We start from the raw sequence: 54,875 nt of genomic DNA, 5'->3' as shown, positions 1-54,875 counted from the left end.
TGGTCAGTTTGGCGATCGCCTTCGTATCGCTCTGGTGCTGTTGCTCCAGCTTGCCGAAGCGGTCGAGCAGATCGGCATGGGACTGAGCGACGTTTTCCACCGCGTTGCGTACCTGGCTGAACTGCTCGCTATCGGACTGACGCCCCTTGCCAATCAATCCCATTACACGCGCAAACCACTGCTTGCCTTCATCAGCCTGCTGTGTTGCCAGTTCGATAATTTCAGCCTCGATAGCCTCGGTAATGAGGGGGGCATCACCTTGTTGCTGGTTGAACTGCATCACTTGGGTGCGTTGCTGGGCAGTGAACTTCAGGCGTTCGGTGCCCAGGCTGGCTGGAGTGTCAGTCATTGCCAGACCAATCAGGTAGGGACCATCGGTCACACCTGATTGTGGGTGTAGCTCAATGCTGGAATAGACTTTCTTTCCTTCGCTCACCAGTTTCTTCATGCGCTCAGTGGGCTCAATCTCGGCAAAGAGTGCGGTGCGCCCGGCTAATGGCCCCTCAGTAATGTCTTCTGTGCTCAGGGCGATCACATCTCCCATGGCAGCAAAATCACTGCTGGGGACGGGGGAAAGGTAGTGCTCCACGTTAACGCGAGCGCCGTAGACGTTAGGGTTGTAATTTTTTGCGGCAGCCTTGAGGTGCTCACTACTGATTTCGCGCCCATCTACGGTATTGCCGGAGACGGCGACGCGGAACTTTTTCCTGGTTGGCTTGGTGGTCTGTCCCATGATGTATTGCCCTGCATTTGACTACATGCAACCATCATGACAAAGGCTAACCCATTGTCTCAACGTGGTTTTGTTGTCGTTAGTCGGGGAGAACTAAAAGTAGTCTGGGCTGGGATCGCGCGCGGGGTAAGCTCTCCAGTATGACCGATAGGGGGAGTGATGGAGCAAGAAATTTTTATCCGTCTGCGCGCTAAGCAGCTCTTTTGGCAGGGGTATTCTCCGGCAGAGATCGCGCGCCTGATGGGGGTCAACGTCAACACCCTGTACACCTGGAAAAAACGTGATGAATGGGACGAAACACCACCGATAAAGCGGGTTAGCCAGTCGATGGATGCACGCTTGGTGCAGCTGACCCAGAAGGAGAATAAGAGCGGGGGCGATTTTAAGGAGATCGATCTTCTTACCCGGCAGTTGAAAAAGCTCAGCGGCGATCAGGCTACCGAGGCCGGCGGAACCAAACCCCGCAAGCGCAGGCTGAAGAACCATTTTTCAGAGGCGCAGATCACCGCGCTGCGGGAGAAAATCCTGGCGTCGCTGGCCTGGCACCAGCAGGGGTGGTACGCGCAACGCCGCCAGCGTAACCGAATGATCCTCAAGTCGCGCCAGATTGGGGCGACCTGGTATATGGCGCGCGAGGCGCTACTGGAAGCGCTGCGCGATGATGTGAAATACCCCTATCAGCGGAATCAGATTTTCCTGTCCGCATCCCGGCGTCAGGCGCACCAGTTCCGCGAATTTATCAAGCGGGCCGCAGAAGAGGTGGATGTCGAGCTAAAGGGCGGCGACAAAATCATTTTGTCCAATGGGGCCGAGCTGCATTTTTTGGGGACGTCCGCGGCAACAGCGCAGTCCTATACCGGCAACCTGAAGTTTGATGAATTTTTCTGGATCGGCAATTTCATCAAGCTGCGCAAGGTGGCGGCGGCAATGGCTACCCTCACAGGGTTAACACGAACCTATTTTTCCACCCCCTCGAGTGACACGCATGAAGCCTACCCGTTCTGGACGGGCGACCGCTGGAATGAAAAGCGCCCAAAATCCAAACGACAGCCATTTGATGTGTCATGGCGCGCGCTGAACAGCGGTGTGCTATGCCCGGATAAAATATGGCGGCAAATCGTAACACTGCAGGATGTTATCGATCATGGCTGGGAATATACCGATCTCGACGAGATTCACGATGAAAACACAGAGGATGAATTTCGCAACCTCTACATGTGTGATTTCGTGCGGGATGGGGAGTCGGCCTTTAGCCTGAATGCCCTGATCGGCTGCGGTGTTGATGGTTATGACGACTGGTTAGACTGGAAACCCTTTGCAACACGCCCGATGGGTAACCGCGCGGTCTGGGTAGGCTATGACGCCAACGGCAGCAGTGGTAACGGGGATAGCGGCGCGTTGTCGGTCACCGTGCCGCCAGCCGTGCCCGGCGGCAAATTTCGTACCGTCGAAACACGTCAGGTGCAGGGGCTAGAGTTCGAAGAGCAGGCGCGGGTAATCGAAGATCTTACCTTTAAGTACAACGTGCAGCACATCGGTATTGATGTTACCGGGGGGAACGGGGATGCCGTGTACCAGCTGGTGAAGAAGTTTTTCCCGGCTGCTGTTCCCTACACCTTCAATATTGCCTCTAAAAGGGCGTTGGTATTGAAGATGCTGCAGGTGATCCGTGCCGGGCGCTGGGAGTACGACCGCGGCGAACGGGCGTTAACCAACGCATTCAACTCGGTGCGCAAGATAAAAACCCCGGCGGGGTTCATTACCTATGACACCGACCGCACCCGCGGCGTCAGCCATGGCGATCTGGCCTGGGCAACCATGCTGGCGGTTATCAATGAGCCGCTGGGGCAAGAGCAGGGCGGTGATGAAGGTTTTGCAATGGAGTTTTGAGGGCAATGAAGAAAAAACGGAGTAAGAACCTATCCCGAGGCACAGGGCAGGATATGGCACAGGCGTTGCGTGACGCGCCAGGGTTGAGTGCGTTCACTTTCGACGGCCCGTATCAGACCAACGGCTGGGATCTGCTCGATAACATGTATTGTGCAGATAACGGGCGCTATTTCGAGACGCCATTGGACTGGAGCGGCCTGGCGCGCGCGGCACGGCAAACCTCTTGGCACCAGTCGGCGCTGTATTTTAAGCGCAATGTCCTGGTGGGGTGTTTTATCCCGCACCGGCTTCTGTCCCGGCAGGCCTTCTCGGCGTTTGTGCTGGACTGGTTTGTGTTTGGTAATGCCTATCTCGAGCTGCGGCGTAACCGGTTGGGAATGCCAGTGGCGCTGCGTCATGCGCTGGCAAAATATACCCGGCGTGGCGTAGATCTGGATACCTACTGGTTTGTTGATGGCGCCCATCCGGAGCACGCCTTCCCAACGGGGGCGATCTGCCATGTTCTTAACCCGGATATCAACCAGGAGATCTATGGTATGCCGGAGTATATCGGGGGGCTATTGTCGGCTAGCCTGTCGCACTCGGCAGACACGTTCCGCAAACTCTATTACGACAACGGATCGCATGCTGGGTGTATCGTCTACATCGGGGCCGCTCAGGCCAATCGTGAGAGCATTGAATCTATCCAGAAGATGCTGACCGAATCGAAGGGGCGCGGTGCGTTTAAAAATATCGTGCTGTACGCGCCGAACGGCGGCAAGGATGGTGTGCAAATCCTGCCTTTCCAACAGATCACCGCCAAGGACGAGTTTGTGAACGTGAAGGCCTCATCACGGGATGACGTACTGGCTGCGCACCGCGTTCCACCGCAGCTGATGGGAGCCATGCCGGGCGAGAAGGGCTCCTTCGGTGATGTGGAGAAGGCCGCTAAGGTATTCGCTATCAACGAACTGACGCCCGTGATGGAGGCGCTTAAGCATGTTAACGACTGGTTGGGTGAAGAGGTGATCCGCTTCAACCCTTACGCTCTGCTGAAGCCTGGCGACTGACGCGCTACGCTTGTCTGCTGCCTCGCGGGTATGCAATGGCTTGCGTACCCGCGAGGCAGATTGTGATTAAAGAAATGCAGCGGGGCGGCGCTTTTTTAGGTGGGATGCGATGTGTTTTTTCATGCTCTTCACTACCGGATCCCAGACCTCATCGTTGGACTTGTCGATAAAAACCTTAATGGGTGCATCGTCTTCAACGCGTACGATAAGGGATAAGCCTCCATCGCCAACGGAGAATAGTTGAAGATCGATCACAACACTGACGGGGTAGCCAACATCAAACGAATCTATCCAGGTTCTTACCGCCATACGGAATACATTGTCGGGTGCTGTCGCTATTCCGCGAACGGAAAGCGGGCTGAAATCTGCTGCCCTACCGCTGGGTAGCCCTGTTTCGACATAGGGATGAGAATCACCGCTTTTGTCCGTCCAGTACATTGATGGTAGCTCTAGCCACTCCTCGTAGTACTCAATCAGTCGAGCCGCTTCATCTTGCAAGATTCTGGCAGCCTCAGCCCGCTTTTCCTCGGTCTCCCGATTAAGATGGCACAAATCATCAAAATGACCCATGATGTTTTATCCTCCCGCGTTGTTGATGCTCATGACTATTGTGTCGCCAATTGAAGCTTGCAGCAAGGTGTTGCGCCAGACAGTCTGGAGCTAGCGCGCCCATCCAATCATCTAATCCACCGTATATGCATATGCGCTGTGCGCCACGCTATAGCGCGCGCACATATCCGCACTGTCTTATTCATTTGAAATGAGATAACGCGCCAGTGTAGCGCTGTGGCGTTATTTGGCACGGTATAGGGGCATCCCTACCCCGTTGCGGGGGCGTGTCCCCCGTCACCTGCGCGCAGCAAATGTTGCGATTTCTGTTCACGAACGGAAGCGGGGTCATGCCGCGCCCAGACTGGGCTGGGAGGGGATTTTGGTGGGCAAAAATATTGTTCAAAATTGTTCACTTCCTTGCAAGTAAATGTACATGCGTGGCGACAGGTTTTGTGAAGCAAGCCAAGTGCGAGGGGTGGTTGAGCAATAGGTGGAGCGCTGTATAATTCACCGGTCATGCAAGCGGGAATCTTTAAATGAAAGATATTACATATTGGAACAAGAAAATTCAGGAAGAAATTGATAATTATCCAGCACCCGTGCGAGACAGGATAAATTTTGAACTTGTTGCGTTGCAAAGCAATTGCCCTCACTCATTCGATGACTTTGCCTTAGCTGTTGAGGTTGACGGAGAGGACGAAATGTCTGCATTCCCGCCGGTACAGAAAAAATCGATGAGGGAAACGATAGGCCGATATGCTATGCAGATGACTATCAAGAGCACTGATTCGTATCGAGTGATCTATGTCGCAAAATTTGACGAGTCTATCTATGTAATTCATACATTTAAGAAAAAAACAGAAGGCGTATCTAAAAAAGAGTATGGAACGGCAACGAAGCGGTACAAGCAGTTGGAAGAGTATCGCCGCCAACACAAATTAAAATAGCTTGTTTGTATCTCAAATTTGATATAATGTGTTCAGTGTCAGCAATGTTGCTGACTAAGGTGGGAGAGTTATGGAATTCGTCGTAGTTAAGAACCCCTATGCATCATCAAGTGTTTCTCCAAATGAAGCTAACGATAAACACATCCGTGCACAACTGATGGTAATTATTCGTAAGATGATTCAAGAGCGAGGGCTTAACCAGCGAGCAGCAGCAGAGCTACTGGGAACAACTCAACCAAGAGTCAGCGAGATCATCAACGGAAAGCTGGATAATCATACGATTGATAGGCTTTTTTCTATGCTGAACACCCTCGGGTGGGACTTCAAATTTGGATATTCTGGTGGGGTAGTTACTGCTACAGCAGAGCTATCTTGTCAGGCAGCATAAATGATAAAGCCCCTAATGGCGGCAACCATCAGGGGCTTTTAAAGCAAAGTGCGATGCTCTGGGAGACATCGCCACCTTGGACTCTTACAACGTTTCTGTTCTGGATTCTAGTCAATTCAGGCATAAAGAATCAAGGTAAAAATCACTCCCAGTAAGGAGGTGATCATGAATGTCATTGAAAAATATTGCAGCGCGACCAGCTCCGAAGGGATTTCGCTGGCAGTACTGTCGTTACCGGAAGGTTCGGGGAAACTCAGGCCGTCAACTTGATGCGCATGAGTATGGATGGAAAGCATGGGCATTCTTAGTTCGAGCCTAACTAACTATCGCAAAGCATGGCAAATGCCATGCTTTTTTCATTTTGTGTTGGGTAAATTCAATCTATCTTTTTGACGAGCCGCGCTCTTTAATCTATTCATTAGCGATGTCGTTTCAGTGAAAATCCGGCCAGGTGACGCAGCGGATTGCCTAGATATGAGATGCCCGCTCTTTTGGTCGAAGGCCACAACCATGCCAGCACCATCCTGAAGGTGTGCGCCCTGCAGCAGAGAGCAGATCACGCTCTCGCCGACATCAAACCGCATCACGGAAAGCTCTCCTTTTAACCTCTCCACCATCAATAACTCAACGTTCTGGCTCTCAAGTAAGGTGTCCGTGGCGCTTTCATTGACCTTCCAACGACAATCTCGAGAGTTCTTCGCTTTTCTATTGAGCGTATTCTGTTCAGTGGGACAGTTATTGCCACAAGTCAAGGGGCGGCGGGGCCGCCCGGAACGTCAACAGACTCCCTCGGCTGCGCCGCGGGAGAGGTAGTGGGCGCAGCCTTTTTGACCAGCTTCCAGGTGTCAGGATGGGTGCATATACGGGATGCGGCGCCCAGTATCGGGGAATAGATGCCGTAAATCTGAATGGGGGTTTCACCGTAGTCATTTTCTCTATCGGCGATGTCGTAGGCGGTGCGTACGACGTAATCTTTCCGGGGGATGAGCACGCCGCCCTGGGCCATGATGTAGGCGGCAAAATCCCCAGCATCAGCGCAGGCCAGAACATTATCCATTGCCGGATCCGGCAGGCGTTGTGGGCCATCCTTTTGGCGTGTCATCTGGCAGGCGAGGCGGCGCAACTCACGCCAGACCTGGCGCGAAGGGATGCCGAAAAACTGAAACTGACGCACCCCGTGCAGTCCGGCCCAACCGATGGCATTCTCTACCGTCTCAGCCATGTCCTTGCCGCTCTCATTGTCTTTACGCGGTTCGCCTGTTTTGGGGTCATTTCCCTTTACTGCACCGCGATCGATGTTCTTCCCGATATAGGTAGCGATGTAGCCAGTGGGCGAGCCTTTCTCTGCAGTGATGATCTCACTCTTAAAGCGTGGGGTAATGTCATCACCCAGCTCTTCGCGGTCGTCCCGAATGGCAATATCGCGCACAATTTCCTCGATTGTCTCGCGCTCTTCTGGGCGGGTGAACATCATCATGTGCCAGTGAACGGTGCCGTCGTGGTGCGGCTCAGCAACGCGGATGCCATACCAGAAGAGCCCCTGGCGTTTGAGTTTTTTACGAACCGCAGAGAAAAAGCGGTCAACAAGGTAGTTACTGCTATCGCGCGTAGTTGAGCCGTCCCATTTTGGATTGGGATGGCCATCCTCTGTGGTTACATGGAAGCGTGACGGGCACGTCACGGTGATAAACGTTGGTACGTCCCCGCGCTCCTCGGCGATCATCTCAATGCCCTTCATTGTCGTCATCATCTCGAAGCGACGGTGTTTAGGGCTGCTGGCGCTGGCGTAGTAAACATCTTCAAGATCGATGGTAAAACCATCCTCACTAACCAGCTCATGGGACTTAAGAAATTCACGCAGACGGCGGCGCTGCTCGCGGAATGCACTCAGCGCATCGCGGCTGATGTAAGGGGATACCTGGCGTGATACCTGACCGGCGGCGCGCAGCTGCTCCTCGCGCCAGCGGCAGCGCAGGCGCCACAGCTTACGCTTCCAGTATTCGGCACACATCAGGCGCGCTATGGCACCCGGCAGCTTGTCCATATCGATAGGGTTACGGCGGTTTTTATCAAGGCGCAGCGCCTCCCAGCGGGGCGGGGTGATATGCAGCGATAGCGCCATGTACCCCAGGCGCTGGTAAATGGCGAGCGCCTGCATCGGTGTTTGCTCGATGTCTGGGCGCGTATATTGCCGGTCGAACTCCCCACTAAAAGCGCCTGCGGTCAGTGTGGCCAGTGTCTGGATGCGGCGCTTATTCAGGTGTGGTAGATGCAGCAACTCATCGAGGCGTTCGCGCACGGCGATTATCTGGTATTGCTGCGTCAGAAACCGACTGTTCGTCAGCGTAATGCGGCGTAATAACAATGCTAATTTACTGCGGATATAGCGGCTCGCCGGTCTGGATGATTTGCCGGCAGCCTCTGCGGCTTCCTGTTTTTTCTGCAGGTGCTTTAGGCGTTGCAGTAGCGGGGTTCGCAGATAGTCCGGCAGGGTCATTAACTCGGCCAGCGGGCCAGAGTCTGGATCCTTGCGGGCGGCAGCGTGGGCAATGCGGATTTTGGGCAGCAATAGATCGCGCTTGCGAAAGCGCTCGCCAGCTTCTTCGGCAAGCGCCTCCAGATGGGAGGCGACCTGCTTTCTCTCGGCCTTTTGCTGACGGGCTTCCCGTTCTTCGCGCGCTTTGCGATTTTTTGCTTCTTTCGCATAAAGCGCAATCGCATCGCCTAGGTCGGTGCGCGGGGCGCGGCCAAAGGTTTCCGGGTCGATAGCGGGGTGAGGCGTACCCCATGTGCATTGCCCTGGCATGCGTTACGGCTCCATGCCTGTGCTCTGCAACCATGCCCGATTGCAGACATCGAGCAGGCGGGCGGACTCTTGGGCATACTGCTGAGCGTTGACCTGATGGCCTGAGCGACTGGTACTGTGTGCTATCAGATCGGCGATCAGGGCGCCCGACGTTTGATAAATGGCTACCAGGTTGCCGCCTGGCTCCATGAGGCTTATCAGCTCAAACCCGGCGGCGCGTTCTACGCTGTCGGGGGGATTAATGCGAACGCGGTAACGGCCGTCGATAATGAATTCATCCAATTGGAACGCGTGTTGCTGATTGTGGCGTGCCAACTTTTGGCGCCATAGGTCGTGCAGCTCCTGAACTTTTACGCCCAGACTTGCATCTACAGCCCATAGCCAGTCGATGAAGGCGTGAAAGTCGGTTACTGGCTCTGCAGATTGATCGTCAATATGTTGTGCAACTTCGTGATTTTTAGGCATGGGAAGCCCTCCGGGTGAGCGGATATGACAATGCACCAGGTGCCAGCGTATGACTGGCGCCCGGTGTTGCTGTATTAGTCGTTATTCTGAGAGTTTGGGATAAGCCCCAGTGCGCGGGCTTCCTGGCTAATGGCGGCCAGATCTTCGCGCAGATAGCTGATGATGTGCGGCAGGCAAACCGCCGGCAGCATATTGCCCTCGGCAAGGCATGCATCGACGGAAATCCAACGCGTGATTGCGGTTGCTCGATAGAGCTTGTGCGTGATTGATGGTGAGAATGTAGCGGGTACGGACGGCTGGCCGGCGTGCGGCTTGAAATCGTGAATGGTTGCCATGATAGGGCACCCTCTCTAGTTGGTTTTGATAACTCACCAACCAGAGAGGCTAATCTCGGGGTGGTGAGACGTACAGGGTTAGCCTTACCGGCAACTAGAGAAACCGGCGCGTCCGTAGACGCCCCTGCACGCCCCACCATAATGCGCAGATGTGGCCGTGCTTCGCACACAAAAAAACCGCTTACAGCGCGGTTGTGCGCTCTAGTTAAGTCCGGGAGGCTAATCCCGGCAGCCGATTTTGCGGCTGCACGGGAAATATAGCCTCCGGTCACGAGATCACGCAAGCGGTTTTTTGGTGTGCGAATGCAAGCGATCATGCAGCGTGCTCCGGCATGGTCGCGTTTGCCGTGATGATTAGCTCGGAGGCCGGCCCCCTTCTGCTGTCAGCAGTAGCGCCGATGCTGCGTTTAACGCCAACGCAGTGGCGCTTGAAATTGCGATAGAGCGACTGCACCAATAGGGTATTGCTGTTGGAGGCGATAATCGGGAAACCCTCACTAGCAAGGCGCTCCAGGATGGATGCCAGACGGTACTGATCGTCTTCGCTGAATTTGGATGTGTGGTAGCTGGAGAACGTACCGTCATACGGCGGGTCGCAATAAATCACATCGCCCGGCTTCACCATGGCGAGGGTTTCTTCATAGCTGGCGCAGATGAATGTTGCGTGCTGCGCTTTCTCGGCAAAGGCGTCGATCTCAGCTTCGGGGAAGTACGGTTTTTTATGGTTGCCGAACGGCACATTAAAGTGCCCGTGCTGGTTGTAACGGCACAGGCCGTTGTAGCCGTGACGGTTGAGGTAAAGAAAAACCGCCGCACGGTGCAGAGGATCGACAGCCGCGGTATTGAAGTCCATGCGGTGCCCATAGTACATGTCAGCGAAGTTGCCACAGGCGAACAGGGCGCGCGTACGGTTGACCAATTCGTCTGGGGCGGACGCTATCATTTTGTGCGTGTTGACGAGATCAGGGAGAACATCTGCAATGAGATACCCTGGGTAATCTGTATTCATCATCACCGTACAGGCACCACCGAACGGCTCTACCAACCGTTGACCTGCTGGTAGATATTGGCGCAGTTCGTTCATGATGCGTGCTTTGCTACCCGCCCATTTCAGTGGGGTTTTATTGATCGTTGGCGTCATTTCATGCTCCCCAAGGTTGCTGGCGCCTCAGTGATGACGATGGTGTGTTCAATCTTTTCCGCAGCAAATTGGCGTCCATCGATCAACATGAGATACGCCCCATCGGGGATTGCGGGGTGCGGCTCAGTATGCGCGATTAACTCATCAGGAACGGAGTACGTTTTCCCGCGAGAAGTGAAACGGATAAATAGGCGTTCACGCAGCTGCATGGCCAGCCTCCGGTTTTTTGTGGTAAATGATGTAGTCAACCGCGTCGAATTTGATTTCGAGTTTGTTGGCAATTTCTCGCACGGTTAGCCCTTCGGCGCGCAGCGCATGCGCCATGTTGATGTCCCACTGTGAGGGGCCGTTGCGACGGCTCATCCCCATAGCGTAAATCTTTTGCCGAACTGCATTTGGCGTGCGCCCCTGTGCCACTGCGATTTCCGCAAGGCTTTTCCTTTCAGCCACTTGCTGTTCCAGGAGCTGCTCTTCCTGTTTTGTCCATGGGCGTTTCATGGGTGTACCTCCGGCAAGACTTCGGTGAGTTGAAAGGACAGCACCCAGACCGCCGGATCCTGCTCCCAGGCGTGAGGAGAACGGCTATAGATGGCGTCCCAGGTGTGGTGAAAATGCGAGATGGGGGTGTCTGCGGGCATACCTTCGTCGATGGCTCCCTGTTCGCTGATGTCGTGCAGGTGCTCGATAGATACGTCGCTCAGCATCGCGCGGGCGAACGGGCGGGCTTGTGAGTTGATTGATAACTCAATGAGATCGCCTGCGATGCCATGCGGACAATGAGCCAGGAGCGAGGCGGCGTAGCTCCTGGTGAGAACGTGTGTATTACTGGGGATGAGAAGATCGCTGTCCGCATCCAGTGCGACAGTGGTTAACCTGTCGGTTATTTGTTCCCAAAACCATATAGCCGGATCAACGTGTGAGCGCAGGCAAGGGAATTTTACCGGACGGCGCGTTACGGTTTTTTTGCCCTCAAGAATGAGCGGCTTAAATTCAGGGCTAAATGTTAATGTGTACGCCATTTGCGTATATTCCTTGTGTATTGCGGATGTTTAAGCAGCTTCCACGTAATCCCTTCGTCCAAACTGAATAACCGATAACGGTCGGTGATATTGATCACTCTGGCTCGGGGTAATACTTCAAGGCGGCGGACATGACTGCCATCACCTTTTAATACTCGATTGAATGCTGCCCGTGCCTGGCGTTCTAATTCACCGCCACGACATCTAGCAGGAATAATCAGCTGCATGATAATTGCCTCCCGTTTCCAGCTTCGGGGTGAGCGAATCCCGCCGCAGTGCGGTGGAGTTAATTCTATGCGTGTGATTTATTTCGACTGAATGTAGGACTCTATTCTTTCAGCTGTCTCTCCTGCCTGGATAGTAACCTCTCGAAGTAAGGTTACGACAACATCATAATTACCCTCATCCAGACGGCGCCCTGCTATTGCAATAAGGCGCTTGATTGTCTTTATTTCTTGCTTAACTTTCTTACTAGACATCGACTACCCCCTTATTTATTTTGTTGCTTTACATATTCGACACGCAAAGCAACATAAAAAATATACCCAGACACAAGGCGCTAAATGCCACAGTGCAAAGTATGAGTAATACCAATGCGGTGATTATTTTTATAGACGAAACGGGCCATGGCATGGATTAGGCTCCCGTATTAAGTGGGGCAGGTATTTCGTTGGTGAGGATTTTGTGAAAGAGCTGGTTAATTTCATCCATGCTCTCATAGTCCCCGGCAGCTTCCGCTGCGCCAGCCAGCTTGCCGACACCGGCCAGGAGATCGGCGTAATGATGTTCCATGCAGACTTTGGTAGCCTGGTTATTGAGACCATGCAAAGAACTCAGGTTTTCTTTCTTAAAGCTGTAGTTCTTCAGCATGGCATTGATGACATGTTGAAAATGTGTGTTCACAAAGCCTCCTGTACTGGTTGGTTTAATACTTACCTTTTGAATTCGTGCTCATATCTGGCTAGTTGGTTATTCTATCCAGCTATAGTTTTAACATTATCCTTACTAAAGGCAGATTAAAGCCCTATCCACAACAACCAGGCATCGCGCTGCTCACGCGGGCGGTTGTAATACGCATCGCGCATCGCACGGTTGAACTCAGGAATATAGATCCAGTTCTCAGCACGGGCGCCTAGGCTTTCCGGGTTCTTCCATGGAATGATCGGTAACTTACCGTCTTCAATCATGCTTTTAACCGTGGCGGGTTTCTTGCCGATCAGCTCAGCAAATTTTGGGTATGGAACCGCGTCAACAGCGTGACGCACTTCAATGAACCCCTCTAACTCTTTGTCTGTCATAGTGTTAGCTCCTCTTATGAAATCATGCCGGGATTTTTAGCCATGCCCGGCGCATGGTTGCTGTGTTAGGATATTGTTGCGATACAAAAGCCTGCACAGCGTTCCATTTTCAATGAGGTATTTTTGGATCAATTGGCTTATTTGGTATGGAATAGATAAATTTCCTTCTCGGCGCTACCCGAACAGGAAAACTGGGGTCGTGCTCAACAGCACCCCTCTGGGAGAGCTTGATAACCGCATCCTCCTCTATTCTTTTGCGAATCCAGTCCAGCACATCCATGGCCTCATGATAGGAATAGTGATTTAACGCATACAGCATGGCTTCTGACGCCTTTAATACACGGTCAACGTAAAAATCTGCGGACTTGAGGCCTCTCATATGAAATTCACCCTTATTCGTAACAAAACCAATCCAAAATCGTATTGCTGGGAACTCGATATCGGAGACGAAATTTTGTTTAAAAGTCAGTTCTTTGATAGCTTTATCGATGCTATTAGAAACCTCGAGAACTTTCATTTAGGACTTTTTTCAATACCGGTGGTTGACGACAATAACAACCTTCTATGCCCTCACGAATCCAATCCCGACAATCCTCATTCCCTGCTTTTACGTATCACTCAAAAAGACGATCAACGCTGGATGTGTGAGATATGCACCCTCACCGGCGAGGCTTTAACGGCACTTGGCCCCTTCAATACAAAAGACCATGCGATTTGCTACTCCTCTGCATTTGTAATGGACATCTATACCGATGCAACCGTTACTGACCAACATGGTTCTATGCCACCTGTCTTGTCGTTTTCCCGCCGTTATCGAGACACTTTTGGTATTGTCGATACCCACCCTTCCGCTTGCCGTCACTAACTCAGTAACTGGTCTTAGCGAAGACCATCCGGAATCATTAACCCGGCAAGAGCAAAGATGTTTTCCATGTCACGGCCAGAGATATCTTTACCGCTTTCACTGGCCTTTTTAATCGCGTAGCTCGCTATGTCGCCTGCTATATCGATCATTTCTCGCGGTGTTACCAGCTCTCGCTGGACGGTTTTGATCTCCACATAGCTGATCGATCCGGCATATCCGCAACGTCCGCACTGCTCTTTCCTTACGTTCATTTGTGCTAATCTCCGCATTGGCGCTAGGCGCTTATTTCGGCTTGTAACTGCTTATCTAAGAAGTTGCTTTCTTATCCTAATGGTGTCAATTGACACCCATGTGGAGGAATATATGGTGTCATATGAATCCCTGTCAAGCAGTATCGGGGAGAAAATTCGGACAATAAGGGATGCAGAAGGGCTATCCAGAACTCAATTCTTTGAATTGACAGGAATCCCGGCAAGCACTCAAAAACAGTACGAAACAGGCAGAAGAGATGGAGTTGGCAGCGATATCTTGCTCAAGATTACGCAGCATTCACGTTTCGCAAAATATACACTCTGGCTAATGACTGATAAGACCGCTCCGCAAGCTGGTCAAATCGCACCGGCTCTCGCACACATTGGGCAAGAATCAACGGAATCAGACCACTCCGAGAAACAAACTGGTTAACCATATATAAACATTACATTTTCACTATCTGTTACCAGGATGGTGAAATAAACGCCGGAGGGCTTTCTTATGTCGATTAAGAAGCTCGAAGGTGGTCAATATGAAGTGGACGTATGGCCGCGCGGGCGTAACGGAAAACGCATCCGCAGGCGGTTTGGGAAGAAGCAAGAGGCAATCCTTTTTGAGCGTTATGTATTAGCCAACGCTGACAAAAAAGAATGGCTGGGCGCGAGCGTTGATCGCCGCACCTTAAGCGAGTTGTTAAATACCTGGTGGCTGCTGTATGGACAGACTCAGGAAAATGGCGAGATTGAAAAGCGGCACCTGAATAAAACAATCAGAGCGCTGGGCGATCCAGCCGTCAACCGACTGAACAAGCGAATGATTGCACAGCATCGAAGCCAACGACTGGAAGACGGTATCAGCGCAGCAACGATCAATCGGGATATTTACCGCTTATCCGGGATGTTCAGCACGTTGATAAAGTTGGAAGAGTTCAGGAAGGAAAACCCCTGCAAGGGTCTGGAACCACTGAAAGAATCACCGCCAGCTATGACCTATCTCACCAAATCAGAGATCGGCAGATTGTTGGATACTCTGACCGGCGATGATCGCCGCGTAGCGCTGTTGTGTCTTAGTACCGGCGCGCGCTGGGGAGAAGGCAGCACGTTGCGAGGTGAGCAGGTTAATCACGGGCGTGTGACGTTCCTTAGGACCAAAAATGGGAAAAAGCGAACGGTTCCAATTTCTGCAGAGCTAGAGAAGGAGATCAAGACCAGTGACACAGGGCCATTGTTCAAAGTTGATTATGAAAACTTCTGCGAACGACTCAGGCAGGTTAAACCAGACTTGCCACGCGGGCAGGCTACGCATGTGCTCCGGCACACGTTCGCGAGCTGGTTCATGATGAACGGGGGGAATATTATCGCGTTACAGCAGATTCTGGGTCATGCGAGCATTCAGCAAACGATGGTTTATGCTCACCTCGCCCCCGATTACCTGCAACACGCGGTGACGTTAAACCCACTTGGCGGCGGGCTGACGGCGTGACAATGTTGTCTACATCTTGTCTACACCCGTAATGCTAAACCCTTCCTGTAACTGCTTATGGCAGTTGCAGGATCGATTGTTTTATAAGGGATTTTTTCTAAGTACCTGATAAAAAAAACCCCCACATCATGTGGGGGAAGACAGGGATGGTGTCTATGGCAAGGAAAAACAGGGTGCTACTCGGTCGTACACTACTTCTGGGCAGAAGTATTCTGCATGTACGCTATCTGCTGCTGCCAACCGGCGATTCTCTGCTGATAACGTGCATTTAACTGGGCCTTCTGTTCCGGCGTCAGGAGGTTAAACATCAGGTTACGGATACGAGCCATTTCAACCTGGCGATCAACACTCTCCTGTGCCATCTTCTCTGCCAACGCTCTCACCGCGCTGGCATCAAACTTTTCTGCGGTCATCAGGCGATGCATGGCTTCGATATCATGCAGATTCACGCTCGAAAAACCGTGGCGCGCCGTCTGCATCAAATCCCGCATTTGCTGGCGTTGATGCTCTGTCAGACTCACACCATCAAACATATGGTTATGGTCCATACTCTGTTGCATCATGTCGCTGCCCTGATGCCAACGGCTAATCTGCTCACCCTCATTGGCAGAGACAGCGACGCTGGTCAGCGTAAGCAAAGCGGCCATGGTCAGGGTTGCAGTCTTTTGCATCTCTCACTCCTATGTACCGGCTCGCTCATTGATTCGATGTAGTGCAGTCTACCCGCGCAGCTGAAAACATGCGTCAGGGGATGTAAAACTAAGTAAAGTCATGGATTAGCGGCATTTGATATCGTATTTTGCGTCAGGAGGTAACACCCAATGAATAAGATTTTACTGGTTGATGACGATCGCGAACTGACGTCGCTTCTTCAGGAACTGCTTGATCTTGAAGGATTTGAAGTTATCGTCGCTCACGATGGTGAGCAGGCCTTAGCCATGCTGGACGCCAGCATCGACTTACTACTGCTGGATGTCATGATGCCGAAGAAAAACGGTATCGATACCTTAAAAGAGTTGCGTCAACATCATCAGACCCCGGTCATTATGCTCACCGCCCGCGGCAGTGAACTTGACCGTGTCCTCGGATTGGAATTAGGCGCCGACGACTATCTTCCTAAGCCGTTCAACGATAGGGAGTTAGTAGCACGTATCCGCGCTATCCTGCGCCGCTCCAGCTGGAACGAACAGCAGCAAAACGGCGATAATGGAGCACCGATCCTTCAGGTCGACCGCTTACAACTGAATCCTGGGCGCCAAGAAGCCAGTTTCGATGGCCAGCCACTGGAGCTCACCGGTACCGAGTTCACCCTGCTATACCTGTTAGCGCAGCATTTGGGGCAGGTCGTCTCGCGCGAACATCTCAGCCAAGAAGTTTTAGGTAAGCGGCTAACGCCCTTCGATCGCGCCATCGACATGCATATCTCTAACCTTCGCCGCAAACTTCCGGAGCGCCAGGACGGTCAGCCATGGTTTAAAACGCTGCGCGGACGCGGCTATCTGATGGTATCCGTTTCATGATCAATAGCCTAACGGCGCGTATTTTTGCCATTTTCTGGCTGACGCTGGCCCTGGTGTTGATGGTGGTGCTGATGCTCCCCAAGCTCGACTCGCGCCAGATCACCAGCCTGCTGGACAGTGAACGGCGCCAGGGCATCATGCTGGAGCAGCATGTCGAAGCCGAATTGGCCGTCGATCCTCCCAACGACCTACTGTGGTGGCGTCGACTATTCCGCGCTATCGATAAATGGTCACCGCCGGGCCAACGCCTGCTGCTGGTGACCAGCGAGGGGCGTGTGATCGGAGCCCAACGCAACGAGATGCAGATCGTGCGTAACTTCATCGGCCAATCCGATAACGCCGATCATCCGAAGAAGAAAAAATATGGTCGTGTCGAGATCCTCGGCCCCTTCCCCATCCGTGATGGCGAGGATAACTACCAGCTATATCTGCTACGCCCGGCCAATAGCCCGCAATCTGACTTCGTCAATCTGCTCTTCGACCGTCCGTTACTGCTATTGCTGGTCACTATGCTGATCAGTTCGCCGCTGTTGCTGTGGTTAGCCTGGAGTCTGGCGAGCCCAGCCCGCAAGCTGAAGATGGCGGCCGATGAAGTTGCCAGCGGCAATCTGCGCCAGCATCCTGAACTGGAGTCTGGGCCCCAGGAGTTCTTGGCGACCGGCGTCAGCTTCAACCAGATGGTGAGTGCACTTGAAGGAATGGTTAAGGCCCAACAGCGCCTGATCTCCGACATCTCGCACGAGCTGCGCACGCCGCTGACCCGCCTGCAATTGGCCACCGCCCTGATGCGGCGACGCCATGGTGAATACAGCGAGCTGGCGCGCATCGAGACCGAGGCTCAGCGTTTAGATAGCATGATCAACGATCTGTTAGCCCTATCGCGCAACCAGCACAAGACCGAATTGGATCGCGAACCATTGCGTGCCGATGAACTATGGTCCGATGTTCTAGACAATGCCCGCTTCGAAGCAGAGCAACGCGGTAAAAAACTGGAGGTACCAACGCCTCCCGGCCCATGGCCATTGTTTGGCAGCCATGCGGCACTGGATAGCGCATTCGAGAATATCGTGCGTAACGCGCTGCGCTACTCCAATAGCCACATCGTGATCCATTTCAGCTGTGACAAACAAGGGATCACTATCCATGTGGATGACGATGGCCCCGGCGTTGCCCCACAGGATCGTGAGCAAATCTTCCGCCCCTTCTACCGTACCGATGAGGCGCGTGATCGCGAATCCGGTGGTACCGGGCTGGGACTGGCCATTGTCTCTACCGTGGTCGAGCAGCATCACGGCTGGGTTCGGGCCGAAGATAGTCCATTAGGTGGGCTACGTCTGACGCTCTGGCTACCCCTCTCCAGTCGTAGCGGCGTGGGCAAAGCCTAACACTCTGCGTTATACTGCGCCCCCTGAACTCTGGGGGCGCCAATGCTGAACATCGTACTCTTCGAACCTGAAATTCCACCCAATACCGGTAATATCATCCGCCTATGTGCCAACACGGGCTTCCATCTCCACCTGATCGAGCCGCTGGGCTTCACCTGGGACGACAAGCGACTGCGCCGCGCCGGCCTGGATTACCATGAGTTCGCCGACATCCGCCGCCATCACGACTATGCGACCTTTCTCGCCAGCGAATGTCCACAACGCCTGTTTGCCCTGACAACCAAGGGTACTCCCGCTCACAGCGCGGTCAGCTACCAGGCTGGCGATTATCTCTTGTTCGGTCCGGAAACACGTGGATTGCCCGCCACGATCTTGGACAACCTGCCGGCGCAGCAAAAGATCCGTATTCCCATGCTGGCCAGCAGCCGCAGCATGAACCTGTCTAATGCCGTCTCCGTCGTGGTCTACGAGGCTTGGCGTCAACTTGGCTATGCCGGTGCCCTACTGCGCGAGTAATGCCAAGGGCGGTCACTGACCGCCCTCGCTATCCGATCCGGCGCGCCTAAGACACGCTTAAATACCGCTGCCATCCTCGAAGCCGTGGCTATTACCATTGAAGCGCTGATCCATATCCATCGAGGGCTTGTCACTCTCCGGTCGACCGACAATGCGCGCTGGCACACCAGCCACCGTCGTGTGCTCCGGCACCGCATGCAACACGACCGAACCCGCACCGATCTTGGCACCACGGCCTACCTCGATATTACCTAAGATCTTAGCGCCGGCACCGATCATCACCCCCTCACGGATCTTAGGATGGCGATCGCCACACTCCTTGCCCGTCCCCCCCAGGGTAACCGACTGCAAGATCGACACATCGTTCTCCACCACCGCCGTCTCACCGATGACGATACCAGTGGCATGATCCAGCATGATGCCACAGCCGATACGGGCCGCCGGGTGAATATCCACGCCGAACGCCACAGAGATTTGATTCTGTAAATAAATGGCCAAGGCTCGTCGCTCCTGGCGCCATAACCAATGACCGATACGATACGCCTGTAGCGCATGGAACCCCTTCAGGTATAACAAGGGGGTGGAGTATTTATCGACAGCCGGGTCGCGTTGCCGCACCGCCAGGATATCGCGCGCGGCATAGTCCACCATGCAAGGATCGGCACGATAAGCCTCCTCCGCCACCTCTCGAATGGCGATCGCCGGCATGATCGGATCGGCCAGCTTATTCGCCAGGATGTAGCTCAACGCGCCAGACAGATTCTCATGCTTCAGTAACGTGGCATGGAAAAAGCTGGCTAACATCGGCTCACACTCCGCCAGCCCGCGCGCCTCCATCTTGATGTTATGCCAGATGAGCGCCAATTCTTCTGTCGACATGTTTATGCTCCCCTCCTCGTTGCCGGCGACACCCCGGCCTTACAAAGCGATCCTCGTGCTATCCCCCGTCCTCCAGGTAATGGAACGCATGCGGCCACATGGCAGCGACCGCCGACGCCAGACACTCACAGGAGAGGGAAATGGAGAGGATCGGATAATGAATTACGTTATTAATTAATCAGACAGGGGCGCGCGCGGTCAAGAAGAGGATAGCGATAATCCCGACCTGATTCACACCCCTAGGATGAAAGGATGCGGTATCCGCCGATACGGCGGATACCTAAACGGCGCTCAGCGGGCGTTTTCGTCCTTACTGGCGCGCCCTAACAACGAGAGGGCGGCCTCACGGACGTTCTTATGACAGTACAACACTTGGTAGATCTGCTCGGTGATCGGCATCTCGACGCCATGGCGCTGTGCCAGCGACATCACCTCTTTGGTATTGCGATACCCCTCGACCACCTGGCCGATCTGCGCCTGCGCCTCCTCGACGCCCATCCCCTGCCCCAGCATGATACCGAAGCGGCGGTTACGCGACTGATTGTCGGTACAGGTCAATACCAAGTCACCCAGCCCGGCCATCCCCATGAAGGTGGCAGGATCGGCGCCGAGCGCAACGCCCAGCCGACTCATCTCGACCAGACCACGCGTAATCAGCGCGGTACGCGCATTGGCACCAAAGCCGATACCATCCGACATCCCGGCACCGATGGCGATGACGTTCTTCACCGCCCCCCCCAGTTGCACCCCGATAAAATCGGGATTCAGGTAGACGCGAAAGCTCTTACCGCAATGCAACAGGTGCTGTAAATCCTCAGCGAAGGCCATATCTTGCGAGGCGACGGCAATCGCCGTCGGCATCCCGGCGGCCAACTCCTTGGCAAAGGTAGGCCCGGAGATCACCGCTAACGGGATATCCGGCCCTAACGCTTCGCGAGCCACGTCTTGCAACAAACGCCCGGTCTCCGCCTCCAACCCCTTCGTCGCCCAAACCAGACGTGCATCCGGACGCAGATGAGGACGAAGCTGACGCAACACATCGCCAAAGACATGGCTCGGTACCACCACCAATACATCACGGCTCGCGGCCAATGCCTGTGCCAGATCGGTCTCTAACGCCAAGCTGTCGGGGAAACGCACATCCGGTAAGAAGGCCTGGTTGCAGCGTGCCGCCTCCAGCGCCGCGATGTGCGCCGGATCGTGACCCCACAACACCACCGGATGCCCGTTACGGGCTAAGGTAATGGCCAACGCGGTGCCATAGGAGCCGGCACCGATGACCACCATGGAAGCGGCGGGCGTCGTCATTACGCTTCCTGAGTCGGCTCTTCGCCGGCCTGCTGCTGCAGATAGTTCATGAACAGAGCGTCAAAGTTCACCGGCGCCAAGTTCAATTGCGGGAAGGTGCCACGTGCGACCAGGTTGGTGATGCACTCACGCGCATACGGGAACAGGATGTTCGGGCAGTAAGCGCCCAGGCAGTGCGCCATCTGAGTTCCTTCGATACCCGAGATGGTAAAGATACCCGCCTGCTGAACTTCACACAGGAATGCCGTCTCTTCGCCCATGGAAGCCGTCACCGTGACGCGCAGAACGACTTCGAAGACGCCTTCGGCCAGTTGGCTGGACGCCGTGTCCAGATCCAGTTTTACCTCCGGCTGCCACTCTTTCTGGAAGATCGCCGGTGCGTTCGGCGCTTCAAAGGAGATGTCTTTGGTATAGATACGCTGGATCTGGAAAGACATTTCGGTGTTGTTTTGTTCAGACATGGTTGCTTCCTAATCTTTAACTAATGGGTTAATCCCGATTAAACATCGACGCCAGTTACAGCAGTGGGTCAAGCTCACCCCGGGCATCTAATGCGTGCAGGTCATCACAGCCGCCGATGTGGCGCCCGTCGATAAAGATCTGCGGCACGGTGGTGCGGCCACTGCGCGCAATCATCTCTTCACGCTTCTCGGGATGCGCGTCGATGGCGATTTCATCAAACCCAGCCCCTTTAGCCGTCAACAGCGCCTTGGCGCGTAAGCAGAACGGACAGGTCGCTTTGGTATAAATCTCAATCTTGGCCATGATGACTCCTCAGTCAATATCAGCTTATTTTCCGCGGGCTAACGGCAAATTATCGCCCTGCCAGCCAGCAATACCATCTTTCAGAGAAAATACCTGGGCGAAACCCGCGTTAACCAGATGCTCCCCGGATTGACGAGAGGTCATGCCATTGGCGCACACGACGATCACCGGCTGCGCCTTATGCTTCTCCAACTCACCAAAGCTGCCACTCTTCAGTTCGCTCGGCGTCAGGTTTACGGAGTTGGCGATGTGCCCCTTGCGGTACTCGTCACGCGTCCGGGTATCGACGACGACGGCGTCCTCTTTGTTGATCAGTTGGGTCGCCTGGCCGCGACTGATATCTTTCACCTTAGAGAAACGGCTTTTTATCGTCATGACGACAACCGCAACAAACAGCACAATCCACGCCACGCTCAGCACAGGGTGGGCCGTGACGAATTGCATAATCTCTTGCATTTGCATGGGGGGTTACTACTCCCGAATCGGTTAAAGGGCTAAATCAAGGGAACAGAGTATACCTTCGCCTCGCTCCAAATACAGCCGATTAGCACGCGCCGGGCGCTGAAACTGCGGCCTGGCGCGAAAATTTCCCCCTCACCGCTTGCCCTCCTCGCGGCGTGATAGGACACAAAAGGGGCTCTCTTGATTTTTCTACAGCCAAGCGGCAACGGATTGTAGTAAAATTACGCTAATTCACGACGGAATAGCCGTGTATATTGGGGCGAGTCTCACCATCGCCTGTGGCGCCTCACCTTCATCGGCACCGCAGGGGCAATTGCACCGTGTGTGCACGGCTATTCACTCTTGAACTTATCAACATATGAGGTTGTTGTAATGTCGAACGCCAAAAAACCGATGGTTCTGGTGATCCTTGACGGCTACGGTTACCGTGAAGATCAGCAGGATAACGCGATCCTGAATGCTAAGCGTCCGGTGATGAACCGTCTGTGGGCCGAATATCCGCATACGCTGATCTCAGCCTCCGGCCTCGATGTCGGTCTGCCGGATGGCCAGATGGGTAACTCCGAAGTTGGTCACGTCAACCTCGGGGCTGGTCGTATCGTGTACCAGACCTGACTCGCTTAGACAAAGAGATCAAAGAAGGTGATTTCTTCAACAATGCGGTGCTGACGCGCGCCGTTGATAATGCCGTCGCCGCAGGTAAAGCAGTACATATCATGGGCCTGATGTCTCCGGGCGGCGTACACAGCCACGAAGATCACATCATGGCGATGGTCGAGCTGGCCGCACAGCGTGGCGCCGAGGCGATCTATCTGCACGCCTTCCTCGACGGTCGCGATACCCCGCCGCGTAGTGCGGAATCAACACTGAAACGATTCACCGATCGCTTTGCCGTCCTGGGTAAGGGTCGCATCGCCTCGCTGGTCGGGCGTTACTACGCCATGGACCGCGACAACCGTTGGGATCGCGTCGAACTGGCCTATGACCTGCTGAGCGAAGCCAAGGGTGAGTTCCAGGCCGATAACGCCATCGATGGCCTGCAGGCCGCCTACGCTCGTGGCGAAAATGATGAGTTCGTCAAGCCGACCGTAATCCGCGCCGCTGGCCAAGCCGATGCCGCGATGCAAGACGGTGATGCACTGATTTTCATGAACTTCCGTGCCGACCGTGCGCGCGAAATCACCCGTGCCTTCGTGAATGCCGACTTCGATGGCTTTGCCCGTCACAAGACCGTACAGCTGGGCAGCTTCGTCATGCTGACCGAGTACGCCGCCGACATTCAGAGCGAGTGCGCTTACCCGCCTGCCTCACTGACCAACACGCTGGGCGAGTGGTTGATGAAGCACAACAAGACCCAGCTGCGTATCTCCGAAACCGAAAAATACGCGCACGTCACCTTCTTCTATAACGGTGGTGTCGAGACGCCCTTCGAAGGCGAATCTCGCATTCTGATCAACTCCCCGAAAGTGGCAACCTACGATCTACAGCCGGAGATGAGCTCCGCCGAGCTGACCGAGAAACTGGTTGCCGCTATCGGTAGCGGTCAGTACGACACCATTATCTGTAACTATCCGAACGGCGACATGGTCGGCCATACCGGTGTCTACGATGCCGCGGTGAAGGCCGTAGAAGCGCTGGATGCCTGCATCGGTCAGGTTGTCGAAGCGGTACAGAAGGCCGAGGGCCAGCTGTTAATCACGGCCGACCACGGCAACGCCGAACTGATGCGTGACCCGCAAAGCGGCCAGCCGTACACCGCCCACACGAACCTACCTGTCCCGTTGATCTATATCGGTAAACAGGCTGAAGCGGTCGAAGGGGGCAAGCTGTCTGATATCGCGCCGACGATGCTGACCCTGATGGGCATGGATGTCCCGGCAGAGATGACTGGCAAGCCGCTGTTCATCGTGAAATAATCGATCCCCATGAGGGGAAACGATCTGTTTTGCATAACTCGCCTGGACGTCGTGCCGTCTGCCGGGAATGACACCTGCGCCACCACACTGGCGGCGCAGGTGCGTTGTCGTCTCTCGCGCCTGTCCATGGTCTGTGCCGGCGTCCTCTTCGCCGGCAGCACACTGTTCCCCACCGCAGCTTTAGCGGCGGACAGCAACAAGCAGCAACTGCAATCTATCCAGCAAGATATCGCGGCCAAAGAGAAGAGTGTCAAACAGCAGCAGCAACAACGCGCCGCCTTGCAAGATCAACTCAAAGCCCAAGAAAAGCAGATAGCCCAGGCAGGTCGTGCCTTGCACGATACCCAGGCCGAGCTTAGCAAGCTGGATCAGCGCATCACCGCGCTCAATGCCTCCATCCGTAAGCTACAAAGCAAAGAGAACGGTCAGAGCGAGCTCTTGGCACGGCAGCTCGACATCGCGTTCCGCCTCGGCAAGCACACCGGTATGCAGGTATTGCTCAACGGTGAAGAAAGTCAGCGCAGCGAACGCCTACTCGCCTACTTTGGCTACCTCAACACCGCCCGCCAGCAGAATATCGCCGCCCTGCAAGAGACTCGCACCGATCTCAGCCAGCAGAAGCGTGAGCTGGAAAGCGCCAAGATCAAGCAGAAAGCGGTATTGACCACCCAGCAGGAGGCGCAGCAACTGTTGCAGCAGGCGCGTGCCAGCCGCCAGAAGACGCTGAGCGCGCTGGAGAGTTCGCTAGCCAAGGATCAGCAACAGCTGGACGAATTGCGCCAGAACGAGGCTCGCCTACGCGACAAGATCGCACGTGCCGAACGCGAAGCACGCGCACGCGCCGAGCGTGAGGCGCGTGAGGCCGCACGTGTACGTGCCGAGATGAAAGCCAAAGAGGCCCAAGCCAAGAAGAAGGGCACGACCTATAAACCCAGCGAGAGTGAGCGCGCGCTATTGGCGCGTACCGGCGGTCTGGGACGGCCGGCCGGCCAGGCTATCTGGCCAGTACGAGGCCGCGTCATCCATGGCTTCGGCGAGCCGCTACAGGGCGAGCTGCGTTGGAAGGGAATGGTTATCGCCGCCCCAGAGGGCAGTGAGGTCCACGCCATCGCCGATGGCCGTGTACTGTTGGCCGATTGGTTACAGGGTTATGGCCTGGTCGTGGTAATCGAGCATGGCAAAGGCGACATGAGCCTATACGGCTACAATCAGAGTGCGCTGGTTAACGTCGGTGCACAGGTCAAGGCCGGGCAGCCGATTGCGCTGGTCGGCGATAGCGGCGGGCAGGGGCAGTCGGCCCTTTACTTTGAGATCCGCCGCCAGGGGCAGGCGGTTAACCCGCGGCCATGGTTAGGGCGTTAACGCCCGCCAATACGCCTATAGCAGAGAAGGAATAGGCCTTGCGCTCACTGATCCGACTGACTTCACTCGCGCTGCTGTGCAGCGCGTTGGCCGCACCGGCGCAGGCCGGTAAACTCGCCATCGTCATCGATGATTTCGGCTACCGTCCGCATGAAGAAAAACAGGTATTGGCGCTGCCGTTACCCATCACCATCGCCGTGCTACCCAATGCCCCTCACGCCCGCGAGATGGCGCTGCGCGCCCATGCCCAAGGACGTGAAATCCTGATCCACCTGCCCATGGCACCACTCAGTAAACAGCCCTTAGAGCGCAACACGCTACAACCCACCATGAGCGAGGCGGAGATCCAACGCATCATCCGCCAGGCGGTCGATAACGTCCCCTATGCCGTCGGCATGAATAACCATATGGGTAGCGCCATGACCTCCAACCTGGCCGGCATGCAGAAGGTGATGCGCGCGTTGGAGCAATACCACTTCCTTTATTTCCTCGATAGCGTCACCATCGCGCACAGCCAGGTGAGCAACGCCGCCCAGGGTACTGGCGTAAAGGTGATCAAGCGTAAGGTCTTCCTCGACGACGCGCAGAACGAAAGCGCCATCCGGGCGCAACTCAATCGTGCGATACAACTGGCACGACGCAACGGATCGGCCATCGCGATAGGTCACCCACACCCCACCACGGTACGCGTCCTACAGCAAATGCTGCCTAACCTGCCGGCAGATATCGTACTGGTCAAACCCAGCGCACTACTCAACGAGTCGGGGGTTGCGGCTAGCATCAACGCACCGCAAACGACACCACCGGCCAAACCGCGCCCACCTCGCTTCAGCGGGATCCGCCAGTGTCACCTGACATCAACGGCCACACCGATCTACGCCGATCGTGCCTGGCAGGTGATCGCACAAAGCGTCACTCACGCGACGCCACTGAAGTGGCTTCAGGCTCGCTGGACCTTTTGGCTGGCGTGAGAAACGGGGGCAAAAGGGATATATTTCAATATAAAATCTAATCCGTAAGTAAGGTGAAAATGGCTGGAAACACCAGCAATCAAGCTGATTAGCATTACTAAAACTAATTGAAATTAAAAACCCTTAGAAAAACTCAGTCGCACAGAATGTCTCGGCTCACTATTCTGCCTACTTTCTCCCGTTTCCCTGGCTGTACGGACGAGCAGAGTCATTATGTTACTGAGCATTCTCTATATTATTGGTATTACTGCCGAGGCGATGACCGGCGCATTAGCGGCGGGACGCCGCCAGATGGATACCTTCGGCGTGATCATCATCGCCTCGGCGACGGCCATCGGGGGCGGCTCGGTACGTGATATGTTGTTAGGCCATTACCCGCTGAGCTGGGTCAAGCATCCGGAAAACATCGTGATCGTCGCCTGCGCCGCCGTACTGACCACTTGGGTAGCGCCACTGATGTCACACCTACGCCGTTTGTTCCTGCTATTAGACGCCGTCGGACTGATGGTCTTCTCCATCATCGGCGCCCAGGTCGCCTTAGAGATGGGACATGGCCCGATCATCGCGGTAATCGCCGCCGTGATCACCGGGGTATTCGGCGGCGTGTTACGTGACCTATTCTGCAACCAGATCCCCCTCGTGTTTCAGAAGGAACTGTATGCCGGTATCTCTTTCGCCGCCGCCTGGCTCTACCTGGGTCTGCTCTATCTGCAAGTGCCGCAGGATCTCACGGTGATCATCACCCTGGTGGTCGGCTTTAGCGCACGTCTACTGGCGTTACGCTTCCACCTGAGCCTGCCCGTATTCGACTATAAGCAACCAGAGCGCGAATAGTTCGTACGGCGAAATCGCCATACCCAAGCAACGAGAGCGCTGCAACCGTCACCATAGCCGTGTATAATGAGCGGATATCTTGCTATATTTCGCTCTTTTACACGCTGACAAGACACACACATGGTACAAGGTACGCTCTATATCGTTTCCGCGCCGAGCGGCGCTGGCAAATCCAGCCTGATCCAGGCCCTGCTGAAGACGCAGCCAGCCTATGACTCCCGGGTTTCCGTTTCGCACACCACGCGCGCCAGCCGTCCGGGCGAACAGCACGGTGAGCATTACTACTTTGTCTCTGTGGACGAGTTCCAGGCGATGATCGCTCGCGACGATTTCCTGGAGCACGCGGAAGTCTTCGGCAACTACTATGGCACCTCGCGTCAGGCGATAGAAAAGGTCCTGGCGCAAGGCATCGATGTTTTCCTCGATATCGACTGGCAGGGCGCCCGCCAGGTGCGCAATAAGATGCCGCAGGCCCGCAGTATCTTCATCCTGCCGCCGTCACGCGAGGAACTGGCTCGCCGCCTACATGGGCGCGGTCAGGACAGCGATGAGGTCATCGCCGGACGTATGGCTAAAGCCGTTAGCGAAATGTCGCACTATAGCGAGTACGACTATCTCATCATCAACGACGACTTCGACGTCGCGCTCCAGGATCTGCGCACCATCATTCGCGCCGAACGCCTGCGCCGCGAGCGTCAGCAGTTGCGTCATGATGCTTTAATCAGCAAATTATTGGCAGACTGAGCCTAGTTTCAGTATCATGCCCAGTCATTTCTTCACCTGTGGAGTAGCACATTTATGGCACGCGTAACTGTTCAAGACGCTGTAGAGAAAATTGGTAACCGTTTTGACCTGGTGTTGGTCGCTGCTCGTCGCGCGCGCCAGATGCAGACGGGCGGCAAAGAGCCGCTGGTTCCGGAAGAGAACGATAAGACCACCGTTATCGCCCTGCGCGAGATCGAAGAAGGTCTGATCAACAACCAGATCCTGGACGTGCGTGAGCGTCAGGAGCAGCAGGAGCAGGAAGCCGCCGAGCTGCAAGCCGTCACCGCCATTGCGGAAGGTCGTCGTTAATTAACCTCAAGGGCAGCCTTTGTATCTGTTTGAAAGCCTGAATCTTCTGATTCAAAAATACCTGCCAGAAGAGCAGATCAAACGCCTGAAGCAGGCCTATCTGGTCGCGCGCGATGCGCACGAGGGGCAGACACGCTCCAGTGGTGAGCCCTACATTACCCACCCGGTCGCAGTGGCCTGCATCCTGGCTGAAATGCGTCTCGACTACGAGACGCTGATGGCCGCCCTGTTACACGACGTCATCGAAGATACCCCCGCCACCTACCAAGACATGGAACAGCTGTTCGGCAAGAGTGTCGCCGAACTGGTGGAAGGGGTATCCAAGCTCGATAAACTGAAATTCCGCGATAAGAAAGAGGCCCAAGCGGAGAACTTCCGCAAGATGATCATGGCGATGGTGCAAGACATCCGCGTCATTCTGATCAAGCTGGCCGACCGTACCCACAATATGCGCACCCTCGGGTCGCTGCGCCCGGACAAACGACGCCGCATCGCACGCGAAACCCTAGAGATCTATAGCCCGCTAGCCCATCGCCTGGGCATCCATCATCTGAAAACGGAATTAGAGGAGCTGGGCTTTGAGGCCCTGTACCCCAATCGCTTTCGCGTGATCAAAGAGGTGGTCAAAGCGGCGCGGGGCAACCGCAAGGAGATGATCCAGAAAATCCTGGCGGAGATCGACGGGCGGCTGAGTGAGGCAGGGATCGTCTGCCAGGTCAACGGGCGTGAGAAACACCTCTACTCTATCTATCGCAAGATGCATCTCAAAGAGCAGCGTTTTCACTCCATCATGGATATCTACGCCTTCCGCGTGATCGTCAAGGATGTGGATACCTGCTATCGGGTGCTCGGGCAGGTGCATAGCCTGTACAAGCCCCGTCCTGGTCGGGTGAAAGACTACATCGCCATCCCCAAGGCCAACGGCTATCAATCGCTGCATACCTCTCTGATCGGGCCGCACGGTGTTCCGGTCGAGGTACAGATCCGTACCGAAGACATGGATCAAATGGCCGAGATGGGGGTTGCCGCACACTGGGCCTACAAAGAGGGCGAGTCGAGCACCACCGCCCAAATTCGCGCCCAGCGTTGGATGCAGAGTCTGCTGGAGCTACAACAGAGCGCCGGTAGCTCCTTCGAATTTATCGAGAGCGTGAAATCGGATCTCTTCCCCGACGAAATCTATGTTTTTACCCCGGAAGGGCGCATCGTCGAGCTCCCCGCCGGGGCGACACCGGTCGACTTCGCCTATGCGGTCCATACCGATATCGGCCACGCCTGTGTCGGCGCGCGCGTCGATCGCCAACCCTATCCACTCTCTCAAGCCCTAAACAGCGGCCAGACCATCGAGATCATCACCGCACCGGGCGCGCGTCCCAACGCCGCCTGGCTGAACTTCGTGGTCAGCTCCAAGGCGCGGGCCAAAATCCGCCAGATGCTGAAAAACCTCAAGCGCGACGACTCCGTCAGCCTGGGGCGCCGTCTGCTGACCCATGCACTGGGCAATGGACGTAAACTGGCGACTATTCCACCACAGAATATCCAGCGTGAATTGGATCGGATGAAGCTCCAATCGTTGGACGATCTGCTGGCGGAGATCGGCCTGGGTAACGCCATGAGTGTCGTGGTAGCACGCAATCTGCTCGGCGAGCAGGATACCCCACCAGGCGGGCGCAACCTGCCGATCAAAGGCGCCGATGGGGTGTTGCTCACCTTCGCCAAGTGCTGCCGCCCGATCCCCGGCGACCCGATCGTCGCCCACGTCAGCCCTGGCAAGGGGTTGGTGATCCACCACGAATCCTGTCGTAATATTCGCGGCTACCAGAAGGAGCCGGAGAAATTTATGCCGGTAGAGTGGGACAAGGCGATCGATCAGGAATTTATTGCCGAGATTAAGGTCGACATGTTCAACCATCAGGGGGCGCTGGCCAACCTGACGGCGGCGATCAATGCCACGGCCTCCAATATTCAGAGTATGAACACCGAAGAGAAAGACGGCCGCGTCTACTCGGTGTATATTCGCCTGACTACTCGTGATCGCGTGCATCTGGCCAATATCATGCGCAAAATCCGCATCATGCCGGATGTGATTAAAGTCACCCGAAACAGAAACTAATCGCCATGACCCCACAACGCTATGCCCGGATCTGTCAGATGATGGCGGCACGTCAGCCCGATCTGACCGTCTGCATGGAGCAGGTGCACAAACCGCATAACGTCTCCGCCGTGATCCGTACCGCTGACGCCGTCGGCGTTCATCAGCTCCACGCCGTGTGGCCGGGTAAGAGTATGCGTACCCTGGTCTCCACCGCCGCCGGCAGCAACAGTTGGGTCAGTGTCAAAACCCATCGCGACATCGCCTCTGCCGTCAGCGAACTCAAAGGCCAGGGGATGCAGATCCTGGCGACCAACCTGTCGGCAACGGCGGTCGACTTCCGCGAGATCGACTACACGCGCCCTACCTGTATCCTGATGGGGCAAGAGAAGCGCGGTATCAGCGCCGAGGCGCTGCAACTGGCCGATCGCGATATCATCATTCCGATGGTCGGCATGGTGCAGTCGCTCAACGTCTCCGTAGCGAGCGCCCTCATCCTGTATGAGGCACAGCGCCAACGCCAGCAGGCTGGCATGTACCAACACCATCAACCGCGTCTGAGCGACGAGGAGCAACAACGCCTATTATGGGAAGGTGGCTACCCCGTTCTGGCCAGCGTCGCGCGCCGTAAAGGGTTGACGCGTCCCCACATCGGCGACGACGGGCAGATTGAGGCCCCGCAGGCTTGGTGGGACGCTATGCAGGCTGCCAGGAGCTAACATGCAGGGCCGCCTGCTCGACGCCGTCCCGCTGACCTCGCTCTCCGGCGTAGGTGCCAGTCAGGCGGGTAAGCTGGCCAAACTCGGGCTGGTCACCATACAGGATCTACTGCTACATCTCCCGTTGCGCTATGAGGACCGTACGCGCCTCTACCGCATCGGCGAACTCCAGCCGGGCCAAGTGGTCACGATAGAGGGGGAGGTGCTACGTACCGACGTCGCCTTTGGTCGCCGCCGCATGCTGACCAGTCAGATCAGCGATGGCAGCGGTCTGCTGACCCTACGCTTCTTCAACTTCAGTGCCGCGATGAAAAATAGCCTGGCTCCCGGCAAGCGGGTACTGGCCTACGGTGAGATCAAGCGCGGTCACCATGGTGGTGAAATCATCCACCCCGAATACCGTATCCAAGGCGACGATGCCCCCATCGAGTTGCAAGCCGCCCTGACACCGGTCTACCCCACGACCGAAGGCGTACGCCAGGCGACACTGCGCAAGCTGAGCGATCAGGCATTGGCGCTGCTCGACATCACGCCGATCCCCGAGCTGCTGCCCGAATCCCTAGGGCAGGGGCTGATCAGCCTACCCGAGGCGTTACATACCCTTCACCGCCCACCAGCCGATATCCGTCTGGAGGATCTCGCCCAGGGCCGCCATCCAGCACAGCGACGGTTGATCCTGGAGGAGTTATTGGCGCACCACCTCAGTATGCTGGCGGTACGCGCGGGTAATCAACGCCAGCATGCCCTCGCACTCGGCGCCAACGATAACCTCAAGCAACGCCTACTGGCGGCACTGCCGTTCACGCCGACAGCCGCACAATGGCGTGTGTTGGCCGATATCGAGACCGATATGGCCAAGAGCGTGCCCATGATGCGCCTGGTACAGGGCGACGTCGGCTGCGGTAAGACGCTGGTCGCTGCTCTGGCGGCGCTACGCGCCATCGCCAATGGCCATCAAGTGGCACTCATGGCCCCCACCGAGCTGTTGGCCGAGCAACACGCCGCTAACTTTCGTCACTGGTTCGAGCCGCTGGGGCTACGCGTGGGTTGGCTGGCTGGCAAGCAGAAAGGTAAGGCGCGCCAGACGCAAATGGCCGCTATCGCCGCCGGCGAGGTAGACATGGTTGTCGGTACCCATGCTCTGTTTCAAGAGCAGGTGCAATTCGCCGATCTCGCGCTGGTGATCATCGACGAACAGCACCGCTTCGGTGTGCATCAACGTCTCGCATTATGGGAGAAGGGCCAGGCGCAGGGCTTTCACCCCCATCAATTGATCATGACCGCTACTCCGATCCCACGCACACTGGCGATGACCGCCTACGCCGATTTAGATACCTCGGTGATCGACGAGTTACCGCCAGGACGGACGCCGGTCACCACCGTCGCCATCGCCGACACTCGGCGAGAACAGATCCTGGAGCGCGTGCGTCATGCCTGCCTGACGGAGAAGCGCCAGGCCTACTGGGTATGTACCCTGATCGAAGAGTCGGAGGTATTGGAGGCGCAGGCGGCAGAGGCAACCGCTGAGGCCCTAAGCCAACAGTTACCTGAGCTGCGCATCGCCCTGGTGCATGGGCGGATGAAAGCGGCAGACAAACAACAGGTAATGGCACGATTCAAAGCGGGAGAGATCGATCTACTGGTTGCCACCACGGTGATCGAGGTCGGCGTCGACGTACCTAACGCCAGCCTGATGATCATCGAGAACCCCGAGCGTTTGGGGCTAGCCCAGCTTCACCAACTGCGTGGACGCGTCGGACGCGGCGCAGTCGCCTCCCATTGCGTCTTACTATACAAGGCGCCGCTGAGCCAGACGGCGCAGCAACGGCTCCAGGTACTACGTGACAGCAATGATGGCTTCGTGATCGCCCAACGCGATCTCGAGATCCGGGGACCCGGCGAGCTCTTGGGCACCCGCCAGACCGGCAACGCCGAATTCCGCGTCGCCGATCTGCTGCGCGACCAGGCGCTGATCCCCGAGGTGCAACGCATCGCGCGCCATCTACACAGCGCCTACCCACAACATGCGCAGGCACTGATCGAACGCTGGCTACCGGCGGGCGATCGCTACTCTAACGCCTAATCGCCCGCCTCGGCTTAGCCAAGCACCTGAGCGAACAATGGCAGCATCAAATACAGCTTGATGATGATGGCGTTGGCGATATCGATAAAGAAAGCCCCCACCATCGGTACCACCAAGAAGGCCAGGTGAGAAGGGCCAAAGCGCTCGGTGATCGCCTGCATGTTGGCAATAGCCGTTGGGGTTGCCCCCAGGCCAAAACCACAGTGCCCCGCCGCCAATACCGCCGCATCGTAATTCTTGCCCATCACCCGATAGGTGACGAAGATGGCATACAACGCCATCACCAACGTCTGTACGGCCAAGATGGCCAACATCGGCAACGCCAGTGAAGCCAACTCCCACAGCTTGAGGCTCATCAGCGCCATCGCCAGGAACAGAGAGAGGCTGACGTTACCCAGTACCGAAACGGCGCGTTCGAAGACTTGATAAAAACCGATCTTAGACAGGGTATTACTCAGGATCACCCCGACGAACAGCACGCAAACGAAGGTTGGCAGCTCCAGTGCAGAGCCACGCAGCCAACCGGCAATCAACTGACCAACCGTCAGGCAGATGACGATCAGGGCCAGGGTCTCAATCAGCACCAGTGAGGTGATCATTCGCCCACTCTGCGGCTTCTCAAAGGCGCTGGGTACGGCGTTGTCATCCGGAGCCCCATCCGGGGTCGAGGAGCGCTGAACCAGATAACGCGCTACCGGGCCACCGATCAACCCCCCGAGCACCAGGCCGAAGGTGGCGCAAGCCATCGCGACTTCGGTGGCATTCTGGAAGCCGTAGCGTTCAATAAATAGCTTACTCCAGGCCGCTCCGGTGCCGTGACCGCCAGAGAGAGTGATCGAGCCGGCCAGTAACCCCATCAACGGATCCAGCCCTAACAGCTTCGCCATGCTGATACCGATCGCATTCTGCACGATCAGCAAACCAACCACGACAAACAGGAAGATGCTGAGGGCTTTGCCACCCGCCCGTAGGCTCGCCAGGTTAGCGTTCAAACCGATCGTAGCGAAGAAGGCCAACATCAATGGATCCTTCAGCGACATATCAAAGTCGATTTCGAATCCGACACTCTTCTTCAAAACGAGCAGGGCCAAGGCGACCAGCAGACCGCCGGCCACCGGTTCGGGGATAGTGTATTTGGTGAGTAATGGTATTTTTTGCACCATCTGACGCCCCAGCAATAACACCAGCGTCGCGGCAACCAACGTGCCGTAAATGTCCATATGATACATTCAGGTACTCCATATAGTTTTTATATTTCAGAAAGTTATATAAACACACCTTCTTAGTACAGTTTTGGAATCCACCAATGTAAAGGCAAAGGTTATGGTGCAGCAAGTTTTTAGAGAAAAAAACTGATGTACGCAAAAGCGCGAAAAAAAGAGCCCCCACCCACGCGCAAACGTTTGCTTTTGTGCGCTAGATCATTAAAATGCGCCCATTGTCGATCCTGGATGCCGTACTCATGACCACACATACCACAGAGCTCAACCCTGCATGCCCGTCACACACAGCTCCGGCCACGACCAGCGAACTGATTTATCGCCTGGATGATCGTCCGCCATTGGCGCAAACCCTGTTTGCCGCCTGCCAGCATCTGCTGGCGATGTTTGTCGCCGTGATCACCCCCGCACTACTGATCTGCCAGGCACTCGGCCTACCGGCCCAGGATACGCAGCACATTATCAGCATGTCGCTCTTCGCCTCGGGATTAGCCTCGCTGCTACAAATCAAGACCTGGGGCCCGGTCGGTTCGGGGTTATTGTCGATTCAAGGCACCAGCTTTAACTTTGTCACCCCCTTGATCATGGGGGGTATGGCCTTGAAAACGGGTGGCGCGGATATTCCGACCATGATGGCGACGCTGTTTGGTACCCTAATGCTGGCCTCCTGTACCGAGATCATCCTGTCCCGCTTCCTGCATCTGGCTCGCCGCATCATCACGCCACTGGTCTCCGGCATCGTGGTGATGATCATCGGCCTGTCGCTGATTCAAGTCGGTCTCATCTCCATCGGCGGCGGTTACGCCGCGATGAACGATCACAGCTTCGGTGCGCCGCGTAATCTGTTGCTGGCCGGGGCGGTACTGCTGGTGATCATCCTGCTCAATCGCCAGCGTAACCCCTATCTACGCGTCGCCTCATTGGTGATCGCCATGACCGTCGGCTACGCCCTAGCCTGGGCGCTAGACATGTTGCCCTCATCGGCAGCCGAGCCAAACACTGCCCCACTGCTTACCGTGCCGACGCCGCTATATTATGGCCTGGGCATCGACTGGAACCTGTTGATCCCACTGATGCTGGTGTTTATGGTGACCTCGCTGGAAACCATTGGCGACATCACGGCCACCTCGGATGTCTCGGAGCAGCCGGTGTCCGGGCCGCTGTATATGAAGCGACTGAAAGGCGGGGTACTGGCGAATGGTCTCAATTCGATGCTCTCCGCCGTCTTCAACACCTTCCCCAACTCCTGCTTCGGCCAAAATAATGGCGTGATCCAGTTGACGGGTGTCGCCAGCCGTAAGGTGGGCTTTGTGGTAGCGCTGATGTTAATCCTGCTGGGGCTATTCCCGGCGGTGGCCGGCTTTGTCCAACACATTCCCGAGCCGGTACTCGGTGGTGCGACCATCGTCATGTTCGGCACCATCGCCGCCTCAGGCGTACGTATCGTCTCGCGTGAACCGCTCAACCGCCGCGCCATCATGATCATGGCCCTGTCACTGGCCGTTGGACTCGGGGTATCCCAGCAGCCGGAAATCCTGCAGTTCGCACCACAATGGCTGAAGACACTGCTGGCCTCCGGTATCGCGGCTGGCGGCATCACCGCCATCGTACTGAACCTGATCTTCCCACAGGAAACAGCCCGCTAATCGCATTCTCGGTGGGCTGCCCTGGCCCGCCCTCTCCTTTCGGAACGCTCCCTCTTGAGCCTCCAGCGCAATTACGGCATAAACTAGAAGATATCCCGCCACCTCTTCCGCCTCCGCGGCCTCGTCTGGATTCGCTCGCCTGCCCCTATCGGGTACGGGCAGACAGCGACGAGGTGATATTGAGGGTGCGGCGGGTTCATAGGCAGGGTCTGACTCTGCGGGTTACTGAAAGGACGGATCGCCATGAAAGTTGTCGGGAAACTACTCTTGACCCTCATCGCACTGTTGTTGCTGATGTCGGTTGCAGCCTATTTCGTGTTGCAAAGCCAGTGGGGCGCCCGCCAGATCAGCGCCTGGGTCAACGACCATACCCGCTACCGCATCACCTTAGGCGGGGTACATCACGACATCCGCCGTCCCAGGGCACTGCAACTGACGGACTTCAGCTTGGCGCGCGCCGGGCAGCCCAGCGAACTGCACGCAGCAGCCGTTACCCTGACCTTCGGTGGACAACAGTTCAGTACACCACGTCATTTCAGCGCCATTCGCCTGAGCCAGGGTACGCTTCGGCTAACCGCTACGGGCCTGCCAGCCCTCCCCATCAGTGCCAACACCCTACAGCTACAGGACATGCGCCTCGACTGGCCGCAGAGTGATTGGCCGCTCCAAGCGACGGGAGTTGATGGCGGTATTGTCCCTCTGCAATCTGGCTCCCCGCATGTCGCCTTCCAGTTTAGCGCCGCCACCTTGCGTATCGGCGAAATTCCGGCACAGAATGTCCTAATCCAAGGTGAGTACCGCGATCGCCAGCTGTGGCTCACCAATCTGGGAGCCGACCTCGCCAACGGCCAAATGACCGCCCAAGCGCAGCGTCTCGCCGATGGCACCTGGAACATCGAGTCGATACGCCTCAGCCAGATCCACTGGCAGAGCCCGCAAACCTTGCGTCCGTTCTTACAGACGTTAAAACGCTTACCACCGCTAACGCTTCAACGTTTGGAGCTATTAGGTGCGAATCTGGAGGGTAACGGTTGGGCGCTGAGTGGACTCGATGCGAGCCTTTCCCACGTCTCACTGACTCGTGGCGACTGGCATAGCCGACAAGGTACCTTGGCCTTCAACGCCCGTGACATTGTGCTAGGCGGTATCCACCTGAGCGAGCCGCTGTTCGATGCCGACCTGACGCCACAAGGGATTAGCGTTCGCCAATTCAGCACCCGTTGGGATAATGCGTTATTGCGTACCAGCGGATCCTGGCGTCGCGATACGGGAGCGCTGGCACTGAACGACCTGGCGATTGTCGGATTAGAATACAGCCTGCCGACGAACTGGCGCGAACTGTGGCTACGCCCGCTACCCAATTGGTTGGCGACGATTACCCTGGATCACTTCTCACTCAGCCGCACGCTGCTGGTCGACGTCAACCCCGCTTTTCCCTTCCAGATGACCGCATTGGATGGATTTGGCAATCAAGTAACACTGGCTCGTCAGCATCGTTGGGGGATCTGGCATGGACAAATGCAATTCAATGCCAGCGAGGCGACCTTCAACAAGGTCGATCTGCGGCGGCCATCCTTCACGCTCCAAGCCGACGAGCAAGGGATCCGCATCGACGATCTCAGCGCCATCTCTCAGAAAGGGTTGCTAGAGGCGAACGTGAGTTTAAATCGCCGCGATGATCGGTTGAGCCTGACCCTCGATGGACGCGGCGTGCCAGCGAATCAGTTGAACGCATGGGGCTGGCCTTCTCTGCCGCTCCAAGGCGACGTTAACCTGCAACTGTCGCTACATGCGCCACTGCGTGCCACGACACCGTTTCGTCCGGGGGTGAACGCCACCCTGAACGCCCAGGATGCCAACGGGAATCGTCTGCAACAACGCATGGTCGATGGGGTATTGATGACGAGTGAATAAGCCGTCTCGGCGACGACGCGAAATGGTCGACGCGCCCCAGCTCACGGCGGGGCGCGCCAGCGGCGCATTGGGGATTACTGCGCGAAGGTGAGGGTGCCAAGGACTCCATTGGCGATATTCGCCGCCTCTTGGCGGTTATCCCCCGGCAGAGAGATCTGCATGGTCATCAGTTGATCGCCGATCTGTGCCAGGATGATGCTGGAGTAGACAGCATGGCCATTAGCCTGCTGCATGCTCACCACCTTCTCCACCGACTTACCGCCCAGCGTCACGGCTTCCGATGAGACCAGCTGCAAGCTAGCATCACGCGACTTCTGCTGGTCGATCAGGCGAGATGACAGGGTATTCAGGCTATCCTTCGGCATCGGTGCCAGAATGACGATCACCGCCTGTTGGCCGGTCTTATTGGCATACACCGACATATTATTGGTCTGTGAACCCAACTTGCTGGTCTGATCGCTCAATCCGGCCGGCAGCGTAAAGCTAATCTTGCCATCCAGCAGGCTCACCTTAGCCCCCGCAGGTACGCTGGGCTGCGTCGCACTCGCCCCCTGCGCTGGCGCGCTAGCCTCGGTGGTGGAGTTGCCATCACAGGCGGCCAGCCCGGTAACCAATAGCCCGACGCCGATCAACTTCACTAAATTACCCATGGAAATTCCTTATGTTGTCCGAAGGTCTGATTCCACATCGCACCCGATCGCGGAATAAAAAGCAAGTAACCGAATGTTACGCCGTATCCAAACACAACGCTTTGGCCAATCGCAGACGATAATCAGCCACCGCCCCCTGTGGTTGCAATTGGATGATGCTGTAACCATTCTTGATCAACATCATCAGCATCGCAGGAAAACCATTACGCGTCTTGACCTCGATGCGCCGATAACCGTGCTGTATCGCCCACTGTTGCTGCGCCTGCAAGAGAGATTGTGCGACGCCAGCCCGTCGCCACGCTGGCAACACGCCACCGAGCCAACTATAAACGGTCTGGCTATCCAGCGCGTAGCCGATCTTAAAACCAACGGCCTGCCCCGCGATACGCGCAATCAACAAACTGCTTTCGCGTCCATCCAGACGGGCGTGTAAATCCGCCAGCGTATGGCGTGAGTTAAACTCCGGAATGGCGCGATATAACGCCAAGATCTCCTGCGGGGTCGCCGCATGCAGAGTAATCGCCGTCATCGCTTTCTCCTCGGGATGAGAAAACATCATAGCGTAAAATGGAGGTAGTGAAACGAGGCGACATCATTACGCCGCAGGGACGCCATCAGCGACGTCCCCTATGGATGCCGAACTATGCCAACGAGATCTGTTGGCGAAAAGCGATACGCTTCAACAGCATATTCAGCATGACACCATACATCGGCAGGAAGAAGACCATGCTGATCAATAGTTTGAAGGTATAATCCACCAGCGCAATCTCGACCCAATGCGTCGCCATAAACGCATCACTACTGTGATAGAAGGCAATAAAGAAAAACGATAGCGTATCGCTAATATTGCCAAACAGCGTCGACGCGGTCGGTGCAACCCACCACGCCCGAGTCTGGCGTAGCCGGTTGAAAACATGCACATCCAGGATCTGGCCGAGGACATAGGCCATAAAGCTGGCGCACGCGATACGCGCCACCATCAGGTTCATACTGCCCAAGGCAGCGAACCCTTGCCACTGCCCCTGGAAAAAAAGCGCAGAGACACAGTAGGAGATCAGCAACGCTGGCACCATCACCGCGAGGATGATACGCCGTGCCAGTGGCGCACCGAAGATACGCACCGTGAGATCCGTCGCCAGAAAAATAAAGGGGAAGGTGAATGCACCCCAGGTGGTATGGAAGCCGAAAATCGTAATCGGCAACTGCACCAAATAGTTACTTGATGTGATAATTAACACATGAAAGAGGGACAGCCAACACAAGGCTGTAAACCGCTGTTGCGGGGTAAAACTAAACATCAATGTCACCTTTTTGGTTATTGGGGTGAGGGAACCCAAGAAAAATAATTATCCACTAATGGATGCGGCAGCGATCATACCCGGCTCACGCCATGATGCAACGGTTATTTTTCACGCAAACGTTAACGCCCTTTGCAGCGCACGGCCCGGCAGGTACACTAACGACGTAATACTATGGACCCGAACGAATGACCGCCAACGCGGCCGCAGCCAGAGACCCAGCATGACCGATCCCTTTGCCAACCCAGACAAAACCTTGGACGCCTTAGGCCTACGCTGCCCGGAACCCGTGATGATGGTACGTAAGACCGTTCGCCATATGGCGGCGGGCGAAACCCTACTGATCATCGCCGACGATCCGGCTACGACCCGAGACATCCCCGGCTTCTGCCGCTTTATGGATCACACCCTGCTGGCACAGGAGGCCGACCAGGCACCCTACCGCTACCTGGTGCGTAAAGGTGGGGCATAAGCCGCCCTCTACGAGCGGCTTATCAATCACAATTTACAGCGGGCTTAAGGTGATCTCGACGCGACGGTTCTGCGCCTTACCTGCGGCGGTGCTGTTGCTGGCGATCGGGTTCGCAGGCCCCATACCGATGGTACGGATACGCCCCGCCGCCACACCCTGTGTGATCAACGCGCTGGCCACACTGTCGGCTCGCTGCTGCGATAGACGCATGTTCAGATCGCGGCTACCGGTGCTATCGGTATAGCCCACAACATTCACCGCAGTCTTCTGATACTCCTTCAGCACCATCGCGACCCCTGTCAGCGTATTGGCACCGGCGGGCTTCAGGTTACTGCTGTTAGAATCGAAGGTAACATTGTTCGGCATGTTCAGGACGATGTTATCCCCCTGGCGCGTCACGCTTACCCCAGTACCCCGCATCTTGTCACGCAGCTTAGCTTCCTGCACATCCATGTAATAGCCAATCCCTCCCCCCAGCGCCGCCCCGGCGGCCGCGCCGATCAGTGCGCCTTTACCGCGATCGCTCTTCGATGAGGAGAGTGCGCCGACCCCGGCGCCTAGCAAGGCGCCCAGTCCGGCGCCGATGCCCGATTTCCCAGCCTGGGACTCACCGGTATAAGGATTGGTGGTACAACCGGAGAGGATCAGCGCCGCACTGACCAGGCCTGCGATGCACAAACGGCTTTTTTTCATGAAGAAACCTCAATGTCGGTAAATGCCCCCGCTCCCGGGGGCGTAAAATCCACGAGATAAACTCGTACTTGGCTCAGAGCACGCTGCCTGAGCCACACTGCTCCCGTCTGACCGGAACGGTGTGTATTGGTTCCCTATGAGTGGAGCAAAAATCAGGTCACACGATAAGGGTAACAACTCCTAAAGTGGCAAACAGCAATGCAGAAAGTCGCCGCCCCCAACCACTTGTCAGGTAGGGCTGTAGACGAGCGCCAAACCACAACATCGGTGCATTGGCTAGCACGATCCCCAACGTCGACCCCAGAACGACCCAGGTAAGATGCTGGTAATGCGCCCCAAGCAGGACCGTGGCGATCTGTGTCTTGTCGCCAATTTCGGCGAGGAAGAACACCATCAGAGAGGCCCAGAAAGGATGGCCTCCCCGGATCTCACCGTCATCCCGATCGGGAAACAGTACCCATATCGCCATCGCCAGGAACCCCATGGCGACCATCCAACGCATCATCTGGGGATTGAGGAACTGATTGACCAATTCGCCAATTAGCGCAGCGAAATAGTGATTAACCAGGGTGGCTAGAGTGATCGCCAACAGAATCAGGAAAGGTTTACCAAAACGCGCCACCAACAGTAGCGTCAAAAGCTGAGTCTTATCGCCGATTTCAGCTAAGGCGACGGAACTCATCGAAGTTAAAATAATAGACACGACAGACAAATACCGGGGTGAGTAATCTGGACATATGGCGCGGCCAGGCCCTCACCCCGGAGTGCGCCTTAGCCGACCACAGGTCTCGTCAACCCATCGCGTGATGGGCGCTGACGCCATGGTGATATCACCAAGTTTGTTGACGCCAGCGCCGGGGTGATAACACACCGGCAGACTACTCCCCCATGATGGAAGAGCGCGCAGTGTAATCAAGCCGCCGCCTTTTCTCAAGATCTCCCCCGGCCCGCCATAACAGCGTCGCCACCGCCTGACCGGTACTCGACTGGATCTGCCGATCCAGACAACGGAATCCCTGGCGACGATAGAAAGCCAATGCTCGACGGTTAGCGCAATACACCTCCAACAACAGCCAAGGATGGTGGCGTTTGGCATGACGCATGAGACGTTGAGCGAGACCGCGCCCACGGTAACGGGGGGCCACAAACAGCGCGCCGAGTAAATGGGGCGGAAGGATACAAATGAATCCACACACCCGATGCCCATCCAGCGCCAACCAAGTCTGCCCCTGCGGCAGGTAGGTATCACGCACCCATGGCAGGCTGGATCGCCAATAGCCGGGCGGGATCGCCGGATGAGCCTGAATCGTCAGCCTCAACCACAGCGCCAGCAATGCCGGGCGATCAGCGGGATAGGCCGGGCGGAGACGAAGGGGAAGAATCATGATGCAGATAACATCCTGGTTGGTGATCGTTCACCATCCCACACGCTTGCATGAAGGCATAGCAAATGGTCGTGCCGACGAAAGTGAAACCGCGCTGTTTCAGGGCCCGTGCCAGCGCATCAGAGGCTGCGCTACGCGTCGCTCCCGCCACGTCCGACCGGACCGGCGCGCCAGCGACGAACGACCACAGAAAGGGGGAGAAGACCTCACCAGCTTGCGCCATCGCCAGCAAGGCGCGGGCATTCGTGATGATCGCCACCAGCTTACGCCGGTTGCGGATCACGCCCGCATCATGCATCAGTAGCTCAAGCTCCTCCGGCGTCATCGCAGCAACCCGTACAGGATCGAAGTTATGGAAGACGCGTCGATAATGCGGGCGCTTCTTCAACACCGTCAGCCACGATAATCCGGCCTGCTGTCCTTCGAGGCACAATAACTCAAACAGCGCCCGCTCATCATAGAGTGGACGTCCCCACTCTCCATCGTGATAGGCGATATAATCTGGATCCGCCGTGACCCAGGCACAACGTTGCACCGCATGCTGTTCCATTTTGCCTCCCGCTGATAACCAGCCACCAATCATACCCCGACCGGCCGCCCGCGAGGCGCCCGATAGCCGATTTTGCACGTAAAATCCGCAATAGCGGCGCCTGTGGGGTAAAAAAGCGCACCTCGTCGCACTATTGCTGTATATCTTACGCACAGGCGGTATACTGATCCTTTCTGTTTCAATCCACTTGAACGCGTGCGAACACATCCAACATGCAAAAGTTTGATATCAAGACCTTTCAGGGGCTGATCCTGACTCTGCAGGACTATTGGGCGCGCCAGGGCTGCACCATCGTCCAACCGCTGGACATGGAAGTCGGCGCCGGCACCTCTCACCCGATGACCTGTCTGCGAGCGCTGGGCCCAGAGCCGATGGCAACCGCCTATGTGCAACCGTCCCGTCGCCCGACCGATGGCCGCTATGGCGAAAACCCGAACCGACTGCAACATTACTACCAGTTTCAGGTAGTGATTAAGCCATCCCCGGACAATATTCAGGAACTGTACCTGGGCTCGCTCAAAGAGCTGGGTCTGGATCCGACCGTGCATGATATCCGCTTTGTCGAGGATAACTGGGAAAACCCGACCCTGGGTGCCTGGGGCCTAGGCTGGGAAGTGTGGCTCAACGGGATGGAAGTCACTCAGTTCACCTACTTCCAGCAGGTAGGCGGCCTGGAGTGTAAACCGGTCACCGGCGAGATCACCTACGGGCTAGAACGTCTGGCCATGTACATCCAAGGCGTCGAAAGTGTATACGACTTGGTATGGAGCGACGGCCCGCTGGGTAAAACCACCTATGGCGACGTATTCCACCAGAATGAAGTCGAGCAGTCTACCTACAACTTCGAATACGCCGACGTGGATTTCCTGTTTGCCTGCTTCGATCAGTACGAGAAAGAAGCTCGCCTGTTGCTGGAGCTGGAAAATCCGCTGCCGCTGCCGGCCTATGAGCGAATCCTGAAGGCTGCCCATAGCTTCAACCTGCTGGATGCGCGCAAGGCGATCTCCGTCACCGAGCGCCAACGCTATATTCTGCGCATCCGCACCCTGACCAAAATGGTCGCCGAAGCCTACTACGCCTCTCGTGAGGCACTGGGCTTCCCGATGTGTAAAAAAGATTAAGAGGCAGCCATGACGCAACAGACTTTCCTGGTTGAAATCGGCACGGAAGAGCTGCCGCCGAAAGCCCTTCGCTCACTGGCGCAAGCCTTCGCCGACAATTTCCGTAGCGAGTTGGACAACGCTGGCCTGGCACATGGCGACATCGCCTGGTTTGCCGCACCGCGCCGTCTCGCGCTGAAGGTTGCCGCCCTTGATGCGGCACAGCCCGATCGCGAGATCGAAAAACGTGGCCCGGCCATTGCTCGGGCCTTCGATGCCGACGGCAAGCCGACCAAGGCGGCCGAAGGTTGGGCCCGAGGCTGCGGGATCAGCGTCGAGCAGGCTGAACGCCTGACGACCGATAAGGGCGAATGGCTCCTGTACCGCGCCCAGCAGAAAGGGCAGCGAGCACAAGAGCTGCTGCCTACGCTGGTCGCGAATGCGCTGTCACGCCTGCCGATCCCTAAACTGATGCGCTGGGGTGCCAACGATACGCAGTTCGTGCGTCCGGTACACACCGTCACGCTGCTGCTAGGCAGCGAGAGTATTCCGGCCACCATCCTCGGCATTCAGTCCGATCGCGTGATCCGCGGCCATCGCTTTATGGGCGAGCCCGAGTTCACCATCGATAACGCCGATCAGTATCCGCAGATCCTGCTGGAGCGCGGTAAGGTCATCGCCGACTATGAGGCCCGCAAGGCGCAGATCAAGCGTGATGCGGAGGCGGCAGCGGCACGCATCGGCGGCCAAGCCGATCTGAGCGATAGCCTGCTGGAAGAGGTCACCTCACTGGTCGAGTGGCCGGTCGTCTTGACCGCCAAGTTCGAAGAAAAATTCCTCGCCGTACCGGCGGAAGCCCTGGTTTATACCATGAAGGGCGACCAGAAGTACTTCCCGGTCTACGACGCCCAGGGCAAGCTGCTGCCGAACTTTATCTTTGTCGCCAACGTCGACTCGAAAGATGCACAGCAGATCATCGCCGGTAACGAGAAGGTGGTGCGTCCGCGTCTGGCCGATGCCGAGTTCTTCTTCAAAACTGACCGTAAACAGCGTCTGGAAGACAATCTTCCACGTCTAGAAAGCGTGCTGTTCCAACAACAGCTGGGCAGTCTGCGCGACAAGACCGACCGTATCGCCGCTCTGGCGGGCTGGATTGCACAGCAGATCGGCGCCGACGTCAACATGGCGACTCGCGCGGGTCTACTATCCAAATGTGACCTGATGACCAATATGGTGTTCGAATTTACCGACACCCAAGGGGTCATGGGAATGCACTATGCCCGTCACGACGGAGAAGCTGAAGAGGTCGCCGTCTCCCTGAATGAACAGTATATGCCGCGCTTCGCCGGCGATGCGCTGCCCTCATCTCTGGTAGCCTGCGCCGTCGCGATCGCCGACAAGATGGATACCCTGGCGGGGATCTTCGGCATCGGTCAACACCCGAAAGGCGATAAGGACCCGTTCGCGCTGCGCCGCGCCGCGCTGGGCGTACTGCGTATCATCGTCGAGAAGAAACTGCCGCTGGATCTGCTGACGCTAACTCAGGAAGCCGTGCGTCTGTATGGTGACAAGCTGAGCAACGCCAAGGTGGTGGAAGACGTGGTCGACTTTATGCTGGGCCGCTTCCGCGCCTGGTATCAGGAAGAGGGACACGCCGTCGACACCATTCAGGCGGTGCTGGCACGCCGTCCGACGCGTCCGGCCGACTTCGATGCCCGCGTACGCGCCGTCAGCCACTTCCGTACGCTGGATGAAGCCGCAACCCTGGCCGCCGCCAATAAGCGCGTCTCTAACATCCTGGCGAAGTCTTCGGATACGCTGGCCGACCAGGTGCAGGCGACGCTGCTGAAAGAGGCGGCAGAAATCCGCCTGGCCGCTAACCTGATCACCCTGCAAGAAAAATTGGCACCGCTGTTCGCCGCCGGGCAGTACCAAGAAGCCCTGGTCGAACTGGCGACCCTGCGTCAGCCGGTCGATGACTTCTTCGAACAGGTCATGGTGATGGCGGATGATGAGCAGGTACGCATCAATCGCCTGACACTGCTGAGCAAACTGCGCGATCTGTTCCTCCAGGTTGCCGACATCTCTGTTCTCCAGTAAGTGTCGACCCAACTTTACTCAACCCGCCACCAGGCGGGTTTTTTACTTTATGGCTGTTATCCCGCGTGTTACGGGGTAAACTAGATCGGTTAACAGATTTCGCACCACCCTTGCGCGCTACAGGAGTCACTCACATGGCATTCGCGGTAAAAACATGGGCCCAGCGTCTGCTGCTGCCCGTAATGGCACTCTTTCTGGTCACGCAGCTAAGCGGCTGCGGCGACAGCGATAAAGAGCAGCAAAAAGCCTTCATCGACTATCTGCAAAACACCGTGATGCGGAGCAGCGTCACCATCCCTACACTGAGCGAGGCGCAGAAACAGCAGTTGGGGCACTATGCCAGCGACTATGCCGTACTGGTTACCTTTTCGCAGAACTTCGGGCGCGCCATGGATGCCAGCATGACGCCGTTATTCAACACGTTGCAACAGATCCGCGCCCCGCAGGATTACCTAGCCCAACGTGATCGCCTGCAACAGGAGCTCGGTGCGTTGAATATGCTCGGTCAGCAGATCCAGAGCGCCAAGGCGCAAGCCGACAACGCCTATACCACGCTGAAGCAGCCGGAAGAAGTGAAGGCGGCCTTCGATAAAGCCTTCAATAAGGTGGTCACCGGCCCGAGCAATGCCATCATGCCGATGATCCCGCAGGCTGCCGCCGTGGCCCAGACGCTGGTGCAGGTCGGTGATTTCCTACAAAACCTGGGGCCGCAGGCTCGCTTCGACAACCAAGGTGTCCAGCTGCAGACCCAGGCTCAGGTGGATCAGTACAACCAGCTAATGAGCGATCTCTCCGCCAAATATCAGGCACTGATGGCCGCCAAACAGCAAAATGCCTCGCTGATGCAGAACTGAGTCCCACACCATCATCGATCACCCGGCTACGGCCGGGTTTTTTTATCGCCTACATCCGGCTCGTCTTCTCCTCGAGCCCACACAGGCCGAAACGTCGCTCACCCGCACATCTCTTCCGCCGCCTCGCGGTGGGCACGCTCGACTTCCTCGGCCAAGATCTGCACCCCTCGCTCGATCACCTCGGGCTCTGGAACGTAATTCATGCGCATGCATTGCCGCGTATGCGGCCACTCCTGCGCCAGCCCCGGGAAAAAGTAATCGCCGGGTACCATCAATACGCCGCGCTGTTTTAGGCGTTGATACAGCGTCTCGCTATCGATCGGCAGATCGGGAAACCACAGCCAGAGGAAGATGGCCCCCTCCGGACGATGGATCAGGCAACGCGCCGGCGTGAGATAGCGGCGAATGATCGCCAACGTCTGTTCGACGCGCTGCTGATAGAAGGGACGGATCACCTCACGGCTTAGGCGCAGTAGGTCACCACGTTCGATCATCCGTAGCGCCAGTGCTGGCCCGATGCTTCCCGGCGAGAGACTGATGATACCGTTCATGTTGCTCAGAGCCTGGATGGTCTCGCTATCAGCGACCACAATGCCACAACGCACCCCCGGTAGCCCCAGCTTCGATAGGCTCATACACAGGATGGTATTCGGATTCCACAGCGGCGTCGCCTCGCTGAAGATGATTCCGGGAAAGGGGAGCCCATACGCATTGTCGATCAATAATGGGATACCGTGCGACCGCGCCAGGCTGTCTAGTTGTGTAAGTTCCTCATCGGTCAACACGTTACCGGTAGGATTCGTGGGGCGTGAAACACAGATCAGGCCGATATCATCGCCGATCGCTAGCTGATCGAAGTCGATATGATACTTAAACTGCCCCTGCGGCAGCAGGGTGATGCGTGGCTTAGCCGCCACAAACATCTCATCGTCCAAGCCGGCATCGGCGTAGCCGATATATTCCGGCGCCAGCGGAAATAATACCCGGCGATGCGTACCGTCGTTACGTCGCCCAGCAAACAGGTTAAATAGGTAGAAAAATGCGCTCTGGCTGCCATTAGTCAGCGCAATATTTTGTGCACTGATCGGCCAGCCATACTGTTCTGAGAGGAGACGAGCCAACGCCTCTAGCAGATCGTTCTTCCCCTGCGGGCCATCATAGTTGCACAACGCCTCTCCTAATACCCCCTCATGCAACAACGTCTGGCAGAGATCCGTGAAATAGGCCTCCAGTGGGGCGATACGCGCCGGATTGCCGCCGCCCAGCATTATGGCACCCGGCGTCCGCAGACCATCATTGAGATCGTCCATCAGACGAGTAATCGCCGAATAACGGGTAAACTTGTCGCCAAAAGCAGAAAACGTCATAGCAAACCACACAGAGGATTGGAGAAGAGTCAGGCCACACCTTACCCCCTGCCACGCGGCACGACAAGTCGACCTCAGAAGCTTGATTTTTGATTATTCTAGTTAATTTAGAAATAGCAGCATAAAAAAAGGCGCAGCTAACGCTGCGCCAAGTCGAGAGGGTTTATACCCGCAGACGGGTATGGCAGATCTTATTATGACTGATGGGTATTCTCGTCGTCCCGACAAGCCAACGCTGCGGGCTCAGGCTGCGCACCGATGACGATACGCTGCGGCTGTAGTGCTTCTGGCACATGGCGCACCAGATCGATATTCAGAAGACCATTTTCGAAGGCGGCGCCATCGACGGTCAGATGTTCAGCCAACGTAAAGCTCAATTCAAATGCCTTACAGACCAGGCCTTGATGAAGGTACTCTACCGGCTTCTCCGGCTGTGCCGGATTACCACGCACGGTCAAACGTGGGCCTTCTACCTCAATATCCAGCTCACTCTGGCGGAATCCCGCGAGCGCCAGAGAGATGCGATAGTGATTATCATCACTCTTTTCAATGTTATACGGTGGGAATCCCTGCGGCTCTAACGAGGTTTGCATGGCATTTGCCAGCTTGTCAAAACCGATCCACTGACGCATTAATGGGGAAAGATCATAATTACGCATATTGACTCCTTCTAAGAAGCGAGATGTTAATAATCCCAGGCGGCATAATTTCCACCTGTATTGCCCCCAAAGGCAGGCAAGAATAAATCTGTCAGTTGCTATCGCTTATTTAATGGCGATCTTCCGCGCCTGCTGAGACTCAGGGACAATGCGCTCAAGGTCGATAAATAATAGCCCATTCTCTAGCCGTGCGCCTTTTATCTGAATATGCTCGGCCAGTTGGAATTTACGCTCAAAGTTACGCTCGGCAATGCCTTGATACAGGTAGCTACGCGGCTTCTCACTCGCAGCACGATATCCTTTTACAATCAACGTATTAGTATGAGCGGTAATCTCAAGATCTTGCTCAGCAAAACCTGCAACGGCGATAGCAATACGGTAGTGGTTGTCATCTACCAGCTCGACGTTATACGGAGGATATCCTCCATTACTATTATTTTGCCCCGACTCGATCAGGTTAAATAGACGATCGAATCCAATAGCCGAACGATACAACGGCGCCAGATCAAAATTACGCATACAACATGCCTCCTAAACAATTCAGCGAGGATGGAATAATCTTCCTAACGGACAGATTGATAAAATGAATACCCAATCGGCATACTCATCATTACTCTGTTTATAAAATGGCGACGCGATCCACTTTTTCAAGAGGAGGATAGAAAAATTTATTGCACCACACAAATTGATAAAATTTTCATCCAAAGCAAACACGCCGCAGACGTTCCGGTATATGCTACATGACATCACACCCCCAGCGAGGCATGCTGGCAGAGGGAAACTAGCCCAGGATGAGATCATGACTATGCCCTTAGGCGTGCGCCAAATCACGCTCCTGTTGACCGGGAGCCTCCTGTTACTCGGCAGCGGATGCTCCAGCGTCATGACGCGCGTCGGCCCCAATCAGGGCTACTATGCGGGGACCAAGAACGATATTGAGATGATCCAGAGCGAAGAGAGCGGCTGGGCCATGCGTCCACTGCTGGCGCTGGATCTCCCCCTGTCTGCTGTCGCCGATACCCTGCTGTTGCCTTACGACTACTACCGTGCCGACGATGACCCAACCAAAGAGTCGCCACGCGCACGCGTGCTACGCGCCGAGCAAGCCAGCGCCGCCCAGATGGCACCGCTGGCCACACAGGCAGACTAACCCCTCGTCACTCATCGTCAACGGTTAGACGAGCAGCAAAAATTTGCGGCCAACCGTCGATCTCCCGCATGTAGGCGACCCAATGGCCATCGGGTGATGGTACTACCGCCTCGGCGCAGGGAGGCTGAGCGCTGCGCGCCGTCACCCGAGCGACCGCCCCGCTCGCCACATCGCAACGCACCACACTGTTATCCATCACCATCAGGATCGAGCGGCCATCCGGGTGCCAGTTGAACGCGGATTGAACGTCATGCTCGCCCCGCGTGATCTGGCGGGCCTCACCACCATTAGGTGAGATCAGCCACAACTGCACCACTCCCTGCTCATCGCTCATGAGGAAGGCGATGGCACTGCCATCGGGGGAACTACGCACCCAATGGCGTGGTGTCGTTGCCAGGCCTGGATGACGCCGATCATGGGTAAAGGTTAGCCGACGTTGGCGGATGCCCGCTGGCGGCGCAGGAAGCGTACGTGACGTTCCCTGCAACGGTCGGTCGCCAGCGCAGCGATAAGCCGCCATCTCCGCCGGCAGGTCGACAATAAACAGCTCTGCGACTCGGGAACCATCCCGCGCCAAAGTATCTCCGATGAATGCCAGTGCCCAACGTTGCTGCTGGCCATTCTCCTTGAGGTACCCCTGCTGACCGACCCATGCCTCTTCATAAGCCCGGGTAATATCATCACTACCAGGACGCGGTGTGGGTGTCGTCTCACTGACCAGTACGCAGAAGTGGCTGCCGTCATACTCGCGTGGATGCCGTTTCTCTACCTGTACCGGCCCCATCGGCAAGGCTATCCCGATGTTACGCTGATCGCGCTCAGGGCAATGCTCGTGCATCACATGATCGTTATAGGTGAAGCTCAGACGCGAACCATCCGGGCTGAAGACATGCACATGAGAGCCGCCGCGTAGGGCGCCGGGGAGATAGGGTGCGGTGATCGCTAACGCGTCCAAGGTCTCCGCGTGACCAGGATGCTCGGCACTGACGATGACGCCGCGTCGATGATGGAAGTCATACTGCCACTGCGCATCGGGATGCTCTGGACCATGAATAAAAACATAGCGTTCCGGCAATGTCGGTGCCACCGTAACCACGCCGACACCGGCGCCGTCAGCGGCACGATAGAGTACCTCACAGCGCCCATCCGGTACGCTGACCCGCTCGATGGTCACACCGCTAAACGAGGCGGTGTGCGGGCGGACATCGTAAGCAACCCAGCGGCTATCTGGGGTCCAGATGCCGCTATTGGTCAACTGATGCCCGCGGGCATCGTGGGTAAGCTGTAACTCTGAAGGATGATGCATAGGAGCGAGCCTCTTGGCGGCCTAGTTTCCTTCAGCATAAACCAGGCGCCACGACGAGACGATGGTTTTATCTCGCCGAATCAGGCGGCATTAAGCACCCACTGCCGAATCGCCTGCGCTACCCCATCTTCACGGTTACTGGCCGTCACATACTGCGCCGCCGCCAGAATAGCCGCATCGGCATTCCCCATCGCGACCCCCAGACCGGCATACTCAATCATCGCCAAGTCATTGCCATGATCGCCGATGCACATCACCGACTGACGCTCAATACCCAGATGCTGTGCCAGGCGGGCGATCCCTTTCCCCTTATCCACATCGCGATGCAGAATCTCCAAGAAGAAGGGGCTGCTGCGCAGCAAGGTATAGCGCTGGAAGACTGAAGAGGGGATGCGGGCTATTGCCGCTTCCAACACCTCGGGATGATCGATCATCATCATCTTAGGAAAACGCAACGTCGGATCCATCGACTCGGCCGGGCAAAAGTGCAGTGGGATGCCGGTGATAAAGGCCTCATGTACCGTATACTTGCTGATGTCACGGTTAGCGGTAAACAGACGCCCAGCGTCCAGAGCGTGGAAGTGGCTGCCCACCTCACGCGCCAACGCCTCAAGGTAACGGTAATCGTCATAATCTAATGAGGTCTCGAAGAGGACCTCACCGCTATCGGCATGAACGACCAGCCCCCCATTGTTGCACAGGCAATACTCTCCGGCGGTATCCAACGCCAGCTCCTGGAGATAACGTTGTACACCCACCAATGGGCGCCCGGTGGCCAATACCACGCGCACCCCCTGCCGACGCGCGGCGGCAATAGCCTCTTGCACCGCAGGTGTGATTTCCCGCGCGTCGTTCAACAAGGTTCCATCGAGGTCGATGGCGATCAGTTTTATTGGCATGATTAACTCCCTTATTCGATGCTCACTGGCTACTGCATAGCAAAAGGGGACGTTCCCGTCCCCTTGAATATCGACTCGACTTTACGCGATTAGAAGTCCAGGTTGGCGGCCTTCAACGCGTTCTCTTCGATAAAGGCACGACGTGGCTCGACCGCATCGCCCATCAGCGTCGTGAACAGCTGGTCGGCAGCGACCGCGTCTTTGATCGTCACGCGCAACATACGACGCCCCTCCGGATCCATGGTGGTTTCCCACAACTGCTCCGGGTTCATTTCGCCCAGCCCTTTATAACGCTGAATAGCCAGGCCGCGTCGTGACTCTTTCACCAACCAATCCAATGCCTGTTCGAAACTGGCGACGGGTTGACGACGCTCGCCGCGCTCGACGAAGGCACTCTCTTCCACTAAGCCGCGTAACTTGTCACCGAGGGTACAGATACGGCGATATTCGGCGCCGTGAACAAAGTCGAAATCGAAGAGGTAGTCGGTGTCGACCCCGTGAGTACGCACGCGTACCGCCGGTTCAAACATCTGACGCTCACGATTTTCCACGATCTGGACGCTATAGACGCTGCCATGCTGCTCTTTCTCATTCAGCGTCGTGACCAGCGTGCCAATCCACTGCTCAACCGCCGCCTGATCGCTCAGATCGGCCTCGCTCAGGGTCGGCTGATAGATCAGCTGATTCAGCACCGCCTTGGGATAACGGCGCTCCATACGACCGATCAGCTTCTGTACCTGATAGTGTTCAGCGACCAGCTTCTCCAACGGCTCGCCCGCGAGCGCCGGAGCGGCTGCATTGGTATGCAGGGCGGCACCATCTAAGGCGATGGCGATCTGATATTGATCCATCGCCTCGTCGTCTTTGATGTACTGCTCCTGTTTCCCCTTCTTCACCTTATACAGGGGCGGTTGGGCGATATAGACATGACCTCGCTCGATGATCTCCGGCATCTGACGATAGAAGAAGGTCAACAACAGGGTACGAATGTGCGAGCCGTCGACATCAGCATCGGTCATGATGATGATGCTGTGATAACGCAGCTTGTCAGGGTTGTACTCATCCCGACCGATGCCACAACCCAACGCGGTGATCAGCGTCGCGACCTCCTGCGAGGAGAGCATCTTGTCGAAACGCGCCTTCTCGACGTTAAGGATCTTACCCTTCAGCGGCAGGATGGCCTGATTCTTACGGTTACGCCCCTGCTTAGCAGAGCCGCCCGCCGAGTCCCCTTCCACCAGGTAGAGTTCGGAATGTGCCGGATCGCGCTCCTGGCAATCTGCCAGCTTACCGGGCAGCCCGGCCAGATCCAGGGCCCCCTTACGGCGCGTCATCTCACGCGCTTTACGCGCGGCTTCACGAGCACGGGCAGCATCGATGATCTTGCCGACCACGATCTTGGCGTCATTCGGGTTTTCCAACAGGTACTCGGCCAGTCGCTCGTTCATCAGCGACTCGACGGCCGACTTCACCTCTGAGGAGACCAGCTTATCCTTAGTCTGCGAGGAGAACTTGGGATCTGGCACCTTCACAGATACCACGGCGATCAACCCTTCACGTGCATCGTCACCGGTGGCGGAGATCTTGTTCTTCTTGGTGTAGCCTTCACTCTCCATATAGCTGTTCAGGGTGCGGGTCATCGCCGCCCGGAAGCCCGCCAAATGGGTCCCGCCATCACGCTGCGGAATGTTGTTCGTGAAGCAATAGATGTTCTCTTGGAAACCGTCGTTCCACTGTAGCGCCACCTCGACACCAATGTCGTCTTTCATGGTCGAGAAGTAGAACACGTTCGGATGGATCGGCGTCTTATTCTTGTTAAGGTACTCGACAAACGCCTTAATCCCACCCTCATAGTGGAAATGGTCTTCACGATCATTGCGCTTGTCGCGCAGGCGAATGGAAACCCCAGAGTTAAGGAACGACAGCTCGCGCAGGCGTTTGGCCAGGATGTCATACTGGAACTCGACCACGTTGCTAAAGGTTTGCATGCTCGGCCAGAAACGCACCCGGGTTCCGGTCTGCTCGGTATCACCGACCATCTTCAACGGCGCCGCTGGCACGCCATGATGGTAGATCTGCTCATGAACATGGCCATCGCGGCGGATCACCAGTTCCAACTTCTCGGACAGCGCGTTTACCACGGAAACGCCCACGCCATGCAGACCACCGGAAACCTTGTAGGAGTTGTCGTCGAACTTACCCCCGGCATGCAGCACGGTCATGATGACTTCGGCGGCGGAAACCCCCTCTTCCGGGTGGATCCCTGTCGGGATACCGCGCCCGTCATCCTGCACGGAGACAGAGTTATCACTGTGAATGGTGACGATGATATCTTTGCAATAACCAGCGAGCGCTTCGTCAATCGCGTTATCCACCACCTCAAACACCATGTGGTGCAGACCTGTACCGTCATCGGTATCCCCGATGTACATGCCCGGGCGCTTACGAACGGCATCCAGCCCTTTTAATACCTTGATACTTGAGGAGTCATACGTATTTGACAT

General features: G+C 56.3%; 61 protein-coding genes, 2 pseudogenes and 1 riboswitch (1 of these 64 running past the window's edge). Of the genes and pseudogenes, 26 read left to right on the top strand and 37 right to left on the bottom strand.

Going from position 1 to position 54,875, the window contains the following annotated elements; genetic code table 11:
- Positions 1 to 733, bottom strand: partial view of a GPO family capsid scaffolding protein gene (locus tag DCL27_RS00315; RefSeq protein ID WP_035597315.1) — the 5' portion only. Its footprint begins 101 nt before the window's first position; the window shows 733 of its 834 coding nt (coding positions 1–733); its start codon is at positions 731 to 733; the stop codon falls past the left edge of the window.
- 159 nt (positions 734 to 892) lie between these two features.
- On the opposite strand from DCL27_RS00315, the gene DCL27_RS00310 reads away from it, so the two are divergent.
- Together DCL27_RS00310 and DCL27_RS00305 are read left to right on the top strand one after the other, a co-directional pair.
- A complete protein-coding gene (locus DCL27_RS00310; protein WP_035597319.1) occupies positions 893 to 2,623 on the top strand; it encodes a terminase large subunit domain-containing protein in 1,731 nt (576 codons plus the stop codon).
- Positions 2,624 to 2,628: 5 nt separating this feature from the next.
- Positions 2,629 to 3,672 carry a phage portal protein gene (locus DCL27_RS00305; protein ID WP_035597322.1) on the top strand — a complete coding sequence of 348 codons (1,044 nt, stop codon included), beginning with the start codon at positions 2,629 to 2,631 and terminating at the stop codon, positions 3,670 to 3,672.
- A gap of 66 nt (positions 3,673 to 3,738) precedes the next feature.
- Here DCL27_RS00305 and DCL27_RS00300 read toward each other — a convergent pair whose 3' ends face one another.
- Positions 3,739 to 4,242, bottom strand: coding sequence for a hypothetical protein (locus DCL27_RS00300; protein WP_035597325.1), 504 nt, complete (start codon positions 4,240 to 4,242; stop codon positions 3,739 to 3,741).
- Between the two features lie 518 nt (positions 4,243 to 4,760).
- Here DCL27_RS00300 and DCL27_RS00295 point away from each other — a divergent pair.
- Both DCL27_RS00295 and DCL27_RS00290 read left to right on the top strand, forming a co-directional pair.
- Positions 4,761 to 5,171: a type II toxin-antitoxin system RelE/ParE family toxin gene (locus DCL27_RS00295; protein ID WP_050979565.1), complete on the top strand. Its 411-nt coding sequence runs from the start codon at positions 4,761 to 4,763 to the stop codon at positions 5,169 to 5,171.
- 70 nt (positions 5,172 to 5,241) lie between these two features.
- Positions 5,242 to 5,559 carry a helix-turn-helix domain-containing protein gene (locus DCL27_RS00290; RefSeq protein ID WP_050979566.1) on the top strand — a complete coding sequence of 106 codons (318 nt, stop codon included), beginning with the start codon at positions 5,242 to 5,244 and terminating at the stop codon, positions 5,557 to 5,559.
- 116 nt (positions 5,560 to 5,675) lie between these two features.
- Here DCL27_RS00290 and DCL27_RS00285 read toward each other — a convergent pair whose 3' ends face one another.
- From DCL27_RS00285 to DCL27_RS00220, 14 genes and pseudogenes are all read right to left on the bottom strand, one after another.
- The gene (locus DCL27_RS00285) at positions 5,676 to 5,855 is read right to left on the bottom strand and encodes a hypothetical protein (RefSeq protein WP_035597327.1); all 180 of its coding nucleotides are present in this window, start codon (positions 5,853 to 5,855) and stop codon (positions 5,676 to 5,678) included.
- A 452-nt stretch (positions 5,856 to 6,307) separates the two neighbouring features.
- On the bottom strand, positions 6,308 to 8,365 hold the full coding sequence (locus DCL27_RS00280) for a replication endonuclease (protein ID WP_410470718.1): 2,058 nt from the start codon (positions 8,363 to 8,365) through the stop codon (positions 6,308 to 6,310).
- 3 nt (positions 8,366 to 8,368) lie between these two features.
- A complete protein-coding gene (locus DCL27_RS00275) occupies positions 8,369 to 8,830 on the bottom strand; it encodes a hypothetical protein (RefSeq protein WP_035597330.1) in 462 nt (153 codons plus the stop codon).
- A gap of 74 nt (positions 8,831 to 8,904) precedes the next feature.
- Positions 8,905 to 9,165: a derepression protein gene (locus tag DCL27_RS00270; protein ID WP_223931198.1), complete on the bottom strand. Its 261-nt coding sequence runs from the start codon at positions 9,163 to 9,165 to the stop codon at positions 8,905 to 8,907.
- Positions 9,166 to 9,206: 41 nt separating this feature from the next.
- A pseudogene (locus tag DCL27_RS00265) lies at positions 9,207 to 9,482 on the bottom strand (ash family protein); the annotation flags it as partial.
- The gene (locus DCL27_RS00260; RefSeq protein WP_050979568.1) at positions 9,479 to 10,306 is read right to left on the bottom strand and encodes a Dam family site-specific DNA-(adenine-N6)-methyltransferase; all 828 of its coding nucleotides are present in this window, start codon (positions 10,304 to 10,306) and stop codon (positions 9,479 to 9,481) included. The gene DCL27_RS00260 and the pseudogene DCL27_RS00265, both read right to left, overlap by 4 nt.
- Positions 10,303 to 10,515 (bottom strand): hypothetical protein, encoded by a 213-nt coding sequence (locus DCL27_RS00255; protein WP_035597333.1) that lies wholly within the window; start codon positions 10,513 to 10,515, stop codon positions 10,303 to 10,305. Before DCL27_RS00255 ends, DCL27_RS00260 begins: the two co-directional genes overlap by 4 nt.
- Entirely contained in the window at positions 10,502 to 10,804 is a 303-nt protein-coding gene (locus tag DCL27_RS00250) for an SANT/Myb-like DNA-binding domain-containing protein (RefSeq protein ID WP_035597337.1), read from the bottom strand. The genes DCL27_RS00255 and DCL27_RS00250 overlap by 14 nt, the downstream gene beginning before the upstream one ends.
- Positions 10,801 to 11,325, bottom strand: a complete 525-nt coding sequence (locus tag DCL27_RS00245; RefSeq protein WP_035597340.1) for an ASCH domain-containing protein — start codon at positions 11,323 to 11,325, stop codon at positions 10,801 to 10,803. Before DCL27_RS00245 ends, DCL27_RS00250 begins: the two co-directional genes overlap by 4 nt.
- A complete protein-coding gene (locus DCL27_RS00240) occupies positions 11,310 to 11,552 on the bottom strand; it encodes a ParE family toxin-like protein (protein WP_146196428.1) in 243 nt (80 codons plus the stop codon). Before DCL27_RS00240 ends, DCL27_RS00245 begins: the two co-directional genes overlap by 16 nt.
- Before the next feature lie 78 nt (positions 11,553 to 11,630).
- Positions 11,631 to 11,804, bottom strand: coding sequence for a hypothetical protein (locus DCL27_RS00235; RefSeq protein ID WP_161598455.1), 174 nt, complete (start codon positions 11,802 to 11,804; stop codon positions 11,631 to 11,633).
- A 157-nt stretch (positions 11,805 to 11,961) separates the two neighbouring features.
- Positions 11,962 to 12,228, bottom strand: a complete 267-nt coding sequence (locus tag DCL27_RS00230) for a hypothetical protein (RefSeq protein WP_035597343.1) — start codon at positions 12,226 to 12,228, stop codon at positions 11,962 to 11,964.
- Positions 12,229 to 12,341: 113 nt separating this feature from the next.
- Entirely contained in the window at positions 12,342 to 12,623 is a 282-nt protein-coding gene (locus tag DCL27_RS00225) for a Cox family DNA-binding protein (protein WP_000130011.1), read from the bottom strand.
- Positions 12,624 to 12,732: 109 nt separating this feature from the next.
- Complete coding sequence (locus DCL27_RS00220) at positions 12,733 to 13,002, bottom strand: hypothetical protein (protein WP_035597376.1); 270 nt, start codon at positions 13,000 to 13,002, stop codon at positions 12,733 to 12,735.
- On the opposite strand from DCL27_RS00220, the gene DCL27_RS00215 reads away from it, so the two are divergent.
- A complete protein-coding gene (locus DCL27_RS00215) occupies positions 13,003 to 13,488 on the top strand; it encodes a hypothetical protein (protein WP_146196429.1) in 486 nt (161 codons plus the stop codon).
- Between the two features lie 14 nt (positions 13,489 to 13,502).
- Here DCL27_RS00215 and DCL27_RS00210 read toward each other — a convergent pair whose 3' ends face one another.
- Positions 13,503 to 13,739, bottom strand: a complete 237-nt coding sequence (locus DCL27_RS00210; protein ID WP_035597347.1) for a hypothetical protein — start codon at positions 13,737 to 13,739, stop codon at positions 13,503 to 13,505.
- 112 nt (positions 13,740 to 13,851) lie between these two features.
- Here DCL27_RS00210 and DCL27_RS00205 point away from each other — a divergent pair, with 112 nt between their 5' ends.
- Both DCL27_RS00205 and DCL27_RS00200 read left to right on the top strand, forming a co-directional pair.
- Entirely contained in the window at positions 13,852 to 14,172 is a 321-nt protein-coding gene (locus DCL27_RS00205; protein ID WP_035597350.1) for a helix-turn-helix domain-containing protein, read from the top strand.
- Positions 14,173 to 14,241: 69 nt separating this feature from the next.
- A complete protein-coding gene (locus DCL27_RS00200) occupies positions 14,242 to 15,222 on the top strand; it encodes a phage integrase (RefSeq protein WP_035597353.1) in 981 nt (326 codons plus the stop codon).
- 191 nt (positions 15,223 to 15,413) lie between these two features.
- Here DCL27_RS00200 and cpxP read toward each other — a convergent pair whose 3' ends face one another.
- A complete protein-coding gene (gene cpxP / locus DCL27_RS00195) occupies positions 15,414 to 15,893 on the bottom strand; it encodes a cell-envelope stress modulator CpxP (RefSeq protein ID WP_005290984.1) in 480 nt (159 codons plus the stop codon).
- A gap of 150 nt (positions 15,894 to 16,043) precedes the next feature.
- Between cpxP and cpxR the strand changes: the two genes are divergently transcribed.
- From cpxR to trmL, 3 genes are read left to right on the top strand one after another with little or no spacing between them, the layout of a single operon-like run.
- Positions 16,044 to 16,742: an envelope stress response regulator transcription factor CpxR gene (gene cpxR / locus DCL27_RS00190; protein WP_005290987.1), complete on the top strand. Its 699-nt coding sequence runs from the start codon at positions 16,044 to 16,046 to the stop codon at positions 16,740 to 16,742.
- Positions 16,739 to 18,127, top strand: a complete 1,389-nt coding sequence (gene cpxA / locus DCL27_RS00185) for an envelope stress sensor histidine kinase CpxA (RefSeq protein WP_005290989.1) — start codon at positions 16,739 to 16,741, stop codon at positions 18,125 to 18,127. The genes cpxR and cpxA overlap by 4 nt, the downstream gene beginning before the upstream one ends.
- Before the next feature lie 42 nt (positions 18,128 to 18,169).
- Positions 18,170 to 18,643: a tRNA (uridine(34)/cytosine(34)/5-carboxymethylaminomethyluridine(34)-2'-O)-methyltransferase TrmL gene (gene trmL, locus DCL27_RS00180; protein ID WP_005290991.1), complete on the top strand. Its 474-nt coding sequence runs from the start codon at positions 18,170 to 18,172 to the stop codon at positions 18,641 to 18,643.
- A 57-nt stretch (positions 18,644 to 18,700) separates the two neighbouring features.
- Here the strand turns inward: trmL and cysE are convergent, their stop codons facing one another.
- The 5 genes from cysE to DCL27_RS00155 form a co-directional block, all read right to left on the bottom strand.
- Entirely contained in the window at positions 18,701 to 19,522 is an 822-nt protein-coding gene (gene cysE, locus DCL27_RS00175; protein WP_005290993.1) for a serine O-acetyltransferase, read from the bottom strand.
- Between the two features lie 291 nt (positions 19,523 to 19,813).
- Positions 19,814 to 20,830: an NAD(P)H-dependent glycerol-3-phosphate dehydrogenase gene (gpsA, locus tag DCL27_RS00170; RefSeq protein WP_005290996.1), complete on the bottom strand. Its 1,017-nt coding sequence runs from the start codon at positions 20,828 to 20,830 to the stop codon at positions 19,814 to 19,816.
- Entirely contained in the window at positions 20,830 to 21,291 is a 462-nt protein-coding gene (gene secB, locus DCL27_RS00165) for a protein-export chaperone SecB (RefSeq protein WP_005290999.1), read from the bottom strand. Before secB ends, gpsA begins: the two co-directional genes overlap by 1 nt.
- A gap of 55 nt (positions 21,292 to 21,346) precedes the next feature.
- Complete coding sequence (gene grxC / locus DCL27_RS00160; RefSeq protein ID WP_035596257.1) at positions 21,347 to 21,595, bottom strand: glutaredoxin 3; 249 nt, start codon at positions 21,593 to 21,595, stop codon at positions 21,347 to 21,349.
- Between the two features lie 24 nt (positions 21,596 to 21,619).
- Positions 21,620 to 22,051, bottom strand: a complete 432-nt coding sequence (locus tag DCL27_RS00155; RefSeq protein WP_035595513.1) for a rhodanese-like domain-containing protein — start codon at positions 22,049 to 22,051, stop codon at positions 21,620 to 21,622.
- Between the two features lie 378 nt (positions 22,052 to 22,429).
- Here DCL27_RS00155 and gpmM point away from each other — a divergent pair.
- From gpmM to recG, 9 genes and pseudogenes are all read left to right on the top strand, one after another.
- A pseudogene (gene gpmM / locus DCL27_RS00150) lies at positions 22,430 to 23,973 on the top strand (2,3-bisphosphoglycerate-independent phosphoglycerate mutase).
- A gap of 9 nt (positions 23,974 to 23,982) precedes the next feature.
- Entirely contained in the window at positions 23,983 to 25,335 is a 1,353-nt protein-coding gene (gene envC / locus DCL27_RS00145) for a murein hydrolase activator EnvC (protein ID WP_005291012.1), read from the top strand.
- Positions 25,336 to 25,373: 38 nt separating this feature from the next.
- A complete protein-coding gene (locus tag DCL27_RS00140; RefSeq protein WP_035596264.1) occupies positions 25,374 to 26,306 on the top strand; it encodes a divergent polysaccharide deacetylase family protein in 933 nt (310 codons plus the stop codon).
- Between the two features lie 213 nt (positions 26,307 to 26,519).
- Positions 26,520 to 27,140, top strand: coding sequence for a trimeric intracellular cation channel family protein (locus tag DCL27_RS00135; RefSeq protein ID WP_005291020.1), 621 nt, complete (start codon positions 26,520 to 26,522; stop codon positions 27,138 to 27,140).
- 120 nt (positions 27,141 to 27,260) lie between these two features.
- Positions 27,261 to 27,884 (top strand): guanylate kinase, encoded by a 624-nt coding sequence (gene gmk, locus DCL27_RS00130; RefSeq protein WP_005291023.1) that lies wholly within the window; start codon positions 27,261 to 27,263, stop codon positions 27,882 to 27,884.
- 54 nt (positions 27,885 to 27,938) lie between these two features.
- Positions 27,939 to 28,214 carry a DNA-directed RNA polymerase subunit omega gene (gene rpoZ / locus DCL27_RS00125; RefSeq protein ID WP_005291030.1) on the top strand — a complete coding sequence of 92 codons (276 nt, stop codon included), beginning with the start codon at positions 27,939 to 27,941 and terminating at the stop codon, positions 28,212 to 28,214.
- 19 nt (positions 28,215 to 28,233) lie between these two features.
- Entirely contained in the window at positions 28,234 to 30,327 is a 2,094-nt protein-coding gene (gene spoT, locus DCL27_RS00120; RefSeq protein ID WP_005291033.1) for a bifunctional GTP diphosphokinase/guanosine-3',5'-bis pyrophosphate 3'-pyrophosphohydrolase, read from the top strand.
- A gap of 5 nt (positions 30,328 to 30,332) precedes the next feature.
- Complete coding sequence (trmH, locus tag DCL27_RS00115) at positions 30,333 to 31,025, top strand: tRNA (guanosine(18)-2'-O)-methyltransferase TrmH (protein WP_228594455.1); 693 nt, start codon at positions 30,333 to 30,335, stop codon at positions 31,023 to 31,025.
- Position 31,026: 1 nt separating this feature from the next.
- Positions 31,027 to 33,108, top strand: a complete 2,082-nt coding sequence (recG, locus tag DCL27_RS00110; protein ID WP_035596268.1) for an ATP-dependent DNA helicase RecG — start codon at positions 31,027 to 31,029, stop codon at positions 33,106 to 33,108.
- A gap of 14 nt (positions 33,109 to 33,122) precedes the next feature.
- Here the strand turns inward: recG and gltS are convergent, their stop codons facing one another.
- Complete coding sequence (gltS, locus tag DCL27_RS00105) at positions 33,123 to 34,337, bottom strand: sodium/glutamate symporter (RefSeq protein ID WP_005291042.1); 1,215 nt, start codon at positions 34,335 to 34,337, stop codon at positions 33,123 to 33,125.
- A gap of 233 nt (positions 34,338 to 34,570) precedes the next feature.
- Between gltS and DCL27_RS00100 the strand changes: the two genes are divergently transcribed.
- Together DCL27_RS00100 and DCL27_RS00095 are read left to right on the top strand one after the other, a co-directional pair.
- Positions 34,571 to 35,974, top strand: a complete 1,404-nt coding sequence (locus DCL27_RS00100) for a nucleobase:cation symporter-2 family protein (protein WP_005295654.1) — start codon at positions 34,571 to 34,573, stop codon at positions 35,972 to 35,974.
- A 243-nt stretch (positions 35,975 to 36,217) separates the two neighbouring features.
- Entirely contained in the window at positions 36,218 to 37,888 is a 1,671-nt protein-coding gene (locus tag DCL27_RS00095) for an AsmA family protein (RefSeq protein WP_035596271.1), read from the top strand.
- 74 nt (positions 37,889 to 37,962) lie between these two features.
- Here the strand turns inward: DCL27_RS00095 and DCL27_RS00090 are convergent, their stop codons facing one another.
- From DCL27_RS00090 to DCL27_RS00080, 3 genes are all read right to left on the bottom strand, one after another.
- The gene (locus DCL27_RS00090) at positions 37,963 to 38,538 is read right to left on the bottom strand and encodes a DcrB family lipoprotein (protein ID WP_035596274.1); all 576 of its coding nucleotides are present in this window, start codon (positions 38,536 to 38,538) and stop codon (positions 37,963 to 37,965) included.
- Positions 38,539 to 38,614: 76 nt separating this feature from the next.
- Positions 38,615 to 39,067, bottom strand: coding sequence for a GNAT family N-acetyltransferase (locus tag DCL27_RS00085; protein ID WP_005295656.1), 453 nt, complete (start codon positions 39,065 to 39,067; stop codon positions 38,615 to 38,617).
- 112 nt (positions 39,068 to 39,179) lie between these two features.
- Positions 39,180 to 39,836, bottom strand: a complete 657-nt coding sequence (locus DCL27_RS00080; protein WP_005291057.1) for a 7-cyano-7-deazaguanine/7-aminomethyl-7-deazaguanine transporter — start codon at positions 39,834 to 39,836, stop codon at positions 39,180 to 39,182.
- Between the two features lie 223 nt (positions 39,837 to 40,059).
- Between DCL27_RS00080 and tusA the strand changes: the two genes are divergently transcribed.
- Positions 40,060 to 40,308, top strand: a complete 249-nt coding sequence (gene tusA, locus DCL27_RS00075) for a sulfurtransferase TusA (protein WP_005291062.1) — start codon at positions 40,060 to 40,062, stop codon at positions 40,306 to 40,308.
- Positions 40,309 to 40,341: 33 nt separating this feature from the next.
- Here tusA and DCL27_RS00070 read toward each other — a convergent pair whose 3' ends face one another.
- The 4 genes from DCL27_RS00070 to DCL27_RS00055 all read right to left on the bottom strand — a co-directional run bounded on the left by DCL27_RS00070 (position 40,342) and on the right by DCL27_RS00055 (position 42,921).
- Positions 40,342 to 41,001, bottom strand: coding sequence for an OmpA family lipoprotein (locus DCL27_RS00070; RefSeq protein WP_005291065.1), 660 nt, complete (start codon positions 40,999 to 41,001; stop codon positions 40,342 to 40,344).
- Positions 41,002 to 41,158: 157 nt separating this feature from the next.
- Entirely contained in the window at positions 41,159 to 41,704 is a 546-nt protein-coding gene (locus DCL27_RS00065) for a TMEM165/GDT1 family protein (RefSeq protein ID WP_228594454.1), read from the bottom strand.
- Positions 41,705 to 41,794: 90 nt separating this feature from the next.
- Positions 41,795 to 41,900, bottom strand: a riboswitch (yybP-ykoY riboswitch).
- Positions 41,880 to 42,386 (bottom strand): N-acetyltransferase, encoded by a 507-nt coding sequence (locus DCL27_RS00060; RefSeq protein ID WP_035596280.1) that lies wholly within the window; start codon positions 42,384 to 42,386, stop codon positions 41,880 to 41,882. It overlaps the preceding riboswitch by 21 nt.
- Positions 42,346 to 42,921 (bottom strand): DNA-3-methyladenine glycosylase I, encoded by a 576-nt coding sequence (locus DCL27_RS00055; RefSeq protein ID WP_172953320.1) that lies wholly within the window; start codon positions 42,919 to 42,921, stop codon positions 42,346 to 42,348. Before DCL27_RS00055 ends, DCL27_RS00060 begins: the two co-directional genes overlap by 41 nt.
- Positions 42,922 to 43,148: 227 nt before the next feature.
- Here DCL27_RS00055 and glyQ point away from each other — a divergent pair, with 227 nt between their 5' ends.
- From glyQ to DCL27_RS00040, 3 genes are all read left to right on the top strand, one after another.
- Positions 43,149 to 44,057, top strand: a complete 909-nt coding sequence (glyQ, locus tag DCL27_RS00050; protein ID WP_005291083.1) for a glycine--tRNA ligase subunit alpha — start codon at positions 43,149 to 43,151, stop codon at positions 44,055 to 44,057.
- A gap of 9 nt (positions 44,058 to 44,066) precedes the next feature.
- Positions 44,067 to 46,136: a glycine--tRNA ligase subunit beta gene (gene glyS / locus DCL27_RS00045; protein ID WP_228594453.1), complete on the top strand. Its 2,070-nt coding sequence runs from the start codon at positions 44,067 to 44,069 to the stop codon at positions 46,134 to 46,136.
- Between the two features lie 134 nt (positions 46,137 to 46,270).
- The gene (locus tag DCL27_RS00040; RefSeq protein ID WP_005291090.1) at positions 46,271 to 46,990 is read left to right on the top strand and encodes a DUF3053 domain-containing protein; all 720 of its coding nucleotides are present in this window, start codon (positions 46,271 to 46,273) and stop codon (positions 46,988 to 46,990) included.
- A 98-nt stretch (positions 46,991 to 47,088) separates the two neighbouring features.
- On the opposite strand, the gene DCL27_RS00035 is transcribed toward DCL27_RS00040, so the two are convergent.
- The 3 genes from DCL27_RS00035 to ibpA all read right to left on the bottom strand — a co-directional run bounded on the left by DCL27_RS00035 (position 47,089) and on the right by ibpA (position 49,535).
- Positions 47,089 to 48,357, bottom strand: coding sequence for a valine--pyruvate transaminase (locus DCL27_RS00035; RefSeq protein ID WP_005291093.1), 1,269 nt, complete (start codon positions 48,355 to 48,357; stop codon positions 47,089 to 47,091).
- A 194-nt stretch (positions 48,358 to 48,551) separates the two neighbouring features.
- Positions 48,552 to 49,016 carry a small heat shock chaperone IbpB gene (gene ibpB, locus DCL27_RS00030; protein WP_005291096.1) on the bottom strand — a complete coding sequence of 155 codons (465 nt, stop codon included), beginning with the start codon at positions 49,014 to 49,016 and terminating at the stop codon, positions 48,552 to 48,554.
- A 105-nt stretch (positions 49,017 to 49,121) separates the two neighbouring features.
- A complete protein-coding gene (gene ibpA / locus DCL27_RS00025; protein ID WP_035596287.1) occupies positions 49,122 to 49,535 on the bottom strand; it encodes a small heat shock chaperone IbpA in 414 nt (137 codons plus the stop codon).
- A 286-nt stretch (positions 49,536 to 49,821) separates the two neighbouring features.
- Here ibpA and DCL27_RS00020 point away from each other — a divergent pair, with 286 nt between their 5' ends.
- A complete protein-coding gene (locus tag DCL27_RS00020) occupies positions 49,822 to 50,166 on the top strand; it encodes a YceK/YidQ family lipoprotein (protein WP_005295667.1) in 345 nt (114 codons plus the stop codon).
- A 7-nt stretch (positions 50,167 to 50,173) separates the two neighbouring features.
- Here DCL27_RS00020 and DCL27_RS00015 read toward each other — a convergent pair whose 3' ends face one another.
- The 3 genes from DCL27_RS00015 to gyrB form a co-directional block, all read right to left on the bottom strand.
- Positions 50,174 to 51,472 (bottom strand): DUF3748 domain-containing protein, encoded by a 1,299-nt coding sequence (locus DCL27_RS00015; RefSeq protein WP_005295669.1) that lies wholly within the window; start codon positions 51,470 to 51,472, stop codon positions 50,174 to 50,176.
- Between the two features lie 80 nt (positions 51,473 to 51,552).
- Positions 51,553 to 52,371, bottom strand: coding sequence for a sugar-phosphatase (gene yidA / locus DCL27_RS00010; RefSeq protein ID WP_005291111.1), 819 nt, complete (start codon positions 52,369 to 52,371; stop codon positions 51,553 to 51,555).
- Positions 52,372 to 52,460: 89 nt separating this feature from the next.
- Positions 52,461 to 54,875: a DNA topoisomerase (ATP-hydrolyzing) subunit B gene (gyrB, locus tag DCL27_RS00005; RefSeq protein WP_035596291.1), complete on the bottom strand. Its 2,415-nt coding sequence runs from the start codon at positions 54,873 to 54,875 to the stop codon at positions 52,461 to 52,463.

Source organism: Edwardsiella tarda ATCC 15947 = NBRC 105688, assembly GCF_003113495.2.
In the GTDB taxonomy this organism is placed as follows: domain Bacteria; phylum Pseudomonadota; class Gammaproteobacteria; order Enterobacterales; family Enterobacteriaceae; genus Edwardsiella; species Edwardsiella tarda.
This window is presented reverse-complemented; position numbering and strand designations above follow the sequence as displayed.

What these genes read in the sequence shown, in the direction of transcription:
- DCL27_RS00090 (WP_035596274.1), bottom strand. Translation starts at nt 38,538, where the DNA reads ATGGGTAATTTAGTGAAGTTGATCGGCGTCGGGCTATTGGTTACCGGG.
- cysE (WP_005290993.1), bottom strand. Translation starts at nt 19,522, where the DNA reads ATGTCGACAGAAGAATTGGCGCTCATCTGGCATAACATCAAGATGGAG.
- DCL27_RS00235 (WP_161598455.1), bottom strand. Translation starts at nt 11,804, where the DNA reads ATGTCTAGTAAGAAAGTTAAGCAAGAAATAAAGACAATCAAGCGCCTT.
- DCL27_RS00295 (WP_050979565.1), top strand. Translation starts at nt 4,761, where the DNA reads ATGAAAGATATTACATATTGGAACAAGAAAATTCAGGAAGAAATTGAT.
- DCL27_RS00305 (WP_035597322.1), top strand. Translation starts at nt 2,629, where the DNA reads ATGAAGAAAAAACGGAGTAAGAACCTATCCCGAGGCACAGGGCAGGAT.
- DCL27_RS00280 (WP_410470718.1), bottom strand. Translation starts at nt 8,365, where the DNA reads ATGCCAGGGCAATGCACATGGGGTACGCCTCACCCCGCTATCGACCCG.
- grxC (WP_035596257.1), bottom strand. Translation starts at nt 21,595, where the DNA reads ATGGCCAAGATTGAGATTTATACCAAAGCGACCTGTCCGTTCTGCTTA.
- ibpA (WP_035596287.1), bottom strand. Translation starts at nt 49,535, where the DNA reads ATGCGTAATTTTGATCTGGCGCCGTTGTATCGTTCGGCTATTGGATTC.
- DCL27_RS00220 (WP_035597376.1), bottom strand. Translation starts at nt 13,002, where the DNA reads ATGAGAGGCCTCAAGTCCGCAGATTTTTACGTTGACCGTGTATTAAAG.
- DCL27_RS00310 (WP_035597319.1), top strand. Translation starts at nt 893, where the DNA reads ATGGAGCAAGAAATTTTTATCCGTCTGCGCGCTAAGCAGCTCTTTTGG.
- DCL27_RS00135 (WP_005291020.1), top strand. Translation starts at nt 26,520, where the DNA reads ATGTTACTGAGCATTCTCTATATTATTGGTATTACTGCCGAGGCGATG.
- DCL27_RS00270 (WP_223931198.1), bottom strand. Translation starts at nt 9,165, where the DNA reads ATGGCAACCATTCACGATTTCAAGCCGCACGCCGGCCAGCCGTCCGTA.
- DCL27_RS00290 (WP_050979566.1), top strand. Translation starts at nt 5,242, where the DNA reads ATGGAATTCGTCGTAGTTAAGAACCCCTATGCATCATCAAGTGTTTCT.
- DCL27_RS00020 (WP_005295667.1), top strand. Translation starts at nt 49,822, where the DNA reads ATGCCCTTAGGCGTGCGCCAAATCACGCTCCTGTTGACCGGGAGCCTC.
- DCL27_RS00225 (WP_000130011.1), bottom strand. Translation starts at nt 12,623, where the DNA reads ATGACAGACAAAGAGTTAGAGGGGTTCATTGAAGTGCGTCACGCTGTT.
- DCL27_RS00040 (WP_005291090.1), top strand. Translation starts at nt 46,271, where the DNA reads ATGGCATTCGCGGTAAAAACATGGGCCCAGCGTCTGCTGCTGCCCGTA.
- DCL27_RS00080 (WP_005291057.1), bottom strand. Translation starts at nt 39,836, where the DNA reads ATGTTTAGTTTTACCCCGCAACAGCGGTTTACAGCCTTGTGTTGGCTG.
- DCL27_RS00210 (WP_035597347.1), bottom strand. Translation starts at nt 13,739, where the DNA reads ATGAACGTAAGGAAAGAGCAGTGCGGACGTTGCGGATATGCCGGATCG.
- DCL27_RS00100 (WP_005295654.1), top strand. Translation starts at nt 34,571, where the DNA reads ATGACCACACATACCACAGAGCTCAACCCTGCATGCCCGTCACACACA.
- tusA (WP_005291062.1), top strand. Translation starts at nt 40,060, where the DNA reads ATGACCGATCCCTTTGCCAACCCAGACAAAACCTTGGACGCCTTAGGC.
- DCL27_RS00275 (WP_035597330.1), bottom strand. Translation starts at nt 8,830, where the DNA reads ATGCCTAAAAATCACGAAGTTGCACAACATATTGACGATCAATCTGCA.
- cpxA (WP_005290989.1), top strand. Translation starts at nt 16,739, where the DNA reads ATGATCAATAGCCTAACGGCGCGTATTTTTGCCATTTTCTGGCTGACG.
- DCL27_RS00015 (WP_005295669.1), bottom strand. Translation starts at nt 51,472, where the DNA reads ATGCATCATCCTTCAGAGTTACAGCTTACCCACGATGCCCGCGGGCAT.
- DCL27_RS00035 (WP_005291093.1), bottom strand. Translation starts at nt 48,357, where the DNA reads ATGACGTTTTCTGCTTTTGGCGACAAGTTTACCCGTTATTCGGCGATT.
- DCL27_RS00215 (WP_146196429.1), top strand. Translation starts at nt 13,003, where the DNA reads ATGAAATTCACCCTTATTCGTAACAAAACCAATCCAAAATCGTATTGC.
- DCL27_RS00205 (WP_035597350.1), top strand. Translation starts at nt 13,852, where the DNA reads ATGGTGTCATATGAATCCCTGTCAAGCAGTATCGGGGAGAAAATTCGG.
- yidA (WP_005291111.1), bottom strand. Translation starts at nt 52,371, where the DNA reads ATGCCAATAAAACTGATCGCCATCGACCTCGATGGAACCTTGTTGAAC.
- recG (WP_035596268.1), top strand. Translation starts at nt 31,027, where the DNA reads ATGCAGGGCCGCCTGCTCGACGCCGTCCCGCTGACCTCGCTCTCCGGC.
- DCL27_RS00095 (WP_035596271.1), top strand. Translation starts at nt 36,218, where the DNA reads ATGAAAGTTGTCGGGAAACTACTCTTGACCCTCATCGCACTGTTGTTG.
- glyQ (WP_005291083.1), top strand. Translation starts at nt 43,149, where the DNA reads ATGCAAAAGTTTGATATCAAGACCTTTCAGGGGCTGATCCTGACTCTG.
- gltS (WP_005291042.1), bottom strand. Translation starts at nt 34,337, where the DNA reads ATGTATCATATGGACATTTACGGCACGTTGGTTGCCGCGACGCTGGTG.
- gyrB (WP_035596291.1), bottom strand. Translation starts at nt 54,875, where the DNA reads ATGTCAAATACGTATGACTCCTCAAGTATCAAGGTATTAAAAGGGCTG.
- DCL27_RS00285 (WP_035597327.1), bottom strand. Translation starts at nt 5,855, where the DNA reads ATGCTTTCCATCCATACTCATGCGCATCAAGTTGACGGCCTGAGTTTC.
- glyS (WP_228594453.1), top strand. Translation starts at nt 44,067, where the DNA reads ATGACGCAACAGACTTTCCTGGTTGAAATCGGCACGGAAGAGCTGCCG.
- trmH (WP_228594455.1), top strand. Translation starts at nt 30,333, where the DNA reads ATGACCCCACAACGCTATGCCCGGATCTGTCAGATGATGGCGGCACGT.
- DCL27_RS00060 (WP_035596280.1), bottom strand. Translation starts at nt 42,386, where the DNA reads ATGATTCTTCCCCTTCGTCTCCGCCCGGCCTATCCCGCTGATCGCCCG.
- secB (WP_005290999.1), bottom strand. Translation starts at nt 21,291, where the DNA reads ATGTCTGAACAAAACAACACCGAAATGTCTTTCCAGATCCAGCGTATC.
- DCL27_RS00260 (WP_050979568.1), bottom strand. Translation starts at nt 10,306, where the DNA reads ATGACGCCAACGATCAATAAAACCCCACTGAAATGGGCGGGTAGCAAA.
- trmL (WP_005290991.1), top strand. Translation starts at nt 18,170, where the DNA reads ATGCTGAACATCGTACTCTTCGAACCTGAAATTCCACCCAATACCGGT.
- rpoZ (WP_005291030.1), top strand. Translation starts at nt 27,939, where the DNA reads ATGGCACGCGTAACTGTTCAAGACGCTGTAGAGAAAATTGGTAACCGT.
- DCL27_RS00240 (WP_146196428.1), bottom strand. Translation starts at nt 11,552, where the DNA reads ATGCAGCTGATTATTCCTGCTAGATGTCGTGGCGGTGAATTAGAACGC.
- cpxP (WP_005290984.1), bottom strand. Translation starts at nt 15,893, where the DNA reads ATGCAAAAGACTGCAACCCTGACCATGGCCGCTTTGCTTACGCTGACC.
- DCL27_RS00245 (WP_035597340.1), bottom strand. Translation starts at nt 11,325, where the DNA reads ATGGCGTACACATTAACATTTAGCCCTGAATTTAAGCCGCTCATTCTT.
- cpxR (WP_005290987.1), top strand. Translation starts at nt 16,044, where the DNA reads ATGAATAAGATTTTACTGGTTGATGACGATCGCGAACTGACGTCGCTT.
- DCL27_RS00250 (WP_035597337.1), bottom strand. Translation starts at nt 10,804, where the DNA reads ATGAAACGCCCATGGACAAAACAGGAAGAGCAGCTCCTGGAACAGCAA.
- gmk (WP_005291023.1), top strand. Translation starts at nt 27,261, where the DNA reads ATGGTACAAGGTACGCTCTATATCGTTTCCGCGCCGAGCGGCGCTGGC.
- ibpB (WP_005291096.1), bottom strand. Translation starts at nt 49,016, where the DNA reads ATGCGTAATTATGATCTTTCCCCATTAATGCGTCAGTGGATCGGTTTT.
- DCL27_RS00155 (WP_035595513.1), bottom strand. Translation starts at nt 22,051, where the DNA reads ATGCAAGAGATTATGCAATTCGTCACGGCCCACCCTGTGCTGAGCGTG.
- DCL27_RS00070 (WP_005291065.1), bottom strand. Translation starts at nt 41,001, where the DNA reads ATGAAAAAAAGCCGTTTGTGCATCGCAGGCCTGGTCAGTGCGGCGCTG.
- DCL27_RS00200 (WP_035597353.1), top strand. Translation starts at nt 14,242, where the DNA reads ATGTCGATTAAGAAGCTCGAAGGTGGTCAATATGAAGTGGACGTATGG.
- DCL27_RS00255 (WP_035597333.1), bottom strand. Translation starts at nt 10,515, where the DNA reads ATGCAGCTGCGTGAACGCCTATTTATCCGTTTCACTTCTCGCGGGAAA.
- DCL27_RS00300 (WP_035597325.1), bottom strand. Translation starts at nt 4,242, where the DNA reads ATGGGTCATTTTGATGATTTGTGCCATCTTAATCGGGAGACCGAGGAA.
- envC (WP_005291012.1), top strand. Translation starts at nt 23,983, where the DNA reads ATGAGGGGAAACGATCTGTTTTGCATAACTCGCCTGGACGTCGTGCCG.
- DCL27_RS00085 (WP_005295656.1), bottom strand. Translation starts at nt 39,067, where the DNA reads ATGACGGCGATTACTCTGCATGCGGCGACCCCGCAGGAGATCTTGGCG.
- gpsA (WP_005290996.1), bottom strand. Translation starts at nt 20,830, where the DNA reads ATGACGACGCCCGCCGCTTCCATGGTGGTCATCGGTGCCGGCTCCTAT.